The following is a 57671-nucleotide window of genomic DNA, read 5'->3' as shown; positions in this document are numbered from 1 at the left end:
TATTCTTTTTTTCGCAGAATAAACAATTAGCAAAATTGCTTTTTTTATATTTGCAGATATAAACATATCACAACAAATGAAAGATTTATTAAAGAAATTCGAAAATAAAGAGCCTGAAATTGTTTTTAACTGGAAAGATCCTGAAACCGAAGCCGAAGGCTGGACTGTAATCAATTCTCTTCGCGGAGGTGCTGCCGGTGGTGGTACAAGAATGAGAAAAGGCCTTGACATGAACGAGGTTTTATCACTTGCCAAAACAATGGAAGTTAAATTTTCGGTTTCTGGACCCGCTATTGGTGGAGCAAAATCTGGAATAAATTTTGACCCAAATGACCCAAGAAAAAAAGGAGTATTGCAACGCTGGTACAAAGCCGTTTCTCCTTTATTGAAAAGTTATTACGGTACAGGTGGCGATTTGAATGTAGATGAAATTCACGAAGTTATTCCTATGACTGAGGAATGTGGCGTTTGGCACCCGCAAGAAGGCGTGTTCAACGGTCATTTCAAACCTACTGAAGCTGATAAAATTAACAGAATAGGTCAGTTGCGTCAAGGTGTTGTAAAAGTAATTGAGAACCCAAAATTCTCTCCAGATGTTTCTAAAAAATATACTGTTGCTGATATGATTACTGGTTACGGTGTAGCCGAAGCCGTTCGTAACTTTTATGCCATTTATGGCGGTGATGTAAAAGGAAAAAAAGCTATTGTTCAAGGTTTTGGTAACGTGGGTTCTGCAGCAGCTTTTTACTTGGCCGAAATGGGTGCCAAAGTAATTGGTATTATTGACAGAGATGGCGGATTGATCAATGAGGAAGGATTCTCTTTTGAAGAAATAAGAGCTTTGTTTTTAGCTAAAGACGGAAATAAACTGGTTGCCGAAAACATGATCCCTTTTGAGGAAATCAACCAAAAGATTTGGACAATTGGTGCTGAGATATTCACTCCATGTGCCGCATCAAGATTGGTGACTCAATCTCAAATTGATAGTTTAATTTCTCACGGTCTTGAAGTAATTTCATGTGGCGCAAATGTTCCTTTTGCTGACAAAGAAATATTTTTTGGTCCAATTATGGAAGATGTAGATCATAAAGTAAGTTTAATTCCTGACTTTATTTCTAATTGTGGTATGGCACGCGTATTTGCCTATTTCATGGAAAAGAAAGTTCAAATGACAGACGAAGCTATCTTTTTAGATACTTCTGAAATCATTAAAAAAGCTATCGAGAAAGCGTATGAACTTAATCCTAGCAAAACTAACATTAGCGCAACTGCATTTGAAATTGCACTAAAACAGCTTACTTAATACAAGCAATCATATTATACTTATTAAAATGGGAATTAGTAGTCATAAAAGCTACTGATTCCCATTTTACTTTTAAAAAGCTCCAATTTATATTTGAGCACTCGCTTTTTACTCTTAACAATTTTTAGTACTTTTCAACGTTTTTAATCATACACTTTTACAAACAAAACAAAAATGAGTTCCACCATTTCATCTAATCAAAAGAAATCTTTAATCATCACTACTCTTTTGTATGCGACAATGTTGTTGATTTTATTTTTTATCCGATTTTGGCCTCCTGCAAATGCAGATGAACTTGCCGGCGGTGGCGGCGGTGGTGGAGTTACAGTCAATTTTGGAGATAGTGATCTTGGGTCTGGAGCTGATTATCAAAGTGAAGTACTAGAGGTAACCAACCAATCTAAGCAAACTCCAGTAAATACTGCACCTGACGAAGCTATATTATCACAAGAGAACAGTACTGATGAAAGTGTTGTTATTCCTATAAAAGAGAAAACAAAGAAACCTACAGTAGTTGTCAAAGAAGAAACAAAACCCGTAGTTGTAAAACCAAAAGTTTCGAATACTACAAATGATGCATTATCTAGTATCCTTAAAGGTTCAAACAAAGGAGGCGATGGTGATGACAAAACAGCCGGAAACAAAGGAAAAGCAAACGGAAGCTTAAACTCTGGAGAATATTATGGATCCGGAGGTTCTGGCGGTGGAACAGGCGGAGGAAACGGAACTGGAACTGGTATAGGAACTGGCAGTGGCTATGGATCTGGAAGTGGAGGCGGATCCGGAAATGGTTCTGGTGGTGGCGTTGGCTATTCCCTAAGAAACAGAAAAGCGATTGCTAAGCCTGCTCCTAAATATACGTGCAACGAACAAGGCAAAGTAGTAGTAGAGGTAGCGGTTGACCGCAACGGTAGAACAATGAGCGCCATTGCAGGCGTAAAAGGAACTACAAATACGGCAAAATGCTTGCTAGATCAAGCTAGAATTGCTGCTATGAACACCAAGTGGGACGCAAGCAGTGATGCACCTGAGAAACAAGTAGGAAAGATTGTTTATAATTTTAATTTGAATTAATTGCTTAGCCTACACCAACATTCCATTAAAAAATAGGCTTCAAATACACGTTGGGCCGCGTGAGGGATAGCAGCAAGTACCGAAGTACTGCGAATAGCCCGACCAGAATAAAAAAAGGGGCTAATAACTATAAAGTTGATTAGCCCCTTTTATTTATTGTGGTCACGCCCAAAAATAAAAACTTTTAAAAACGTGACCTATTATTTATTTAGGACTGGTAGCAATCACAAATTTTAGATTGTTTCTCACTCCTATTTGCAAGACATCGACTAAATCTTGTACTTGTAAGTTAAATGGAATCCTAACAATAACGGTTTGATCTTTTGCCGAACCCATTTTCGACATTAGTGTAGTCTCGAGTTCTTCGAATGAAACAGGCTGTTTGTCAATGTAAAATTTTTTGTCCTCAGTGACGGATAAACTGATGTATTGCTTGTTTGTTTTTTCATTTGATTGTGCCTTTGGCAAGGTCATCTTGATTACATTTGGATTAGCAAGTGTTGAAATAATCAAGAAAAACAGCAATAAAAAAAACATGATGTCGCTTAACGAAGAAGTCGCGACCTCAGCATGGAATCTTCTTTTTCTTTTTATAGACATGTTATGATCTTTGAATAATATTTACAAACTCAAGAACTTGTTTTTGGATTTTTAATGCAAAATTATCAATTTTTCCGTTCAACAAGTGATATCCACTGTAGGCAACAATTCCTACTATTAAACCCGCTCCACTACTAATCATTTTTTCGTACAATCCACCAGAAATGTTTCCGATACTAATATTCTCAGTAACAGATATGCTATAAAATATTTTAATAACTCCAGAAATTGTCCCAATAAAACCTAATGTAGGCGCTATACCTGCAATAAGCCCTAAATGGCCTAAGTGCTTTTCCATTTCGCCAATTTCAATATCGGCTGCACGATCCATATTCGATTCGATTTCACTAATTGGCCTACCAATAACAAGAATACCTTCTTTAATTATATTTCCAGACCCAGTGCTGCTTCGTTCTGCAATAGATCTTGCTAAGTCCAAGTTTCCAGAATTCAGCTGATCCCTTACATCACGCAGGAGTAATGAATCTATTTTTGAAGCTTTACTGATATATAAATAGCGTTCTACAATGAGATAAAAGGTATAAAACAATAAAATCCCAATAGGAATTAGCCATATTCCTCCTTTTAATAAAAATCCTAAAGTAGAAACCTCAGTATTAGGAGCAATTTTTTCAATAACTACATTTGATGCAGCATTAGTAAGGGTGTCCGCCTGTAATTGTATAAAACTAAACATATAATATTATTGTATTTTAATCATTAATTCTAAAATTTATTTCAATTTTGCAATAAAGATACTTTTCGATGTAATATTAAACTAAAAAAATTGAAAAATATTTTAAACAATTCCTATTTACCATCAAAATGAATTATCAAGACACTATAAACTGGATGTTTAATCAACTCCCAATGTACCAACTTCAAGGAGCACAAGCTTACAAGAAAGATTTAACTAACGCCCATAAACTTGCCGCACACCTTAATCATCCAGAGAAGCATTTAAAATGCATTCATGTGGCAGGAACCAATGGCAAAGGATCAACATCACACATGCTAGCATCGGTTTTACAAGAAGCGGGATATAAAGTAGGTTTGTACACGTCTCCACATTTAAAAGATTTTAGAGAACGTATTAAAATAAACGGAATCGAAATATCTGAAAAATTTGTTGAAGATTTCATAACTGAGCATCAGCTTTTTTTTGAAGCAAATGACATGAGTTTTTTCGAAATGACAGTAGGGTTAGCATTTGACTATTTTGCCACTTCAAAAGTTGACATTGCTATTATTGAAGTAGGAATGGGCGGAAGACTAGATGCTACTAATATTATCACCCCATTAGTTTCGGTTGTGACCAATATAGGACTGGATCACACCCAGTTTTTAGGAAATACACTTGATGCAATTGCTTTTGAGAAAGCAGGAATTATAAAACCAAATGTTCCCGTGATTATTGGAGAATACACCTCTGAAACAAAACCCGTTTTTATAACTAAAGCCAAAGAAGGCAATTCGGAGATTTATTTTGCCTCTGATTTAATTTCAGAAAACTATGCTTCAGACTTGATTGGCGATTATCAAATGTACAATAAAAAGACAGTAATACAAACTATACAGGTTTTGAATAAGCAAACTGAATTTAAAATTACCCCTCAAAATACGCAAGCTGGTTTGTTACTTGTAGTAAAAAATACTGGACTTCACGGCAGGTGGCAGCAAATACGTACGGCTCCAAAAGTAATTTGCGATACAGCTCATAATAAAAACGGGCTTGAAATCGTATTAAAGCAAATACAAAAAGAGAAATTTGACACGCTACACCTTATTTTAGGTGTAGTCAATGATAAAGATTTAGAAGAAATCTTGCCTTTGTTTCCAAAAAATGCAAAATATTATTTTTGCAAGCCCAATATTCCTCGTGGACTAGACGCTTCAATCTTACAACAAAAAGCTGCGTCATTTGTACTTCAAGGCGAAGTATACAATTCTGTTTCAGAAGCTTATCAAATAGCATTGCAAAATGCAATAGAGACCGACTTCATTTACGTTGGCGGCAGCACCTTTGTAGTTGCAGAAATTTTGTAATTTTTTTTATTTTTTAGTTGCATATCCAAAAAACAGTCTTATATTTGCACTCGCAATAAGGAAATGAAAATTATCGAATTGCAATAGGGCGATTAGCTCAGCTGGTTCAGAGCACCTCGTTTACACCGAGGGGGTCGGGGGTTCGAACCCCTCATCGCCCACAAAACTTCTCAAGAAATTGAGAAGTTTTTTTTTGCACAAAAATCAACAGCTTTTTAGTAAAATATCTTAATACAATTGGATCAAGTTCAAAAGTTGGGGATTAGGCAATCCTGAATAAGAAGAAATCAATTTTCCTTACCTCTCTAAACTAACTTCTAAAGGCTTTTTACATCACGCATAAAACACAATACTTCTAGAGGCCGAATATAAGGTGCCTGTGGCAACCATATCTACGGTAACGGCAACACTCGGGTAATAATCGTTACAAAATTGTTGCAAGACACTTTTTGGGTCTTCTTCACCTCGGTAGGTGTTTATTTTTGAAAAACTTATTTTCTTCACCTAATTCTGATTGAAATAACCAAACATTCTGTTATCAGGCGTTGCGGTTAAACCAATTTGAAACACATCATAATAATCCAAGACTTGTTTCCAAAGGTTATAAATACTTCTATGACATTCGTCAATGACTAGAAAATCAAAAAAACTCAAAAGGCACTTTTTCGTTATAGCCTACAGGAATTGCTTCTTTAGGTTCGAAATGAGTTTCGTTAGGATTTTGGTTATTCATCCTTTGCTATTAATTTGGGTTTTCAACAAATCTTAACATTTTATCCCCCTACTATTTCTACTCTTTTATAAATATAAAAACCGTAAAAGGATTAGTTTTACGGTTTTTTTTGTGAAAAATTTTACAGCTATATTTTTTTGATCTTACTTACTTGCTTACTAGTTAAATTGTAAGTAATCCCAAAAAAATAGCCAATTCTAAATTGCTCAGTGGTTATATCCTTTATTTGAATTTCTGCAGCGAGTATTCTATCTGCATCATTTTTATAAATACTTTTAATTTGATTTACTCTTTTAAAAGCTGGACCAACGGTAAATACTATTTTTTCTCTTTTGCCAATTAATGCACTGACACCAGGAAAAAAAGAATTAAAATTTAAATCAACCACATTAATAGATACGCCTAGCGAAAACCCAAAGGCAAACATACTATTACTTCTAAAACTTGTGTGAAGCATTGCTGCAATTGTTGGCTTATATTTAGAGGTGTTATTTTCAACTATTTGAAATGTAGCATCTTTAACCTTTTTTATTTCGTATTCTTGATTTTTAATACCAAAATCAAATACGGGACCGACACTTACATCCCATCTTACGCCTTGTCTTACATATTCCATATAAGTAAAATCTTTATCATTTTCTTTTATAATAGAGCTTCCTAGTTCATTGTTTTGCTTTATTTTTACTTTAAACTCTATGTAATCTTCGAGCGGTTGTACCGGATTTGATACCACAGTAAAGGCTTTTTTTTTAGATAAAACATTATTGATAATTTCTACATTGTTTAGTTTTTTTCTCAATCCAGTAACATCTACCAATAGATAAAGCGCTTCAACATCTCTTTTTAATGTCTCAATTTGTGTCTTTACTAATTTTGCATAACTTTCATCTAATTTATTTATTGTATAAAACAATTCATCATTATGAAAGAAGTTGTATTCTTGAATGAAATCAGCATAAGCTTCATCAAATATTGAGACAACAGAATAATATCCATTCCTCTTATCAGTTTTTAAAATAGAGCAGATTCCTTCTGAATCATTATTGTACTGATTAAAGTTTAAAGAGGGATTTATAATATAATCGATAAAGTTATTATAAGCAGAATTTATTTTATTAATATCTTTAATTTGTATGTATAAATAATTATATTTAGAAAGTAAAGAATTAGTTTTAATTGTAAATTTCCCTAAATCATCACTAAGCTTTATCAGCTCATTTTTTTTATCTATCTTTTCATTTTTTATATTTACAAGGGTAGATTGTTCTTCGAGAATGTTATTTTTTAATGTGAGTATTTCATTTCCAATAGTTATAATAGTGCTGGAATAGTTAGCGGTTATTTGATTATCAGCAAGTTCTCCTTTTTTCTGTTCGTCGTCTTTCTTTATTTGATAGTCATTTAATATTTTTTGTTTTTGATCTAAAAGATTTGAATTTAATTGAATTTTATTTTCAAGTGCTGTAATTTCTCCACTTAGTTGTACAATGTAATCACTTTTTTCTTTTATGCCACTTGCAGGATTAAATTTTTCCTTTATATTTTTTTCATTATTTCCTCTTTTAACCTCATCTGAAACCTCTAGATTAACATTCAATGCAGTTGCTTTAATTTCTTCTTTTGGCTTGTCTTCTGCAATTAATGAAGCTACTTTTTTTTCATCACCATTTAAAAAATCATCGTTTATTTTCACATCATTTGAAGTGATTTCTACTTTGTTTGCAATTTTATTGATGTTATCTATTTTGAATACAATTGGTTGTTTGTGTTTGGGTTTTAATTGATTTGAAGTATAAGCTTGTGTTTCAAAATCATAAATAACAGTTAGAACATTGCTCTTTTTATTTATTACTGCTATTTTCTTTATTAGTCCTTCGACTTTTTTTGAGTCTTGTGGAATTTTATTTAATTCAGTCTTTAGTTCTTTCTCCAATTCTTCCTTTGTTGTTTGTTTATCCTCGGGATTAGTTTGAGAATAAATACTTACCCCTAATAAGAGTAACAATGCGAGTAATAGTTTTTTCATGTTTTTAGTTTTTAGAGTTGTTCAAAATTGTAATAAATACCAAATAAATTTACCAAATCTAATCTTTATTAAAAAGCGATACATGAGTATAAATACCTGTTTTTCAGATGTAAACGTAAAAATTATTCATAAATATAACTAGGGGGAAAACACCCTTTTTTATCAGTCACACACATCCTTTAAACCCAAATGAACATTCCTTAGCATCAAACTCGCAACCATAAAGTAAACTAAAGTATGGAACAAAAAAAACGGCTTCCTACCCACTGGAAGCCGTCTAAACAAATTTTTAATTTAAACTAAACAATTATTATCTCATTATATCTTAGACTATATTTTGAAAAAGTTAAGCCTTAAGCCATTTGAACATTTTGCAAGCTAAATGTAAATGGGGTAGAAGAAGAACCAGGACCGCCGCCAGTCATCACAATATCGGCACTAGAGATCCCCAACAAACTAATCTCAGTATTTATTTGCGACATAATGGCTGAATTTATTACTTCACCTTCGGTTATTTGAGAAACAACACCAATCCAAATAGTAGGTTTAAATGAAAACACTGCTTTTTGACTTGGCGCTATATTATGAGTTGAAGCATATAAGCTACCACTACGATATACATTCCCGCTAATAGAACCCGTAGGTAAATTATTAGCAATTTCTATTTCAGTAGGGCTCACAGCGGATTTTCCGCTCAATTGTAAAATATCCCCAGAAGTGTTCTTAATCATCTCAAATTGCTGACCGTGCTGGGCTAATAATTCAGGGGTATAATTCCCATAAGAATCCCCAGCCGAAACATACACATTTAGATCGTAAGTCAACGGATGATGATCTCCTACACCGCAATTTTCGATTACTTTCCAAGCAATAGCCAGCTCTTCAAAATCTGTAGCACTATTTTTAGCAAAAATAACAATGCTACTATTATTCATATCATTTGAATGATTAATAAAATTTAATCTTATACCCTTCATAAATTATGGTGCTGTAAGACAGTGTCTTGGTTATTTCTTAAAATTAATATTTTCTTTAGAAATTAATGTGTTTTAAAAGTTAAGTAGCCCGTTGGGTGTAGTTATGATTTCAAGCCCATTATTTCGACCTACTGTCACTCTCCTGGCTCTGATTGTAATGGATACAATCAATTTAAAATGTGTTTTTTAATTCTACCCATCCGGTTTGAATAAGCCAAAAGTGTAAGGCTGTCCATAATCTATTGATCTATGGAAACCTTACACTTTTAAACTCTTTTCAATCTATTACTGAATTAACTTAACCTTTTTTCCTGAGATAGAATCTCCTCTTCTAATATCAGCATACACGTGACTTAAAAAATTAGGGTCTAAAGTAGGTGTAGGCGACTTATAATCATGATGACAACTAAAACAAGAACCATTTGGGTTATAGGCCGTACTTTGATCATAGGTTTCCATTGTGCTATTTGCCAACTGACTTGTACCTATCGCCACACCGCTTGTGGTATTGGTAGCTGAATAACTTTGACCATTAGGTGCTGCGCCACCATCCGTCCAAGTGGATCCTATAAAAAGATAATTTTTTCGTATGTCATTACCAACCAATTGGGATAGCACCGAATTGTTAATCGATATGATCTGACTATTGGAAGCCGCTGCAGTAGCATTCTCAGGGTTTGGAACTCCTTTATTCGTCACACCCCAAGGCTTGGTTCTAGTAGTATTACTAGGGCTAATGGTATTATTTGGTGGAGGAGGTGAAGTGTTTTTGAGCTTCCACTTCGCAGAAATAGTATCGTTTTTAAACTTCATGTGAGAAATATTAATGTTGGTCGTATCTGCTGGTGCCGAATTCAAAACCCAAAGGCCTTTAGTATCTGCCGCAATCTTCTGTTGCTTCATTGCGGTATCTAAATAAGTGTAACTTAAATTAGGGGCATTGTTTTTATGTTCAAAAGTTGACCACACCATCTCTGGATGTCCAGCCGTACTTCCCACAATGTGCACACCCAACAGGGCTAATTTTATTTTTTGAGTTTTATTAGGAATGATAGTCCACTTTTTTGATGTTTTAATATAAGTAGGAACAAGTGCATCTATAGTAATATATTTACTCAGATCTTTCACAGTACTGGCATCAACCCACGAAGTTTTAAGTTCGATGGCTAATGCCTTGGCGTCTGGTAAAACAATATTTTGGGTTTTAGCATAAGCTATAATAGTATTTAGTTCTGCTTGTGTGGTTGGAAATTGCTTGCCTTTCATTTTGCCTGCATTTACAGCCGCTATAAACTGTGCATATACATCATTTACCATCGTAATATAATAGAGAAGGGCACCATCTTTTGACATCAAAGCATCTCCTGTGGCTTGTCCTTCTTCACTGTCAACACCTATACTTTTTTCTAAACTAGGGAGTGCATTCAATAATACACCAGGTTTATGCGGAATTAATTTTCTTTCATTGGCACCAAATTCTGGTGAAACGGTAAAGAAAACAGGTGATTCAAAAACGGTCTTACTTTGTCCATAAATACCTGAGCTTGGCGAAGTAATCCACAAAAACATTTGCTCAGACCATCGGTAAAAATCACAATTGTCTGCATGACCAAAAGTCACACTGTTAGCAGGTTCTACAGCTCCGTTCTCAGTAGGATTACCACCCACAAACCAAGTCTTAAACTCAGAAGGAGTGACTACACAAGAAGGTAAAACATTGATTGGCAAGTAGCTTGAAGCTTCTGTTTTTTCTTGGGTTTTACAAGCTATAAAAATGGTGAGCCCTAAGAAGGCTACGACACTTAATTTGGTAATTGTTTTTTTCATGGGGAGTAATGGTTTCTTTAGTATTAGTTTTTGTTAGTAATTGTTTAACCAAAAATATGACAAGCCAAGCATATAGTTTAACGTATAAATACCTGCTTTTTATTTTTTTTTGGCGTACCCTCGCAATGCCCTTCACTTGAGAGTTAATTTTTAAAAAAAATCGTCTATTGTAATCTGTTCATGGATAGACCGTACATTACATGTCGTGGAACTTCCTGTGTCATGCCACGAACTTTCCTTTGTCATCCTTCACTAGTCACAAGTAATTAAATTACAGTGTCTTAACAGCAAATAATTGTTCTACAAAATAAGTGTGTTAAATTTCTTTGCCTAAACAAAAGGAGAAAAGAGTGATGCCATTAATGAATGATGGATTTGACTGACTAATAATAGGCTTTTTTTCTGAGTCGCCATTGTCTGTTCCAAGAAATAGTATAGGTGCCAGCTATTGAAATAAATAAATACCTATTTCAATCTAAATTAAATAATCTAACAGTTTTTGAAGTACTGAGTTATTTTATAGAGAAATGTATTTATGAAGCAAAGTGAACTTTTGTACTTGATAAATTACTACGCTTAACTTAAACTGTAAGTTTTATTTGCATATCTAAATTAAGGATCAATTTTCAACCAAACAGATCACAAAAGTTGTTATTTCTTCATCATTTCTATACGCCAAGTAGCCTCCGTGAGCCTCTACAATGCTTTGAGATAAGGTTAAGCCAATTACGGCTCCTTCTTTTCGGGTCTATGTGCTCCTTTTTAAACAACGGATTCATGATTTGACAACTGTTGTCAATCCATTTTGATAGTTCCATTATTTGTTTTTTGGGAGATGGAAACATGGCCAGTTTTCGGTAACTTTCTACAAATTGCTGCAAGTGGTCACTTCGTCTCAAAATCGTGGTGATACTACTTTTCATATCGTCTAAATCTTCTGCCGAAATGGTTTCCTGCTGCACTAGGTCTTGTAAATTTTGAGAAAGTGACCGAATGGGAGTTATCGAATTCAACAGCTCGTGTGAAATCACTTTCATTAAATTGACCCAAGCTTATTTTTCTTTTTTCTCAATTACATTTTGAATTGAAGCCAGTAAAACAATTAAATAATCACGATTGTAAATTTCGCTTCTAGACGTCTGCATCACAAATGTTTGCGTGTCTTGCTGATTGACACGAATCTCTAAAGATGTTTTAATTTCATGAAAATCCTGTTTTTCGATAATTTCACATAACGCAGGCAAATGATTTTTTAGATACTTCCATTTTGATACTTTTGGGACATCAAAATGTTTCGATCGTAATTAAAATAGAACGGTAAACAATATCTTTTGAAACCTGCTCGTTTTATCAGTTGTAAAAATTAACCCGATTATGCAAAGGAGTTTACCCTGCAAACGGTTATTTCTTTTCATCTTGAATAAAATGATTCATGAAGAAATTCATCCAGCCCACAAAACTTCTCAAGAAATGGAGAAGTTTTTTTTTGCACGAACCTGAACATTAACTTTCGGTTTAGCCGTGAATGGTTTCACTTGTGCCGTAGTTCACAATTATCGAAGTTTCAAATTCAATCCATTCCTTCCAGCGTTTATCCACATCTACATGATCTGCATATTTTTTGGCAAATCCTAAAAAAGTCGTGTAATGTCCCGCTTCACTAATCATTAAATCTCTATAAAATTTAGCTAATTCCGCATCAGCAATGTTTTCCGAAAGCACTTTGAAACGCTCACAACTTCTTGCTTCAATCATAGCCGAAAACAACAAACGCTCACACAAAGCATCATTCCTACTCCCATCTTTTTTCATGAACTTAAACAATTCATTCACATAATGATCCTTGCGCTCGCGCCCTAGCGACAACCCTTTCTTTTTTATCAAGTCGTGCACCATTTGCAAATGCTCTAATTCTTCCCTAGCAATAATCATCAATTCAGTTACCAGTTCTTCTTTTTCTGAATTTTGAGTAATCAAACTTATTGCGTTCGATGCCGCTTTTTGTTCACACCAAGCGTGGTCTGTCAATATTTCTTCAATATTTGACTCCACTATATTTACCCATCTTGGGTCCGTAACTAATTTTAGTCCTAACATTTCAATATCATTTAATGTAGTACAAAATTAGTGATTTATTGCATAGACACATCAATCAAGATCAGATTGAACCTTTAATAAAACAAAAATAATTAGGGCGTGCCACCAAAAAAAATGGCCTAGCACCATTCCACTCAGCCATTTTTTTGCTGTCGGGCTATCCGCTTCAAGTCCTCATTGCGTTTTTGCTACGCTACAACGCAATTGCGGGCTATACGCTACTATCCCTCACGCGCGTTTAACCTGAAATACAAGCCTTTATTTTCATCAGAATTTACAAGTCTCTAAAGCTACAATACCACATTAAATTAGTATTTTGCAACCGTAATTTTCATCTCTCAAAAAAGTGCAATCACTCTTAATTATTGGTTTTGTTTGGCCTGAACCCAACTCCTCAGCAGCAGGCGGAAGAATGATACAATTAATTTCGCTGTATCAAAAACAAGGATTTAAAATCACCTTTGCCTCTCCTGCACAAGACAGCGCTTTTAGTGTTGATCTTGAAGCGCTGCACGTTGACAAGAAAACAATCCTTCTCAACTCGTCTAGTTTTGATGCGTTTATTAAAGAACTAAATCCAGCTGTAGTGCTCTTTGATCGCTTTATGATTGAAGAACAATTTGGCTGGCGCGTTGCCGAAAATTGCCCTACTGCAATCCGAATATTAGATACCGAGGACCTACACTGTTTGCGTCTTGCCAGACAAAAAGCTTTCAAAGAAAACAGAGTATACACAACCGAAGACTTATTTGTTGAAGAAGTTGCCAAAAGAGAAATTGCTAGTATTTTGCGATGCGATATCTCCTTAATGATTTCTCAATATGAAATTGAAATACTAACCACTACATTCAAAATTGACCAGTCACTACTACTCTACCTGCCTCTTTTACTTGAGCCTGAGGCAATTTTAAATGCAACTACAACACCATCCTTTGAGAACAGAAGTGACTTTACTTTTATTGGTAATTTTTTACACGAACCCAATTGGAATGCGGTTCAGTATCTAAAACAAACCATTTGGCCCTTGATTAAAAAACAAGTACCTGAGGCCGTTTGCAAAATTTATGGTGCCTATCCTTCCCAAAAAGTGCTGCAACTGAACAACACAAAAGAAGGATTCTTAATTCTAGGTCGCGCAGAGGATGCACAAGAAGTAGTAAAACAGGCCCGAGTTGTTCTAGCCCCCTTGCGTTTTGGCGCAGGAATAAAAGGAAAATTACTCGAAGCCATGCAATGCGGTACACCTAGCGTAACTACTTCAATTGGTGCCGAATCAATGCATGGTGATTTACCATGGAATGGTTTTATCCAGGACAATCCCGAACTTTTTGCCAACCAAGCAGTATTGCTGTATCAAAATAAAAAAACATGGCTAACCGCTCAAGAAAATGGATTTGAAATAATCAAGCAACGTTATGCAAGAACATTATTTGAAACTGATTTCAATGAGCAAATGCAAAACATACAGAAAAATCTAGAACAACACCGTTTAGACAATTTTATGGGTGCATTGCTACAGCATCACACCTTGAAAAGTACCATGTACATGTCAAAATGGATTGCTGAGAAAAATAAAAACTAGAACGAAATTTACTTCTAAACTGATTTATTTCAAGCTGTATTTATTCCATAACAGCGATCGCTTCAATTTCAATGAGCCAATCTTTATTACCCAATACCGAAACACCAACAAGGGTGCTTGCTGGATAATTCTCATTTCCTAAAAATTCGTTTCTAATTTTTCTAAAAATCGGCAAATCGGTTTCTGGATTAAAATTTACGATATAGGTATTCATTTTAACCACATCCTTAAATGTAGCATTGCATTTTCGCAATTGCTGTTCTAAGTTTTGAAAAGTAGCAATTACTTGAGCTTCTAGTGTATCCCCAATGCCAATTTGCCCTGAAATATAAAGAGTTGTAAAATCACCCGTTTTTACCAGTACTGTTTGCGAAAAACCTTCACTGGGATCAATGTATTCCTTTTCAATCATTTTGTAGTATATTAAGTCTATACAAAATTAATAGTTTATCTATTGAAAGTCCTTTAATAAAAACATTTTTTAAACAAGTGATACCGCAACGTGAAAACTACTTTGTTTGTATTTCATTTTCAAAAATAATTAGACTGCTACGCAATTTTCTCTATTAAAATCTCGTGCGCATGAAGGATAGGAGCGACATCCTTTTATGAAGCGGTAGCGAAATAAAAGATATAGCGTATAGCCTGACCGTGCTGCAACGCTAGTTTAAGCAGGGACATGCCCAAAAACACAAAACCCATCATCTTAAAAAAAAGTGATGGGTTTTGTTATTAGATTGAATCCGCAGTTATGCAAGCATAGTCACTGGATTTTCAATGTATTGTTTTAGTGTTTGCAAGAACTGTGCTCCAGTTGCTCCATCGATAGTACGGTGGTCACAAGCAAGAGATAACATCATAGTGTTTCCTACTACAATTTGTCCATTTTTAACAACTGGTTTCTCAACAATTGCTCCAACAGATAGGATTGCAGAATTAGGCTGATTGATAATTGAATTGAATTCAACAATACCAAACATTCCTAAATTAGAAACAGTAAAAGTACTTCCTTCCATTTCTGTAGGTAATAGCTTTTTGTTTTTTGCTCTTCCGGCAAGATCTCGTACACTACCTCCTATTTGAGACAAACTCATAGCATCTGTAAATTTCAATACAGGAACTACTAGACCATCTTCAACAGCTACAGCAACTCCAATATTCACATGGTGATTGATCGTAATGGCATCATCTTTCCACTGTGAATTAATTTTTGGATGCTTTTTTAAAGCCATTGCACAAGCTTTAATTACCATATCGTTAAAAGATACTTTTGTATCAGGTATTGAATTAATCACTGCTCTTGAAGCCATTGCATCATCCATAGCTACTTCGATTACTAAGTTATAATGCGGAGCAGTAAATAAAGATTCAGCCAATCGTTTTGCAATAATCTTGCGCATTTGAGAATTCTTGATTTCCTCTGTAAATATTTCTCCAGCTGGAACAAATACCTTTGGTGCAGCAGGTGCAACAACAGTTTCTGCTTTTGCAGACGGTGCATCAGCAGTTGGTTTAGCAACAGCTGGTGTAAAGTTTTCGATATCGCTTTTTACGATTCTACCATTTTCACCCGAACCCTTAACTTGATTCAACTGAATTCCCTTATCACTTGCAATTTTCTTTGCTAATGGCGAAGCCAAAATACGTTGTCCATCAGTTGCAGCTTCTTGAGCAACTGGCTCAGTAGTTGCTGTTGTTGTTGCAACTTCTTCTTTAACTTCTGCAGTAGGAGCAGCTGTCGTTGCTCCGCCTGCTTTATAATTTATAGCAATTCCTGCAACATCGGTTCCTGCGGGACCAATAATTGCTAAAAGACTATCAACCGGAGCTGTATTTCCTTCTTCAATACCTACGTATAATAATGTACCCGCATTGAAAGACTCAAACTCCATTGTTGCTTTATCGGTTTCAATTTCAGCAAGAATATCACCTTCGGCAACTGCATCTCCTACTTTTTTCAACCAGGTTGCAACAGTTCCTTCGGTCATCGTATCACTTAAACGAGGCATTGTTATTACCACTACTCCTTTTGGTAAAGAAGCCGCTACTGCAGATGACTCTTTAGTAGTTTCTGGAACAGCCGCCGCTTCTGAAGCAGGTTTTGCTTCGTCTGCAGCTGGAGTTGCCTCTGCCGGTTTTCCTGCAAGTAATGCTGAAATATCTTCGCCTTCTTTTCCTATGATGGCTAATAATGAGTCTACTGCTGCTGTTTCACCAGCAGGTATACCAATATGTAAAAGAGTACCTTCGTTGAAAGACTCAAATTCCATTGTTGCTTTATCGGTTTCAATTTCGGCAAGAATATCTCCTTCGCTTACTTTATCACCCACTTTTTTAAGCCAAGTCGCTACCGTTCCTTCCGTCATCGTATCGCTCAAACGAGGCATTGTAATAATTGTTGCCATAATTGATTTATAGTTTATGAGGTATAAAAGGATAGTTTTCTTGTTCGTAGACTACTTCATATAATTGTTGAATTGGTGGGTATTCCGACTCTTCGGCAAATGTAGCACACTCTTCAACCAAATCTTTCACTCTTTGATCTATAGCTTCTATTTCTTCGCTTGTAGCGTAGTTTTGATCTTTAATTACATCTAAAACTTGTGTAATTGGATCTATTTTTTTGTATTCTTCAACTTCTTCTTTAGAACGGTATAATTGAGCATCCGACATAGAGTGACCTCTATAACGGTATGTTTTCATTTCTAAAAACGTTGGTCCATCGCCACGACGTGCTCTATCAATTGCCTCTGTCATTGCTTCAGCAACTTTTACTGGATTCATTCCGTCTACAGGTCCGCATGGCATTTCATATCCCAAACCTAGTTTCCAGATATCCGTATGATTTGCAGTTCTTTCTACAGAGGTTCCCATAGCGTATCCATTGTTTTCAACAATAAAAACTACAGGTAATTTCCATAGCATAGCCATATTAAAAGCTTCGTGTAAAGAACCTTGACGTGCTGCTCCATCCCCAAAATAGGTCATAGTCACACCGCCAGTATTAAAATATTTATCTGCAAATGCTAAACCAGCACCTACTGGAATTTGACCTCCTACAATACCGTGACCTCCATAAAAACGGTGTTCTTTTGAGAAAATGTGCATAGATCCACCCATTCCTTTTGAAGTACCCGTCACTTTACCAAGTAATTCTGCCATTACACGCTTAGGATCCACACCCATACCTATTGGTTGTACGTGATTTCTATAAGCGGTAATCATTTTGTCTTTAGTCAAATCCATAGCGTGAAGCGCTCCTGCTAATACTGCTTCTTGACCGTTGTATAAATGTAAAAAACCTCTAACTTTTTGTTGAATGTATAATGCTGCCAGTTTATCCTCAAACTTTCTCCAAAATAGCATATCCTCATACCATTTCACATATACTTCTCTTGTAACTTCTTTCATCTGAATTTTTCTTTTGCTTAAGTGTTATTGTTGAATCAATTTGAACCTATAACGCAAAATAGTTTCCTCCCACAAATTTGCGAAACGCAAAAATAAGACATTCCGCGTAAGAACTAAAATATAATGGCTAGTTTTTGGGAATTTTAAAGGAATTTTTTATCAAACATAAATGGCAATAAATTTTTTAAGGAGTCTGATTTGTAAACCAAACCTATTTCACCCATAAAATAGATTTCTATAGGCATTTCTTGTTTGATTTCATATTCTGCAATTGATTGCCTGCAGGATCCACAAGGCGGAATTGGCGCAGTAGTTTGATTGGTATCTGAAGCTGCTGTAATTGCCATTTTTAAAACTTTTGCATCGGGATACTTTGCACCAGCATAAAAAATAGCTACACGTTCAGCACACAATCCTGATGGATAAGCTGCATTTTCTTGATTTGAACCTACAATCACCTCTCCATTATCTAATAAAATTGCTACTCCAACTCTAAATTTCGAATAGGGTGCATATGCATTTTTACGAACCTCTACAGCCTGTTTCATTAAATCTTGAACATCCGTTGGCATATCTTGTGCATCTTCGAAAACGGTAAACTGTGTTGAAATTATTATTTCTTTCATATTTGTAAGGGAAAAAAAATCCAAATTACACTTTTAACAAAGGTGCAATTTGGATTATCTATAAGTAATTAATCTAAATTTTAATATTCATCGTATTGATCTCCAAAATTAAATGTCAAGGAGAATCGTAATGTATTTTCTAGTGGGTTCCTAACCTTGGATGCCGAAAATAAATAAGAGACATCTACCTTGATAGTAGTGTACTTAAATCCTGCTCCTAATGAAAAAAATTGTCGTGCTCCTTTTTGAGGACTTTCATGAAAATATCCCATTCGCATGGCAAATGAATCTTGATACAAATACTCAGCACCTACAGCATAGGTTACTTCTTTCAATTCTTCACTCATTCCGTCTGGCGCATCACCAAATGATTTAAAAATGCCAGAAGTCCATCCGATGGATCTGTAATTTTCTAAATTTTGATTTGCTTCTTCAGGTGTAGTAATTCCATCGCCATTCAAGTCGTTTTTTTGAAAAGTAGGAACTAGCAATTTATTGAATTCTACATTAAGTGCTACTTTATTAAAATCGTCCAATATAAAATCAAATCCAGTACCTAACTTTAAATTAGCTGGTATAAAATTATTATTAACATCATCATTGTCGTAACTAATTTTTGGACCTAAATTTTGAAAATTAAATCCAGCTCTCCAACGTCCATTAAAATCAGAATAGGCAATTTCCTCAGATTGAAAAAAACCTGCTACGTCTACTGCAAAAGTACTTGCAGCCGTTGCATCATTAGCATCTGAAGCTACCTTTAAGTTAGAATTGATAAATCGTCCTCCTACAGCCATCGAAAATTTCTCACTCAATTTTAAGGAATACGATAAATCCACTGCAAATTCATTTGGTGAAACTACACGAGCAGCCTCATTAGGATCTCCAGTTTCACGTAGTTCAATTTCGCCAAGACCAAAATAACGAATGCTTCCAGCAAACGCACTTTTTTCATTTAGTTTGTTATAATACGTTAACTGACCTAATGAAATATCATTTACTAAATCAGTCAAATAAGGAGTATAACTTACTGAGAATCCTTGAGCATCTTTAGAAAATGCATACTTAGCAGGATTCCATTGTTGTGAGAAAGCATCAGCAGATGTTGCTACTCCCATATCAGCCATACCAGCTGCTCTAGCATCAGCAGCGACTAATAAAAATGGTACTCCAGGATTGATTGTTCTGTCTTGTGCGGATGTGATATTCATGCAAAAAAGCAATGCAAGAATTGGTATTATGTTTTTCATTACGAGGCTTCTATTTATTAAACAAATATAGTATATTATTAAAGTATTACAAGTTTTTCGAATTTTTCTGCTTTTTTATTAGACGCATTTGATTTTACAGTTAGTTTATACACATAAACTCCTTTTCCTAGCTTATCTCCAAAATCATCTCTTCCATTCCAAGTGAGTTCTTTTGATAAGAAACCGTCCGTTGTTATAATTTGATTTTTTGTCCAGACAATTTTTCCAGTCACTGTCATCACTTGAACTTGAACTTCTAGCGGTTCAAATGGTTTGTTATGTGTAAACCAAAACTCAGTATAATTCACAAATGGGTTAGGATAGTTAAGTACATTACTCAAAGTAAGCGTATCATTACCTACAACTACAAATTGTATTTCGGCAATTATAGGATTATTGTAAACATCCCAAGCTTTAAAGCTTATGGTGTGCAGACCAGGCGTAAGGTTCCGAAGTGGAAAACGCAGTGTTCCTTTTGTGAAATCGTCCAAATCTGCTTGGTAATAATCATTTAATATGAAAGGATTATTTACATCACCATCTAAAACAGCAACTATATCATGACCTATTCCGCTTGCCGTGTTGATTCCGCTTTCATCACTTAATTTTGCAAGTAAAAAAGGAGATTCATTCGTATTTCCGCCAGATACAAAATTTTCATCGTTCATATACAACTGTACTCTAGGACTTGTGTTATCAAGTGGCGCATTTTCATTAATCCCTCCTATTTTAATATTGCTATCAAAACCATTTTCGTTTTGCAAGGCGTCTTTCTTTTTGGCGTAAAAACTAATTCTTCCGTTTGCAAGAGGAATTCTAATATCTCTAGGCACGATAAAACTGTATTCAAATTGTCCATTTACAACACTAGCGCTTCCGCGAAAAATAGTTTCGCCCAATACATTAAAGTTAATGGGTGGACTATTGCCGTCATTATTAAGTGTTGTTCTGTTGAGCATTTTATCAAAAATCATCGAGGTAACTTCACCATTGTAATTTGAAATAATATTGTTGTTTTCATCACTAACTTCACCAGTAATTTTTATTTTTGACAAAGACTTAAAATCTTCTATCGCCTGACTTACAGGAACATCATTAACTTTTGTCAATCTAATTTTAGGTCTTGGAATAGCGAGCTTTAAAGCTGGATCACCAATGTAAAATACAACATTTGTAGCAGAGTTTGGATTGCTATTTTTTGAAATACGAAGTGCCTCAGCTATAGAGGTGTATTGACTAGAACCGTAAGAAAGCAAATTTTTTGTAAACGTATCATTGAATGTTTCAGCGCTAAACTGCCCTATTGATCGTATAGTAGTAATCATAGCTATGGCACCGCCTTTTGGATTCCAATACGTAAATTCACCCGCAGTAGGCCGCGAAGGGTTGTCAAATCTTGAAAACTCACAAGTGATAGTTATGAATAAAGGATATTTGAATTGATTACTTAAATTTTGACCATCTGATTTTTCCCAAATACGCTCAACTGATAATCCGTCCTCGCCACCATGACCTAAGTAATTAAAAACCAACGCTCCTTTTTCAAAAGCATTAAAAAAATCTGTTCTAGCTTTTGGATATCGAGCACCGCCTGCAGCTGCCTCTTGAATGTATGAATCCAAAAGAATTTTATTGACATTAAAAAATGGTTTCTCAGTAGCTATCGTATTCGCTAGATTATTTTGTTTGTTTTGCAAATTGGCATCGGATAACACATCTGAATCATCTGAAATGAGCACGAAATTATTACGCCAGCTACCAAACGATTCTGAGTTGTGATATTCCAAAACTTTATTAATCATTTCATTAGCCTGTTTCGCATCGTTAACAAGCATTCTTCCCACAGCAATATCAATACCTCCAAAAGAAGAAGTAATATTACCTTCGTTAGCATCCATCAAGCCGTAAAAATCATCCGACGCATAAGAAGATTCTCCTGAACTGCTACTATTTAAGGCATGATATATAGGTACAACATTAGTATTATTTGCGATCCTATTCTTGTAATCATAGGAAGAATCACCAAAAAGATTAATGTATTTAAGTCTTTTGTCAGGACTTGACGCATTTTGATAAATGTATTTAATACAATTTCTAATCGCCGCAATGTCTTGCTTTCCCGACGAAAACTCGTTATAAATTAACTCCAGCGGAATTACTTTTACATTTAAGCCCGAATTAGTGCGATGGAAATTAGCCAGTGTCTCTGCTTGCGACACAAGTACCGTAGGCGAAATAATTACATAGTCAATATCCTGAAAATTACCTGCTCTATTTGTAAAAAGTGTTCCTTTTAAATTTTGATTAGAAACTCGTGTTTGAGCATCTCTCAATGGCGTAAAAAAATCTGCATCTACAAGCGCAACATATTTTCTAATTTCACCTAAATTGGCTTTAAAATCAATTGTATTTTGATTGGAATTCACAACCGTTTTAACGTTATAAATATCCGTTACGTCCCAAATCTGCGAAATACCGGCTGCATTAGAAACCGTGTAATTCACAATTCCATTCGCGGCGTTACCAGCATCGTATTGAAATCGGAATTGCTTCCCGTAACCCTGAAGTTTCCTTTTTGCTATTAGTCGAATTTGATCAAGAAATCCCTTAGAACCAGGAACACCATTGTTATTATAATTGAGTTTTATTTTAACATTTTCAGAACCATTTATTGTGGTGTTATTAGGCAAATTACTAACGAAAAACTCCGTACTTGATGTATTACTAAGCGCAGGAAAAGTAAGTGTTGCAAGAGCACTTCCATTTGAAGTCACACTAAATGAAGTTGCTGTAAAAGCAGCCGACGCTGCAGTCAGCATAATTTTTATAGGAACTGAATTGTCAACATTTGGGAAATTAAATTCGAATTCTTGCTCGTTTTTAATTTCAAATGACTCCCCAAGCCATTGCCTGCCCAATTTACCAATGTTTGTTATATCCTTTTCATAAAATTGATAATCATCAAATGTATTTAATAATAATGTAGGAGTTGCTGTGGGTTGTACCAAGGGACTAATTCTTTTACCATTTTCACCTTGAATATTGACGTAATAATAGGATTTGGAATCATATAAATTAATATTGGTCCGACTTTCTTCATTCCATGTATCAGTACCTTCACCATAAAAAAGCACATAGTCCGAGTCATCAAACGTGCCATCATTTTCCCCAATAATTTGAATGGAATTTTCCAGTAAATCATTTGGGTATGCTATGTTATTACTTAAAGGTAACATCCTGCCACCATTTCCGAATATTTTAATTTTCCTTGCGTCTACATTTTTAAAATCAATACCCAGCTGCTCTAAAAACCTTTTTGACAATTTGTAAATACCAGATTTTTCAATATAAAATTTATACCAATTCCCTTTAGCCAATAAAGAATTAGAAATACCTACTGTAGTTTTAAAACTGCGGTTGGTAACAGATGTGTTAGCAGTAATAGAATAATTAAAAGAAATAATTTTCTTAAAACCAAAATCATCCTTTATTATAGGTGCAAAAATAATTTGAGCAGTTACTAAATCTCTTGCAGTTGAAAGTACAAGATCAAAATCAGCTTCAGTCGGTATGTTTTTAAGATTTAAATCTCCTAATTGTTCTTTATATATAGACTCATAAACTACAGAACTAACTTGTAAATTCCCATCTTTATAACCCCTATAATTTGGTATGACATAATAAGCCTTAATAGATTGACTTGAATCATCATAATGAAACTCATCTCCAGAAAAATAGGGAATTACTATTTGATTTGCGCCGTAGTACATCTCTTTTTTTTCAAACCAATTCAATTTTATTTCACCACTTAGTTGTGAAAAACTGAGTGCCGGAATGAAGGCCAAAAAAAACAAAATTATTTTTCTCATTCTTTTTTTAACGTGATTTGTTTATTCCTAGTATTTATTGGTAAAAATAAATCAAAACATATCGTTTTAAATAATAATTATTATAAATTTGCGTTGTGATATATAAATTAATGTTAAAACTGAGTTTTACGTTATAATACAATTTTTACGCTGTTTATCATTAGTAAATATATTGCAGCACTAAATTATTACCTACTAAATAATATGAAAGCAAACAGAATTATGGGCCTACAAGTGTTACTCTCAATCATGTTGATTGTGGGTTTCTCTAGTTGTAGTAAAAAATCCAGCTCTAAAAACACATCAAGAGCAACCGGTTGGAACATGGATAGCAAGAAAGGAGCCAGCAAAAAGAAACAAGAAGCTGGACCAGGATTGGTTTTTGTTGAAGGAGGTACTTTTACCATGGGTAAAGTTGAAGATGACGTAATGCACGACTGGAACAACTCACCTACACAACAACACGTTCAGTCATTTTACATGGACGAAACCGAAGTTACAAACTCTATGTATCTTGATTACCTAGAATGGTTAAAAAGTGTATACCCTCCAACTGAAGAGAATTACAAAAACATATACGAAGGTGCTTCCCCTGACACATTAGTATGGAGAAATAGATTAGGTTATAATGAGACTATGACCAATAACTACTTGAGACACCCATCATATGCTGAATATCCAGTAGTAGGTGTAAATTGGATTCAAGCAGTGGAATTTAGCAACTGGAGAACACAACGTGTAAACGAAGCATTGTTAGAGAAAAATGGGTATTTAAAGAAAAATGCCAAGACAAATGACGTAACAGCCGAAAGTAATTTCGACACTGAAACTTATTTGAACTCTCCAACTTCTGCATACGGTGGAGACGAGACTATTGTTCTTAAAGGTAGAAATGCTAAAAAACAAACCAAAGGTGGTAAAAATGGTGCAGCCATTGAACCTAAAAATGTTTATGCACAAAGATCATCTGGAATTTTACTACCAGAATACAGATTACCAACTGAAGCAGAATGGGAATATGCTGCTGCAGCAGATGCAGGTCAAAGAGAGTACAACATCTACAAGGGTCAAAAGAAATATCCATGGTCTGGTGGTTACACCCGTTCAGGAAAAAGACAATCAAAAGGCGATCAACTTGCTAATTTCAAACAAGGTAATGGAGATTACGGCGGAATTGCAGGATGGTCTGATGATGGTGCTGATATAACAAATGAGGTTAAAAAATATCCAGCAAATGATTTTGGTTTATACGATATGGCCGGAAACGTTGCAGAATGGGTACAAGATGTATACAGACCTATAGTAGATAATGAAGCAAATGATTTCAACTACTTTAGAGGTAACTTATATACCAAAAATATGATTGGTGCCGATGGCAAAATAGTTATTGTAACCAAAGACAATATTAAATATGACACCTTAAGTAATGGTAAAATTGTAGCTAGGAATTTACCAGGTCAAATTACACAAGTTCCTGTTGATGAACAAGAAACTTATTTGAGACAAAACTTTGATAAAAGCAACAACATCAACTACAGAGATGGAGATAAGCAGTCAACAAGATATTATGATTTTGGCGACTCAGATGATGACAAAGCAAAATCAGAAAGAACAATGTACAACTCTCCTAAACACAATGTAACTACAGACAGTTTAGGTAAAATGGTTCGTAAATTTGACAAATCTAGCAAAAGAACTACTTTAATAAACGATCAATCAAGAGTATACAAAGGCGGTTCTTGGAGAGACAGAGCTTATTGGTTAGATCCAGCTCAAAGACGTTATTTCCCACAAGATATGGCTACTGATTATATCGGATTTAGATGTGCTATGTCAAGGGTTGGACCAAAAGCAGATAAGAAAAGATCTGTTAGAAATAAATAAACACATTTTATAATATATACAATAATAGCCCTTTTTAGGGCTATTATTTTTTTAAATTATTTCATATGGATATACAGGAAATTCATAGTTTGTTTTTAAAATGCAGTTCCATTTCAATTGACACTCGAAAAATTGAAAAAAACTCCATGTTTGTAGCTTTAAAAGGAGATCGTTTTGATGCTAATACATTCACTAAAGAAGCATTACAGAAAGGCGCTGCATTTGTCATAATTGACAATTCTGACTACTTTATAGATAATAGAACTATACTAGTTCCGGAAAGTTTAAAAGCACTACAACAACTATCACAATACCACAGAACTTTTTTAGGCTTACCCATTATTGCTCTTACAGGAAGTAATGGCAAAACAACTACAAAAGAACTTATATCAAAAGTTCTTGCCATGAAATTTAATGTAAAATCAACAATTGGGAACTTAAATAATCATATTGGAGTACCTCTAACTTTACTTTCATTTACAAGTAAAACCGAAATAGGTATTGTTGAAATGGGTGCAAATCATCAACAAGAAATTGCTTTTCTTTGCGAGATAGCTAAACCAGATTACGGCTATATCACAAATTTTGGGAAAGCCCATCTTGAAGGATTTGGCGGTATCGAAGGTGTTATTAAAGGTAAAAGCGAAATGTATGATTTTTTACGAAAGAACAATAAAGTTATTTTTGTAAATCTTGATGACACTATTCAAGTAAAACAATCTCACGCAATTACAAATTATACATTTGGAATACAAAACCCTCTAGCCAATGTATCAATTGATGCAGTTACGGCAAATCCACTAGTTACAGTTGTATATAAGAATAAGGTTATAAATTCTCAATTAATAGGTTTGTATAACGCTAACAATATAAATGCAGCATTAACAATTGGAACCTTTTTTAAGATAACAGATGCACAAATTAAGGTAGCACTCGAAAATTACATACCTGAGAACAATAGGTCCCAATTGATTACAAAGAATACAAATTCGATTATTTTGGATGCTTATAACGCTAATCCAAGTAGTATGAAGGTAGCAATTGAAAACTTTTTACAGTTAGAAAACCCAAATAAAATTCTAGTATTAGGTGACATGTTTGAACTAGGTGCAGATAGCATGAAGGAACACGAAGGAATTGTTAAAATGCTGTCAAATACTAATAATGTGCATTGTTACTTTGTAGGCAATGCATTTTATGAAACAAAAATAGACAAAACAAATTTTTGGTTTTATGAAACATTTGAAAATTTTTCTAGCGCTTTTTTAAATACAAAATTAAAAAATACTTCCATTTTAATAAAAGGATCTCGAGGAATGGCATTAGAACGAACGTTAGATTTAATATAAATTTAAGCTTTATCTTTAAAAAATAGAAAAGGATATTATTTATATCTTTTTCTATTTTCATAAACTAGATGAATAAATACTAGATTATTTTAAGACTTAAAATAAATTTCATCCTCTATATCATTAATATCATAGTCGCGTTCTAAAGGAGATAATACAGGCATAGAAACAGAAACTTCCTTTAAAAAATATCGTTTTTAATTCACTCTACTAAGCATACTGGGGTGTTAACTGAAGAAAAATTATAAAAAAGGAAAATTACTAATCATCAGTGGAATCCATCTTATGCATATAAAATGTGATTTGACAGCGATTTTTACCATCCAAAACAGAAAACTATATCATTAACACATTAAAGTAATTCGACCATTGTTTCGACTTATATTAGCAATGAGGTAATACCTACAAAACTTACACTTTGTAAAGTCTAATGCTAATACATCAGTTTTTGAAGATGAATATCTACAACCCTTTAATTAAATCTTTACCCGCATAGTAACACAATTAAAATTAGCAATTATTACCCACGCTGCTGCTTGTCTTGGACGATTACCCTTCACACCACAACATAATGTTAGACAATAATCATTGTTTAAACTAAGAAAAACATTTATAATAAAGTATTTTCTTATTTTAAAATAAATCGAAACTAGCTAATGTATTATTTTTTAAAGATAGTATCATTTGCAATAATGTGTTAAATCTTCCAATCCAAATAATTTTAATTAATGTCATATAATTATTAAAAGTATCACAAGAAATACAAATCTTTAGTTTATAGAAATTGATTACAAATCTAGAGCACTAGCTTGAAACAATCTGTTTCGAGTGAACCAGGACAATGTCTCCGATAATTATCCTTTATTAACAAAGAATATTGATACCTTATAAAACAGTAATCCTATAACACATCATATTTACTCTTATGCATTTATTACTCCCATACTAACAAAATTTAAAGATTTTTGAAAACAAAAAACCCCTCATCATTATACTTGATGTTTTCGGCTCAAGTCTAAAAGTTATGGAGGAATTACAATTTATTTCTTTGTAAAAATATTAATTAAAGAAATGGATTCATCAATCAACATACTAATCACGCTATTATTAGCAGAATATCTTGCTCACTATTTTGAATTAACATCAATAGATAAGCAAGATAAAATTTTTACACTTATGTTTAGAAAAATTAAATAAAGTTCTTTTAGAATTTTCGAAAAATAAATTGCAATCGAAAGGTTTGTTGAACCTATGAAAATTCGCGACTTGCCATAAAGAGAATCCAAAGTTTATCTTATCTAAAGAGAAGAAGATTGCTAAACATAACTATTGATAAAGTTGTTATTAGAGATTGGGATTTGGTAGCAAAAGCCACTCGATTAAAATAAAAAGTTTAACTCTTTTTTAAAAGAAATTAATAGATTCAAAGCCTACTGATTGCAATACTATTTATTCTTTTTATAGTTTTAGTTATGAAAACTTACAATATCAACACAAAGCTTTCTTAATTGATTTTGAATATGGAATGTAAAACCAAACACTAAAGAATAGATACTTTTTCCTGAAAACATTGCAAACCAATTATCAATAAACAAAACCTGCTTATCTAATGGCGAACTCAATACTACTTTAACTAACAAAACAGCAAAAGTTAAAAAGGAATAATAGTAGCAATAATTGCTAAAACTAAAGCAGATATCGTTGTATCTATTACTAAAAAAAAATAATCAAGCAGCGCAAAAAAATCACTGATAAACCCTAGACATGTCAGCAAATATGAGCTTCATTACCAAGAAATGTTTCTCAAACGCAACTTGCGACATAGATACGATTAAAGTGCAAAAACTAGTACTAGAAGCATTACAAGAAATAGAAAATGAAGCTATAGAAAAAAGCTAAAAAGGTAATAGAAAATTAATCAAAAGTGTTAACCAATGTTGACACTCTTAAGCAGTTGTTAACTAGAAGTTGTTAATTTCTAAATAAAAAAAAATGGTCTAAAAACAAAATAGAACAATCTTCTATATTATTTGAATAATATCCCGATATTGAAAAGCTTACAAATTAGCGCAAGATTTAAGAAACATCTTTAAACAAAAAAAATTAAAAATTATTGGTCTTTCAAGGCTAGCCAAATGAAATGAGATAGTAAATCAAGCTGGCTTTAAGTCTTTCAATACTATCTCAAGATCTATCATGAATCATTACCAAACCATATTGAACTATTTTTATAATCGAAGTACTAACGCATCTGCTGCATCATTAATACCAAGATTAAAGCGTTTAGAAGCAAATTTAGAGGGATTAGAATTATAGAATTCTTCCTATTTAGACTAACAAATTTGTTTGCATAAATTAATCAGGTATATAGGTTTTTGATTTCATCCATTATTATTTGATACATTAACCTAATGAAATTCCAAAACTATAAAACAAAAAAAAAGCCTATCTTTCCAGATAGGCTTTTCAAAGAAAGGCGACGACATACTCTCCCACATAACTGCAGTACCATCTGCGCAGGCGGGCTTAACTACTCTGTTCGGGATGGGAAGAGGTGAGCCCCGCCGCAATAACCACCTTAAGAAGTTATAATTGCTTTGGGCAATTTTTGTAATGTTGTTTACATTGTATAATAAACATCAATTACATAATATCTTAACATACTGAGATAAAGAATATAAAAAGTGTATTAGAAAGTTTCTCCCCGAGCCTTGCGACTCGGGAAAAGGGTGTACATAAGCTTACGGGTTATTAGTACTACTCGACTATGACATTACTGCCTTTACATCTATAGCCTATCAACGTGGTCATCTCCCACGACCCTTAAAAGAAATCTCATCTTGTGGTGGGTTTCGCGCTTATATGCTTTCAGCGCTTATCCCTTCCAAACGTAGCTACTCTGCGGTGCCACTGGCGTGACAACAGATACACTAGAGGTTTGTCCAATTCGGTCCTCTCGTACTAGAATCAGATCCACTCAAATTTCTTGCGCCCACAGTAGATAGAGACCGAACTGTCTCACGACGTTCTGAACCCAGCTCGCGTGCCACTTTAATGGGCGAACAGCCCAACCCTTGGGACCTTCTCCAGCCCCAGGATGTGACGAGCCGACATCGAGGTGCCAAACCCCCCCGTCGATATGAGCTCTTGGGGGAGATCAGCCTGTTATCCCCGGCGTACCTTTTATCCTTTGAGCGATGGCCCTTCCATGCGGAACCACCGGATCACTATGCTCTACTTTCGTACCTGATCGACCTGTATGTCTCTCAGTCAAGCTCCCTTATGCCATTGCACTCTACGCACGGTTACCAAGCGTACTGAGGGAACCTTTAGAAGCCTCCGTTACTCTTTTGGAGGCGACCACCCCAGTCAAACTACCCACCAAGCAATGTCCCCCGCTTGTGCGGGGTTAGGCCTCAGATAAACAAAGGGTTGTATTTCAACAATGACTCCACAACGCCTAGCGACGCCACTTCACAGTCTCCAACCTATCCTACACATCATTTATCCAAGGTCAATACTAAGCTATAGTAAAGGTGCACAGGGTCTTTTCGTCCCACTGCGGGTAAGCGGCATCTTCACCGCTACTACAATTTCACCGAGCTCATGGCTGAGACAGTGTCCAGATCGTTACACCATTCGTGCAGGTCGGAACTTACCCGACAAGGAATTTCGCTACCTTAGGACCGTTATAGTTACGGCCGCCGTTTACTGGGGCTTCAATTCAATGCTTCTCCGAAGATAACATCTCCTCTTAACCTTCCAGCACCGGGCAGGTGTCAGGCCCTATACTTCATCTTACGATTTTGCAGAGCCCTGTGTTTTTGATAAACAGTCGCCTGGACCTCTTCACTGCGGCCAGCATTGCTGCTGGCGACCCTTCTCCCGAAGTTACGGGTCTATTTTGCCTAATTCCTTAGCCATGAATCTCTCGAGCACCTTAGGATTCTCTCCTCGACTACCTGTGTCGGTTTGCGGTACGGGTACTTATTACCTGAAGTTTAGAGGTTTTTCTTGGAAGCCCTTAGGCGCACTATCTCTTCTACCGAAGTATCCGAGTACTATCGTATTTCCCCAAAACCCGTGGATTTGCCTGCGGGTCTTATAGGTAGGTACTTCAACGAACTATTCCGTCAGTTCGCGGCGCTTTCATCACTCCGTCACCCCATCACAGTAATAACTAGTACGGGAATATTAACCCGTTGTCCATCGACTGTCCCTTTCGGGTTCGCCTTAGGTCCCGACTAACCCACAGCTGATTAGCATAGCTGTGGAAACCTTAGTCTTTCGGTGTGCGGGTTTCTCGCCCGCATTATCGTTACTTATGCCTACATTTTCTTTTCTAACCAGTCCAGCATGCCTTACGACACACCTTCAACCCTGTTAGAATGCTCCCCTACCACTCCATAATTTAATATGAAATCCATAGCTTCGGTAATACGCTTATGCCCGATTATTATCCATGCTCGTCCGCTCGACTAGTGAGCTGTTACGCACTCTTTAAATGAATGGCTGCTTCCAAGCCAACATCCTAGCTGTCTGGGCAGACAAACCTCGTTCTTTCAACTTAGCGTATATTTGGGGACCTTAGCTGATGGTCTGGGTTCTTTCCCTCTCGGACTTGGACCTTAGCACCCAAGCCCTCACTGCACGGAAACATTATATAGCATTCGGAGTTTGTCAGGAATTGGTAGGCGGTGAAGCCCCCGCATCCAATCAGTAGCTCTACCTCTATATAACTTTACGCCGTGCGCTGCACCTAAATGCATTTCGGGGAGTACGAGCTATTTCCGAGTTTGATTGGCCTTTCACCCCTACCCACAGGTCATCCGAAGACTTTTCAACGTCAACCGGTTCGGACCTCCACACTGTGTTACCAGCGCTTCATCCTGCCCATGGGTAGATCACACGGTTTCGCGTCTAACACTACTGACTAAAGCGCCCTATTCAGACTCGCTTTCGCTACGGATCCGTGGCTTAACCACTTATCCTTGCCAGCAACGTTAACTCGTAGGCTCATTATGCAAAAGGCACGCCGTCACCCCACGAAAGGGCTCCGACCGCTTGTAAGCGTATGGTTTCAGGATCTATTTCACTCCGTTATTCACGGTTCTTTTCACCTTTCCCTCACGGTACTGGTTCACTATCGGTCTCTCAGGAGTATTTAGCCTTAGCGGATGGTCCCGCCAAATTCAGACAGGGTTTCACGTGCCCCGCCCTACTCAGGATACCACTATTCATTATACTCGTTACCCATACGGGACTATCACCCTCTATGGTGTCACTTTCCAGTAACTTCCGGTTCCTTGTACATAAAATGTCGTGGTCCTACAACCCCAACATTGCCGTAACAACATTGGTTTGGGCTAATCCGCGTTCGCTCGCCACTACTTACGGAATCACTTTTGTTTTCTTCTCCTCCGCCTACTTAGATGTTTCAGTTCAGCGGGTTTGCCCACCTATCGGTGTACTATCTCTTCAAGATAGTGGGTTGCCCCATTCAGGTATTTACGGATCAACGCATGTGTGCTGCTCCCCGTAACTTTTCGCAGCTTATCACGCCTTTCATCGCCTCTGAGAGCCAAGGCATCCCCCATACGCCCTTATTTTGCTTATTGTACCAATCTTAAATTTAATTAAGACCGTTTTTTTTGTCTTTTACTATAAATAGTAAAAAACGCTTTCTACTTTTTATTATTTCTTATCTCAATATGTCAATGAACTTTATTTAGCTCGAAAGTTATAAAGTCTAAGGTCATAAAGTCTTACTTTTGACTTTTAGACTTTAGTCTTTCGACTAAATTTGTGGAGAATAACGGAGTCGAACCGTTGACCTCCTGCGTGCAAGGCAGGCGCTCTAGCCAGCTGAGCTAATCCCCCTTTTTAATTAAAAATTAAAAATTACGAATTAAAAATTATGAACTTCTTGATCCTTAATCTCTCAACTTCTAAAATTTCCTTCTCTAAGAGTAAATAGTTGTCTCGGACAGACTCGAACTGTCGACCCCTACATTATCAGTGTAGTACTCTAACCAGCTGAGCTACGAGACACTCTTATTCTTAAATTTTTATTCTTTTTTTTTAAATTAACAGCAAGAGTAATAAAATGTTGGTATCTGTTTCCAACTTGAACTTTCGTCTTCTTTCCCTAGCGTGTATTACTACTAACACTAAGGCTCTAGAAAGGAGGTGTTCCAGCCGCACCTTCCGGTACGGCTACCTTGTTACGACTTAGCCCTAGTTACCAGTTTTACCCTAGGCAGCTCCTTGCGGTCACCGACTTCAGGCACCCCCAGCTTCCATGGCTTGACGGGCGGTGTGTACAAGGCCCGGGAACGTATTCACCGGATCATGGCTGATATCCGATTACTAGCGATTCCAGCTTCACGGAGTCGAGTTGCAGACTCCGATCCGAACTGTGACCGGTTTTATAGATTCGCTCCTGGTCGCCCAGTGGCTGCTCTCTGTACCGGCCATTGTAGCACGTGTGTAGCCCAAGGCGTAAGGGCCGTGATGATTTGACGTCATCCCCACCTTCCTCACAGTTTGCACTGGCAGTCTTGTTAGAGTTCCCGACTTGACTCGCTGGCAACTAACAACAGGGGTTGCGCTCGTTATAGGACTTAACCTGACACCTCACGGCACGAGCTGACGACAACCATGCAGCACCTTGTAAATTGTCTTGCGAAAAGTCTGTTTCCAAACCGGTCAATCTACATTTAAGCCTTGGTAAGGTTCCTCGCGTATCATCGAATTAAACCACATGCTCCACCGCTTGTGCGGGCCCCCGTCAATTCCTTTGAGTTTCATTCTTGCGAACGTACTCCCCAGGTGGGATACTTATCACTTTCGCTTAGCCACTGAGATTGCTCCCAACAGCTAGTATCCATCGTTTACGGCGTGGACTACCAGGGTATCTAATCCTGTTCGCTACCCACGCTTTCGTCCATCAGCGTCAATCCATTAGTAGTAACCTGCCTTCGCAATTGGTATTCCATGTAATCTCTAAGCATTTCACCGCTACACTACATATTCTAGTTACTTCCTAATAATTCAAGTCAGACAGTATCAATGGCCGTTCCACCGTTGAGCGATGGGCTTTCACCACTGACTTATCTGACCGCCTACGGACCCTTTAAACCCAATGATTCCGGATAACGCTTGGATCCTCCGTATTACCGCGGCTGCTGGCACGGAGTTAGCCGATCCTTATTCTTACAGTACCGTCAAGTCTCTACACGTAGAGGTGTTTCTTCCTGTACAAAAGCAGTTTACAATCCATAGGACCGTCATCCTGCACGCGGCATGGCTGGATCAGGCTTGCGCCCATTGTCCAATATTCCTCACTGCTGCCTCCCGTAGGAGTCTGGTCCGTGTCTCAGTACCAGTGTGGGGGATCTCCCTCTCAGGACCCCTACCCATCGTTGCCTTGGTAAGCCGTTACCTTACCAACTAGCTAATGGGACGCATGCTCATCTTTCACCGTTGTGACTTTAATAGTGGTTTCATGCGAAACTGCTATACTATGAGGTATTAATCCAAATTTCTCTGGGCTATCCCTCTGTGAAAGGTAGATTGCATACGCGTTACGCACCCGTGCGCCGGTCTCTAGGTCCGAAAACCTATACCCCTCGACTTGCATGTGTTAAGCCTGCCGCTAGCGTTCATCCTGAGCCAGGATCAAACTCTTCATCGTATATTGTTTGCTTGATAAATCAAGCTATTATTATTCGACTAAATTCTAGTGGTTTTTTCAAATCTTCCGATTCTATTACTCTTATTCTTTTGTTCTGTTCTTGCGAACAAAACGGCTGTCAATTCAATATGTCTAGGAACGTGTCTTACTATTTTTTCGCCTTTCGTTTGTTTCTCAAAACGGGTGCAAAAGTAGTTATTCTTTTTTTAACTGGCAAGAAAAATTTGAAGTTTTTTTGAGATAATTTTTATCTCGTTCGCTTCTCTTTCTCTTATCAATCTCTCAAAGAACTTCCGTTGTTTTGCGGGGTGCAAAGATAACTTTCGTTTTTAAATCTCACAAGCTTTTTTTAAAGTTTTTTCTAAAGAGTAAATCTCTATTAACTTTGTTTTTCTTGTCAGTATTTTAAAGAACGTCTGCGTCATTGCGGGTGCAAAACTACAACCTTTATTCGCTTTTACAAGCTTTTTATTCGCCTTTTTTTAATCTTTTCTTAACTTTTAAACTAAAGCACTGATTAAACGACTCTTAAAGCATAAACTTTTTTTCAGTTAATTACAATTAGTATAGTTTTACAGTGAAATCATAGCATTGATGGGGATTTGATAGTTTTATTACTATATATAATATGTTCTGGTTATATCTATTCAATAATAGAATCCTTAACTATTATATATAGGTCGTATCGTTACTACAATAACAACATCATAAACCTTTATATATATAGGTAGTGATTATCTTCTCTAACAAAAACGTCTTCTACACTCATAAACCGCGTTAGGGATAGCAGCGAAAAGCCCACAGTGACGACCCAAAGGAAGGAACGAGGACTTGCAGCGAAGAGCCCGACCTTATATAAAACAATAAGAGTAGCAGGATCAACTGCTACTCTTGTTGTTTTAGATAAGGGAACGCCCAGCAAAAAAATTTAATATTCCCACCTACGGGTTTTGTTTAGCTCCTCTTCTTCTTGAATGATCTCAGCAGGTATTACTTTTAAGAACGATGCATGTTGCTCAATTGCATATTCTACTTTTTCTACAATTTCATCGATGGTGTCATTTTCATAATCGATATCAAGTGGATCTTTGATTAAAAACAACTGAAGAAAGCATTTCTTTTCCACACGCAATCCTTTTTTCAAAACTTCACACCTGATATGATTAAAAATAAATACTTAGATCAATCATAGCGAATTGCACGTACTGGAGAAATCTTTGTAATTATATAGGAAGGTATCACAAGGACTACCAAGCAGACTATGACAGTAAGAAAATTTAAAGCCATTATATAGGTCCAGTTAATATAAACCGGCGCTTGATTTACATAATAGTTTTCGGGCGGTAGCTGGATAACTCCAAATTGCTGCTGGACCAAAAGTAATGAGACACCAATAAGATTACCCCAAAACAACCCTTTTACTATAAGATATGAAGCGTTATACAAAAATATTTTTCTAACTGACCAGTTATTTGCTCCAAGCGCTTTAAGAATACCTATCATTTGCGTTCGCTCCAAAATTAAAACTAAAAGAGCAACAACCATGTTTATTGTCGCAACAAGAATCATGACAATAAGTATGACAATGATATTAAAATCAAACAATTTTAACCATTCAAATATATAACTGTATTTCTCGGTAATGGTTTTTGAATCGAGTGTGGAACCTGTTTGTTCGTAAACCTGTTCCCCTATTGCTTCAATAGCATCAAAATCATCCACAAAAACTTCAAATGAACCAACTTGATTTGGTTTCCATTTATTGATTCTTTGCATGTGCCTTATGTCTCCCAAAATATAAGTGGCATCAAATTCCTGAAATCCTGAATTAAATATTCCAACAATATTAAAGTTCCGTACGTTATACCCATTGTCCTTCATGAAAAAGGTATTAAAAGAATCCCCTACTTTTAAATTTAAACGGTTGGCTATAAACTGAGAGATCACAACTTCTTCATTTAAGCTTTGGGTTGTGTTTGGTATTCTTCCTTGAACCAAGTACTCTTTTATATTATCCCACTTATAATCTTTTCCTACTCCTTTGAAAATAATCCCCTCAAAAGCACTCTCGGTCCTAATGATTCCAGCTTTGCTTACTACAGCTTGAATGTGTGTAACAGCGGGAACTGCTGAGAAATTTGGATAAAAATCTTGTTTATTGGTAATAGACACCAAAGTCATATCTGATTGATTGCTATCATAATTAGAAATCACGATATGACCATTGAAAGCGGCTACTTTCTCACGGATTTTTTGTTGCAATCCAATACCTGTAGCCACAGAAACAATCATCATGATCATACCAATTGCAATTGCCGAAATAGCAATTTTTATGATAGGCGATGATATGCTACTTTTATAATCCTTAGATGAAACGAGGCGCTTAGCGATGAAATATTCTAAATTCAAAGTAAAATGGACTTTTATGGGTTGAGAAACTAGTTTGGAATAAAATTATTATCTTAAAGTATACTATAAAGGTAATTTTTTCTTCATCTCTTCTACAATATTGAAAGCAGCTGGACAAATAGTTACATTCAATAAAGTAAGATCGGTGATTTGCTGAAATTTTTTTCGATCAGTATGCGGAAACTCTCTGCAGGCTTTTGGACGAACATCATAAATCATACAAGCATTATCATTATCTAAAAATGTACATGGAACGCTTTGCAAAACATAATCTTTATCCTCATCTATTCGCAGATATTGATCAATGAACTGTTGTGGTTTTTGTCGTAAATATTTTGAAACTCGTTCAATATCGGCATCTGTAAATAATGGCCCAGTGGTTTTACAGCAATTAGCACATTTTAAACAGTCCGTTTTTTTAAATTCAGCGTTGTGCAGGTCTTGCATTAAATAATCTAAATTCTTTGGAATCTTCTTTTTTAACTTATCAAAATACTTTTTGTTTTCGATATGCTTATCTTTGGCTTCTTTAGGAAGATTGATTAATATGTTTTTCAAGTTGCAGATTTATAATTTGAATTACAAAAGTAACAAACTTGACATCTGAAAATGATAAAGATTTAAAAAAATGATGAAAGACCTTTTTGGCAGAGCCATTCTTGATTATGTTACAAATAATTCACCTGAAGATTTAATTACGGAAACTTCAATATCCGAAGAAGATGAAATGAATATTGCTTACTTGTTTCGTTCTTATAATGAGATGCCTCTTATTGAACAAAAAGCAATGCAATTATCCAAAGGTTTGATACTAGATGTGGGCTGCGGTGCCGGAAGTCATAGTTTGTATTTACAAAACGAATGTAAACTAAATGTACAATCAATTGATATTTCAAATAACGCCATTGAGGCATGCAAGTTAAGAGGTTTATTTAATGCAAGTGTTCAAAATATATTAGAGTTGAACATCAATGAAAATGAAACACAATACGACACCATTTTATTATTAATGAATGGTACAGGGATTTTTGGTACAATAAAAGAGATTCCCAACTATTTACATAAACTAAAAAGTTTGCTAAAAAGTAATGGTCAAATTTTAATAGATTCTTCGGATATCATTTATATGTTTGATAACGATGAAGACGGAGGGAAATGGATTCCTAGCAACGGCTATTATGGCGAAATTACATTTAAGATAAAATATAAAAACGAGATAGAAAACCCATTCCCTTGGCTCTATCTAGATTACAACACGCTACAAAATGCAGCTCATGCTAATGGGCTACATTGTGAATTCATTCAAGAAGGGGAACATTTTGATTATCTAGCTAAACTCACACATTTACCTTAAAACAAAAAAGTTTCTATTCAAAATGAAAAAAAACTGCATTATCAAATGCTGATTCTTATGGGATATTCAAATATTTGTGTGTTTGCAAAGAAACGCGCCATTTTGGATTTTGCATCACATAATCTACGATTAATGGAGTCATTTCTTCTTTTTTACTCCATTCTGGTTGAAGAAATAAAATAGCATTAGCCGACACTTTTTCTGCTTGCTCTTCGGCAAAAATAAAATCATGCTTGTTATAAATTATCACTTTTAACTCATGAGCAGCCTCATAGACTGTTGAAGTAGGTAGTTTATTCTTCTTTGGCGATAAGCAAATCCAATCCCAAGAACCTGTTAAAGGATACGCACCAGAAGTTTCAATATGAACTTTTCTATTATTGTCTCTCAATTTTTGCGTCAATAAAGTCATGTCCCACATTAAAGGTTCACCACCTGTAACTACAACAGTTTCGGCATACTTACTAGCATTACTAACAATTAAATCAACTGAGGTAGGTGGGTGCAACTCTGCATTCCAACTTTCTTTGACATCACACCAATGACAACCTACATCACAACCACCTATACGTATAAAGTAGGCAGCTGTTCCTGTATGATAGCCCTCTCCTTGAATGGTGTAAAATTCTTCCATCAACGGGAGCATTGCCCCTTTATTAACCTCTAACTGTATTTCTTTTGATAACATTCTAATTTTTTAAAGTGCAAAGATAGGGAATTTGAAAAGAGAAGTTTTAAAAACAATTACCTAATATAAATTGTAGTTCCTGAAACCTAAACATTGTTAATTCACAAACATATAGACATAAAAAAACCGGCAGCGCATACTACCGGTTTATAACTTAATTTGAAAAAATTATTTTAAAATTTTCAAAGACTCAGATGCGTAACTATTTGCAGCATCAAGAGCTAATGTTTTGTTGAAATATTCAATAGCTTTAGTTTTATCACTGTTTGCAAAACTAGCAGCCATATTGTTGTAAGCTTCTATGAATTTAGTCTTAACAGCTGGCTTAGCAAGTTCAGCATCACCAAGAGCAGTTGTTTTAGCTACATAGTCTTCGTAGTTTTTAACCATGACATCATCTTTTTCAAGCAATCTGTTTGTTCTAGCTCTGTAAAGGTAAGCCTCCAAATAAGTTGGTGAAGCAGCTAAAACTCTTTCAAATGCAGCATCAGCTTTTTGTAATGCAGCAGCATCAGCTTTACCTTCTTTTGCTTTGTTGATGTTTGCATAATAAATAGCTAAACCATAATACACGTTGTCATCAAGATAAGTAGTAGACTCTTTAGTATTTGCTCCAAACTCAAAGATACCAGAAGCTTCATTATACAATTTTTGAGAGAACATTTTTTTACCTACTTCACTTAAACTTTGAACAGCAAGCGGTTCCATTTCAACACCTTTTTTAATATCGGCTAAACCTTGAGTATATCCTGCTGGATCAACTGAAAGCCCGTCAGCACTAGTTGCTTTTTTAATTCTACTTAAACCTAAATTCAAATAATCTAAAGCAATAATTTTATTACCTGGTGTTCCAATAAAATCCTCTAAAGCTTTAATTGCAACATCTAAATTACCATTCTTATAAGCCGCATAACCTAAATAACGGTAAATTCTTGGATTCACTTTGTCCAATTCACTCATTTTATTTGCTTCCACTTCAAGTGCAGCATAATCCTCAATTAAGATTAAGAAATCCGCACGACGCATTCTTGAGTTAAGTGAATAATCTGTCAATGACATATACTTATCATAGTGACCTAATGCAATTTTATAATTTGCAGCAGCTTGTGATGGCTTATTACGTGCAATTTTATAATACGTTTCAGCTAATTCTCTGTAAACTGGACCGTAATTTGGGTTTAAAGCAATTACTTCATCATACGCTTTTAAAGCCTCGTCATATGACTTCGCACCTTTTAACAAAACACCTAACTGCATTTTTGCTTTTAATAGTGTATTATCTAACTGAAAAGCACTTCTGTAAGCAACATAAGCCTCATTTTGTTTTCCATCACCATAATAAGCATCTCCAAGAGCTAATTGCAATTGTGCATCCTGATTATTTTTAATAGCAGGATTAGTCAAAGTTGTAATAGCTGTTTTATAATCTGGTTTTTCAGCATTCATATATGCTCTTGCCACATAAATAAACTCTTGAATATCCTTCTTTTTCATGTCCTTTAATGCAAGAGCAAACTTTGCTTGCGCTGCAGTTAAATCATTTTTATCCAAATCCATTTGGCCAAGACCAATATTATTAAGTCTTCCATCTTCTGACGCTGTTAATCCTTTGTCAAAAAATATTTTTGCAGAATCTTGAATATTTTGTTCTAAATATACATTACCAAGAGTAAAAAACGCAGAACCATTAGTTGGTTTTGCTTTAATGATTGACTTCAAGATAGACTTAGCACTTTCGAATTGCTCTGCATCGATAGCTTTTTTTGCTTGATTAATATCTTGAGCTTGTGTAGTAAAAGCTGTTGCTAAAATAGCCACGCTCAATGTTGAGAATTTATTCATCTTAATTGTAGTTAATTTATTTTTCATCTTTTTGACTATTAGTTATTGTAAATTTCCTTGTGGGAATACGTACAGGTAACAAACCTGATTTTAATACTATTCTTTGTCCAATATCTCCACCAACGAAGGATGCAAATCCCATACCTAAACCAGAGAATCCCTGACAATTTATTATATACAAATCACGTGCCAAAGGATACTTCTTCTCTGCAATATCATTTTGAGAAGGGTAAAAATACCCATTCCCTTTTAATCCTTTTACACTAAGGATACGCACTTTTTCAATAAAATCAACCATGGCAGGCTTAGGCTGACTGAGCCAGTTAACACCGACAACACCTATTAAGCCATCATTTGAAGCAACATGTTTTATTACTTCATCGTTTGTTTTAAATGAAAAAACTCCATTTTCAGGAATTGATTTAATTCCTGCTAAATCGCTTAAATACCTAACCGTACTTGAATTTAAATTATCAAATACCAAACCCTTAATTTTAGTCCCTGTTTTACCTTGCATAAAATGCAATACATCTTGTAACGCTACAAGAGAATCTTTATTACTTGCATTTGAAATAAAAGCAATTGCATCAGTAGCAAAGGGAGTAATTTTAGGATTGATTTTCCTTTGTTTAAATATCTTAATTTCTTCAGGAGTAAGATTCCTTGAAAGAATTGCAATAGTAGAAGTTTTCTTGAAAAGTGTATTCAAAGTTTCAGCTTCAGATTTTGAAACCAAATTAATCTTTGCATCATACTCACTTTCAAAAACAGCAACTTGGTCTTCAACAATAGGAGTTAATGTTTCATCCACATAAATTGTAGCATTACCCTTTAAAATAGTCTCTTCTTTATTTGACTTATTACAAGAATAAAACACAGCTACAAGAACGGCTAGAGACAAGAATAAGATAGATAATTTTTTCATAGACTAATTGTTGCTGTTTATAATTCTAAAAAATCTAAAGGATGCATACGCTATCAATATAACTCCAAATGCAACCCTATAGATCCTATCCATATCTAACGGAAAGTTATTCATGAATATTATAAACAATCCCAAAATTAGATAAAGTAGAAAAAACAAAATTCCTAAAACAAGAAGAAATCGCTCTCTAAGCGATTTCTTCTTAATATTGTTTACTATGTTATTCAACATTATTCTGCAGATTGAATAGTAATAGGTAAAGAATATAAAACCCTTACTGGCTTACCATTTTGAACACCTGGAGACCATCTTGGTGATTTTTTCAATACACGAATTGCTTCTTTTCCAGTTCCATAACCAATATCTCTAATAACTTTGATATCAGTCAAAGATCCGTCTTTCTCTACAACGAATGAAACGAAAACTTTACCTTTTAAACCTTCTTCTTCTGGTGTTACGTAATTTGTACCAACAAATTTGTAAAACTTATCCATCCCACCAGGAAAGTCAGGTTTAACTTCGATACCTGCAGTACTATATACTGTATTATCTGGAGCTTCCTCAACTACTGCAGCAGTTCCTGTACCTACAGGCTCTACACTAAGAACAGCATCAGGATCTCCTTTAATAGTTTCAGCACCCAGTTTTTTGTCTTTAATTTCTTCCGTTTTTGGTGGCTCCTCTGTTACATCCTCTGTTCTTGCAACAACTGGCTTAACGAACTTTACTTGATCCACTTTTGGTGGAGGTGGTGGAGGCGGTGGAAGGTTTTTCTTTACTTCTTCTTTTTTAGGAGGCAACTTGATACTAACAATTTTAGTATCTAAAGTATCATCACCATCAGAAGAATCAGGTAGTAAACCTAAAATAAGTGGCATACTAACCGCAAAAGCAAATACTATAGCTCCTATTATCAGTGCTTTAGTGGCAGTACTGTTATTCGTTTTTCTAAGTTCGTAAGCACCGTATGCTTTGTTACGACCTTCAAAAACAATATCTAGCCATTGGTTTGTGAATATATCTAATTTCATTTTTCTTAATTATTAGGTTATTGAGTAATTGAAAATATTAATTACTTTCTAACAATTTTAATTCTTCTGGAGAGAAATCATTAACAATAGCATTTGTAGGAACACCTACTATTGCCATTTCATCAAGTATGTCTACTAGATTACGGTAGTTTGATTTTACTCCTGGTTTAATAATAACGATTAAACCCTTGTCTTTATCTCCTGTATATTCAACTACTGATTTTTTTCTTTTTAATAATTCAGCACGAATACCTTCTTTACCATAAGCTATATCCTTAGGACCAGCAATAGGTGTATCCAACAAACCCATGTAATACACTATTTTGTTATTGTCACCCAAAAGCACTGTTAAAGTACGTTTTTCATCAACTTTAATATCTTTATTTTTAGTTGGGTCTTCATCTTTATCTGGTAAACCCAGAGGCATCGATTGTGGTTTTGACAAAGTAGTAGTCAACATAAAGAACGTAATCAACAAGAAAGCTAAATCCACCATTGCAGTTAAATCTACTTTTGAGTTGGATTTTTTACTTCTTACCTTACCACCTTTTTTGCCATCACCGTCGCCAGTATTTAATTCAGCCATTTTAGTGTATTTTTTTAATTATTTCTCAGTTGCTCTCAAACCAGTAACCAAATTGAAGTTATTGATTTTTTGTTCTTGTAAAATATCCATTACTTTTTTAATAGCAGGATATTCTTCTTTTGAATCACCTTTTATAGCTATTTGCAATTCTTTGTCATTCACTTTAATATTTGCAATTCTAGAATTGTAAATCCATTCTTTCAATTGATTATCAAGAGAATCTTTAGGCACACCTGGCTGAACACCTGGTTTGTTTCTATCCGCAGTTTTCATTGCAATAAGCTGTTTCAGGTTAGCGATTGGAACTCCAATACCTTCCATCAAAGCAAATGTTTCTGTTTCACTTTCAGTAAATTCAACACCATATTTTTGACCCATTAATTGCAAAGCTTCTTTACGAACTTCTCTACCTTTTAAATCATAAAATACTTTTCCTTTACCTATGGTAACGGTTGCTAAATTATCTTCTGGCAATTTAGACTGAACTGTTGATGCAGGGGTATCAACTGGCAATGCTTCAGGGATTTTTGCAGTTGCAGTCATTACGAAAAATGACAACAATAAAAAAGCCACATCACACATAGCAGTCATGTCCGTAGACCCTGCTTTTTTCTTCATTTTTATAGCCATTAATATATTTTTTAATATTTACAAGAAAGCAGCAGCAAAAATTGAGCTACTTTCTTGCAAAATAAATTATTAATTATTTTTGAGCACTTCTGAAGTGTCTGTATGTGTTCACAATTGTATTACCAGCCTCATCAATAGAATAAGTCAAAGTATCAATTTTAGAAGTAAAGAAGTTGTAAGCAATAATTGCTAAAGCAGAAGTAGAGATACCTGTAGCCGTGTTGATCAAGGCCTCAGAGATACCATTTGCAAGAGCAGCTTGATCAGGAGTACCTGCAGCAGATAATGCACTAAATGCTTTAATCATCCCCGTTACAGTTCCTAACAATCCTGCAAGAGTTCCTAAAGATACCATTGTAGAAAGTACAGTCATGTGCTTCTCTAACATTGGCATTTCTAATGAAGTAACTTCTTCAATTTCTTTGTGGATTGTTTCAGCAGCAGCTTCACTATCAAAACCTTCTCTTTTAACCTCTTGGTATTTCAATAAAGCAGATTTGATTGGGTTAGCAACAGAACCTTTTTGTTTGTCACAAGCAGCAATAGCTCCTTCAATATTTCCAGCTTTAATATCTTTTTGTAAGTTAGTCATGAACTGATCAAGATTTCCTTTACCAGCTGCTTTTGAAATTACAGCATAACGCTCAAATGAGAATACAACAACCATTAAAAGTAACCCTAACAAAACTGGTACAATTGGACCTCCTTTGTATACCATTGCCAACATATTTCCTGGAAGTGGGTGACCTGTATTAACTCCGCCTTCAAAATTAGCGCCGTTACCCATTATGAAATTCCAAATTAACCATCCAACAAAGATACATGCTACAATAATGATTCCTGAAATCATTCCTCCTCCGTTCGCCGCTTTTTCTTTTTTAACGTTTGCCATTTTTTTTAATTTTAATAGTTTTAAATAAATTTATCTTAGTTATATTAAACTTGTAGTTAGGCAAATTTATATTTTTAGTTCAAATAAAAAAACTTTTTTTTATTTAATTGTAATTAAATTTATTTCAATAACACATTCTAAAGCCCAATATCTTCATTTCAATCCATATTCACATATAATTGAATGTTTTCACGAAAAATAATTTAATTTTTTAAGAAAATTTATTATAATATTTCAAAAACAAGACATGCAGTAAAAAAAATATATTTTACCTTTTTTATAACAAAAAAGCTTTAACACTGCAGGAAATACTTAAATTGTTGGTTTTATAAAAAAATAATAACTTGCATACGATTTAAATTCAAACCTATTATGAGCAAAAAAGATGATTTCACCACGTATATAACACAAGGCTTTCAATCAAAAGGCGAAAGTATAACCCTAGGCGGTGCTATTTTAGATGGAGAAGCTGTACCAAATACTTATGTAAAAATACCGTTAAAAACACTTAACCGCCACGGATTAATCGCTGGCGCTACAGGTACTGGAAAAACAAAAACAATTCAAGTACTCTCTGAACAGCTTTCCTCTTTTGGTATTCCCGTATTAATGATGGATATAAAAGGTGATTTTAGTGGAATTGCTAGAGAAGGAGAAGAAAAAGATTTTATAACTGACCGCCATGCCAAAATCAACATTCCTTACAATACAGAAAGTTTTCCAGTTGAACTATTAACCTTGTCTGAGCAAAACGGAGTGCGATTGCGAGCCACTGTTTCAGAATTTGGACCAGTACTTTTTTCTAGGATTCTCAATTTAAATGATACGCAAGCTGGAGTTGTAGCTGTAATTTTTAAATATTGTGATGACAATAAAATGCCATTACTCGATTTAAAAGACATCAAAAAGGTTATCAACTACATTACAGAAGAAGGTAAAGAAGAGATTGAAGAATTATATGGAAAGATATCAACTGCTACAACGGGGACTATCCTGCGAAAAATAATTGAACTTGAACAACAAGGAGCCGATTTGTTTTTTGGCGAAATGTCATTTGACATCAATGATTTGATGCGCATAGATGAAAAAGGCAAAGGATACGTGAATATCTTGCGCCTAACAGATATTCAAGACAAACCGAAATTGTTTTCGACTTTTATGTTGAGTTTATTAGCAGAGATTTACCAACAGATGCCTGAACAAGGAGATGCTGAACAACCTGAACTAGTCATTTTCATAGACGAAGCGCATTTGATATTCAACGAAGCTAGCAAAACATTATTAGAACAAATTGAAACTATTGTAAAACTAGTTCGATCAAAAGGTATTGGGATTTATTTTATAACTCAAAACCCAATGGACATCCCTAGTGGTGTTCTTGCTCAATTAGGTTTAAAAATACAACATGCACTAAGGGCTTTTACAGCCAATGACCGAAAATCCATCAAACAAACTGCCGATAATTATCCTACCTCTGAATATTATACCACTGAAGATGTCCTTACAAGTCTAGGTATTGGAGAAGCACTTGTTACAGCATTAAATGAAAAGGGTATCCCTACTCCTCTTGCTGCAACCATGATGAGAGCACCTATGAGTCGAATGGATATTTTAACCGAAGGTGAAATTGACGCTATTAATAATTCTTCGAAACTTGTCTCAAAATACGGCGCTGTTGTAGACAGAGAAAGCGCCTATGAAATGCTGCAAAAAAAGATTACCGAGGTCAATGAAAGCGTAGCTGAAAATACTGAGGAAGAAAAAATTGAAAAAGAGAAAAATGAAGGGCCAAGCACTGCTAGCGTTGTGGGTAAATCTGTTTTAAAAGTACTTACGAGTGCAACTTTTATCCGAGGAGTATTTGGAGTTTTAACTAAGATATTTAAAAAGTAATGCTATAAAATCAAAATATGAAAAAATATTTAGTTCAAAATAACCCTTTTGTAGTCCCAACCACTGACGGAAAATTGATTGAAGAACACCATGGCTTAATTGCAACTCAAAACAACGACATCTCAATTGCACACATGGTTGCTCCCCCAAAGTGGAGTGAGCCTTTTCAAACTCCCCAATTTGAGGAGTATACCTATATTATTAGTGGTAAAAAACAATTCATAATAGAAGGCGAAGTTGTTATTCTTGAAGCGGGTCAATCAATAAAAATTGAAAAAAATACACGAGTGCAATATTCCAATCCCTTTGACGAGCCTTGTGAATATATCGCTATTTGCAAACCTGCATTTTCGATAGAAAAAGTTAACAGAGAAGCGTAAGCAAAAGATAAATGGTATCTTTATACGTATAAAAGAAAACAAACATGGAACATCAGAAAAAAATTGTAATCATTGGAGCTGGTTTCGCTGGTTTAAGATTAGCGCAAGACTTAGAAAACACTGCTTACGACGTTTTATTGATTGATAAAAACAATTACCATCAATTTCAACCTTTGATGTATCAAGTAGCCACTGCTAGACTGGAGCCTGCAAGTATTTCTTTTCCGTTGAGAAAAGTATTTCAACATTCAAAAAATGTTCGTATCCGAATTGCTGATGTTATTAGTGTGGATACTCAAAATAGAACTCTCCAAACCTCCATTGCTGATTTTGATTATGATTACTTAGTGGTTGCTTTTGGTTGTACCACAAATTATTTTGGCAATACTGAAATTGAGAAACATGCATTCCCAATGAAATCAGTACCTGAAGCTATACAATTGAGAAACCAAATTTTGCAAACCTTTGAGGACGCCTTGATTGCACCTGCTGAAGAATTACAATCTTTAATGAATTTTATTGTAGTAGGTGGTGGACCGACTGGCGTTGAGCTAGCTGGAGCTCTTGCTGAGATGAAAAAAAACATACTCCCAAAGGATTATCCTGATAAAGATTTTTCAAAACTTACCATTTATTTACTGGAGGGTTCACCCAATGTTTTGAATCCAATGAGTGTTGACTCCCAAAAAATGTCTAAGAAATATCTTGAGGATTTAGGAGTAATTGTAATGACCAATACCCTTGTAAGTCATTATGACGGGGAAACGGTAAGCTTACAAAATGGAGAAATCATCCGTTCAAAAAATGTAATATGGGCTGCAGGTATTACTGGAAATACTCTAGAAGGAATACCAACAAGTGCATTAACAAGAGGTAATCGTTTTCTAGTGGACCGTTTTAATGGTATCACTGGATTAAATTCTGTTTATGCCCTAGGGGATATTGCGTTTATGACTACACCTAAATATCCCAACGGCCACCCACAAGTAGCAAGTGTAGCGATAGAACAAGCTAAAATTCTCGCTAAAAATTTTAAATTAGACTTAAAGAATACGTCAAGAATTGAATATGAATACCACGACAAAGGCTCCATGGCTACCGTAGGTAAAAGAAAAGCAGTTGTAGATTTACCAAAATTTAGTTTTCAAGGACGATTGGCCTGGTTCACTTGGATGTTTATTCACCTCATGCTAATATTGAGTGTAAAGAATAAACTCTCTATTTTTGTAAACTGGATGTTTAGTTACTTTAATAATGACAGTACGTTGCGTGTGTTACTAAAACCCGCCACAAAAAAATAACTACAAAAACAACAAAGGACTATAAAAAGAGTCCTTTGTTTTATTGTAAAAGTTCCAGTATTTTATCTTCTACTTTTTTGGAATCCCAAATTGCTGTGATATTATCCATCTTTAACACTTCTTCCATAATTTTATTTTGGTATTCACCAAGAGCCAGCGCTTCGGCATAAGGCGTAAGACTAAAAGTAACCAAACTATAAAGCGGCGTCCATTTTTCAGGATGTTTGTCTGAGAACCATTTTTCAATTTTCTTTTGTAATAAAAAATTCTCATCGGCAGTTTTTGAGCTCATTTCCATGAAGTTTCTTTCTGCTAATTCTGCAATTGCATCCGCATTTGGTTTGCGAAGTTGCTCATATTCTAAGAAAATTGCTCGCCAGTTGTCCCCATGTTTATCAATACAGTCTTGTAAAATCGTAATGTCTTCAAAACCTGCATTCATCCCTTGTCCATAAAAAGGTACAATTGCATGAGCAGCATCACCTATTAAAGCAACTTTGTCATCATAGGTCCAAGGATAGCATTTCATTTTAACTAAATAACTGGTTGGGTTTTTAAAAAAATCTTCCACCAGATTTGGGATTACAGCTTTTGTATCAGGGAAGAATTTAGCAAAAAAATCAACCAAGTCTTTCTCCGTTTTTAGCTTTTCAAATGAATTATCTCCCTCAAAAGGCATAAAAAGAGTACATGTAAAACTACCATCAAGATTAGATAAACCCATTAACATAAAATCTCCTCTTGGCCAAATGTGTAATGAGTTGGCATCTATTTTATGTGAACCATCAGGATTTGCAGGAATATGTAATTCCTTGTATCCTATTTTCATGAACTCTTGAGAATAATTGAACATCGATTGACGTTGCATTTTGTGTCTAATGCGTGAAAAAGCACCATCAGCTCCAAAAACTTTATCAAATTTAATTTCTGTCCATTCACCACGCTCCGTTTCACCTATGTGTAAAGTAGCATCATTTAAGGTGACGTCCCATATTTTTTGATTAAAAAAGAATTCCACCCCTTCCTTTTCGGCAAGATCTATCATTTTACGGTTTAAAATCCCTCTTGAAAGTGAAAAAATGGCCTCTCCCTCCTTACCATAATTTTGAGTTACATAACTTCCGTCTTGTAAATGTATTCCTCGTTTGTCTACAGGAATACCGATAGCACGTATTTCATCATCAAGACCTATATCCTCTAATGTTTTCCATCCTCTATTAGACATTACTAAGTTGATAGATCGACCAGAAAATTGAATATTGCGTATATCCGGACTTCTATCATAAACATGAACAGTATGCCCTAATTTTTTTAAATATATTGCCAATAGAGTCCCTACTAAACCTGAACCAACTACAGCAATTTTTTGAGGTGTTTGCATTATTTTTGATGATATGTTAAGCAAAACTACTCATTAATTAGTTTAAGCTCTTAAAAATTAAACATTATTTACTAGGAGTAAAAATTAATTTAGTAGAAGTCCTTTGAATTTCTTCCTTGTTTAAAAGCATCCTCCTAAATTTACCCGTATTGTACAACTCCGCTTGGTCATCATAATGGGCACTCATGGGATTCCCTGATTGTCCAGTAGGCAAAATGCTCAAACTGTTTTCAATATCCGAAAAATCTATAACTCTTCGGGTAGAAGGCCCGCCTTTTACATCATAAACCCCACTGCTATTATAACTGAAAAATAAATTATTAATAACCTCGCTAGAACCTGATACCTCAAAAGGACCTACATTGAAAATGTTTTTCAAAACAGCAACTTTACTCAAAGGATGCTGGTGCTCTAAAGTATGCACTCTATTCCAAGTCCAAGCCAATACATCTGGTCCCAATTGTTTTTCAAGCGCAACTATAGCCTCCTTAAATGACTGTAATACTATATTCGCTCTGTTTTCTTTAATGTTTTTAGTATTGATGTTATCCCACCAAACAGAATTTACATTCTGTATTTGATTCGCAATAGTCTGTTTCATGACATGCGTACCCAAGAACATTTCAAACTTTTCCTTTCCTAACTCGTCTTCAAAAGTGTTTTTCATATATTGATAGACCCATTTGTTGTAAATTGTAGGAGCTACATCATCCAGATTATTAGAGCCTTTCCAATCTTTTAAAATTGAAATTGCTTGTTTTTGAGTACTCGAAAGTGCTTTAGAACTGCAATTTACAATCAACTCCTTGACTACATTTGGTGCAACCGATGAAACATTATCAAAAATCATGTTTCCAACAGCTTCTTTATCCCAAGAGGAATTAGAATCTAATAATTGAGCAATTCTTTTGGCGCGATCCTCTGGTAAATAATATCCAGGATAATTAAATCCATCTATAGGTTCCGGCTGATTATTTGCTGAATAAACGTAATTCCATCTTGGGTTTACTGCCGAAGGATTTTTAGAAAAATCCAAAAACGAAACAATATCATCCTTACCCGAAGCTCCATCTAAGATAAAGTTTGGATTTACTCCTTTATTATGTTTGTACAATTTACCAGTAGCCCACCATGCTACATTTCCTTTAGCATCTCCGTACATTACATTTAATCCTGGAGCAGTTATTAATGCAACCCCTTTTCTAAAATCAGCTTTGCTTTTTGCATGCGAAAGAAAATAAACTGCATCTAGAATATTGATGGGTTGTTGGGTATAAATCCAAGATAAGGCAACGGGCTTATTAGGCTCTAAACCATCCATTAAGTCATTCATTATAGGTCCATGACGTGTTAATTTCACATTCAAAACACAATCTGTTGAGTCTTTAATTTTTATTGTTTTTTTTCTAATTTCATATGTCCCATAACCACTAGGAGTTTTATACTCTTTATTATTCTTGGGATTGGATTGTTCTTGATACAAATCGATATCATCATTCTCAAACATGGTCAATCCATAAGCATAATCTCTATTGTGTCCTAATAAAGGATAAGGTGTTCCTGCTAGATAACAACCATATAACTCAAAATCTGGCACTACAATATGAGCTTCATACCAAGTTCCCGGTTGAGAAAACCCAATATGTGGATCATTAGCAAAAATAACTTTTCCGTTTTTAGTTTTCTTTGGCGCAATAACCCAACTGTTACTTCCTATAAAAGGAGACACAGGCGACTGGTCTAAAAGTTGTGCAATAGATTTAGATATAGCTGCATACTCTTGGGGATTTTCGGATGCGTTTTTTATTTTGGTAGTATTAAATTCACCATTTATTCCTAAATCCTTAAGGTATTCGGCACCATATTTATTGCGAATATCTGTTAACAAAGGATCTGATTTTTGGGCCATTGCAAAACTAAAAGACATGTAACCAAAAATATTATAGACATCCTTTATCGTAAACTTTTCTTTCTTCACTCCAATCAAACTAAACTCTATTGGCGTTTTACCCTCGTCTAAATACTGATTAATTCCATCAAGATAAGACATTGTCAATTGGTAACTTGGACTGTTTTTATCTAATGCTGCTATTGCTTTGGCTGAAGCTTCTTCAATCCCTAATCCGGCAAAAAAGATATCATTTTTTAACGCTACTGATCCGAAGATTTCTGACAACCTTCCTGGTGCTATGCGGCGCATTAGTTCCATTTGCCATAATCGATCTTGTGCATGTACATAACCTAGCGCGACCATGGCATCTTTTGAATTTTCAGCATAGATATGAGGGACACCAAATTCATCAAAATGAACGGTTGTTTTTTTTTGAATGTTTTTTAACGCTAGCTCACCCTCATATGTAGGCTTTGAGTATAGCGCGTAGATAAAAATAGAACCTGCTAAAACGGCAACTAGTACAAGTAAAATAAAAAGAGATTTTTTTAGTGTTTTCATCATGGGATAAATTGAAAAACAAATATATAGGATTTGGAAGTGAAATGAAACAAATAATTACGAAGGGAGTAGTCTCTCATTAAATAATTTATAATTTCTATATTTTGTTTAATTTATTTCATGATTAATTAAACAAAAAGTATCTTTGTTTAAAATAATACAACTTATGAAACATATTTCAAGAGATATCATCTCTCAAATGGAAAAAATTGAAAGATTAAACTTAATCAATTCGTGTACGGGATATAAATCAGCAAATCTATTGGGAACAAAATCTATAGACGGAAAATCAAATGTTGCCATTTTTAGTAGCGTAACCCACTTGGGGAGTAATCCTGCAATGATTGGGTTTATTATGCGCCCCACTACGGTTCCTAGAGATACATACAAAAACATTAAAGATACTGGCTACTTTACCGTAAATCACATCACAGCAGATATGATTGAGGCTGCACATCACACCTCGGCCAATTATGAATTAGGAGTTTCTGAGTTTGACAAAACAACACTTGAAGAGGAATTCAAAGAAGGCATCCCTACTCCTTTTGTTAAGGGGAGTCCAGTACAATTATTGTGTAAATATGTTAATGAATATCATATTGTAGAAAATGACACCATACATGTTATTGCATCAATTGAACATATCTTTTACAAAGAAGAATTAGAACATAAAGATGGCTGGTTGCAAATAGATCGTGGAAATGTTGTGGCTATAAATGGTTTAGACGGGTATTGTTTACCCAAATTATTGGACCGTTTCCAGTATGCCCGAAAAGAAATCCCAACAACTTCCTTTTTCAAAAAATAAACATGAAAAAACTACGGTTAATCCTTGGTGATCAATTGAATGCCACTCACTCTTGGTTTCAAGAAAAAGATAATAATACCATTTATTTGCTTGCTGAAATGCGTCAAGAAACAGATTATGTCAAGCACCACATACAGAAGGTTGTGGCATTCTTTCAATCAATGAGGCATTTTTACACAGACCTTAAAGATAAAGGTCATCAAGTACTCTATTTCGAAATTACAGCCTCAGACAATCCTCAAAATTTAGATCAATTGATTGCCAATTGTATTGAAAAATATAGCATTGCCAAATTTGAATATCAACTGCCTGACGAATACCGTCTGGATCAGCAATTAAAATTGATTTGCTCAAAACTTACCATTGAGACCCAAGCATTCGATACGGAACATTTTTACACCAAACGAGAGGAGTTGACCGATTTTTTTGAAGGTAAGAAGTTATTGCTAATGGAAAATTTTTACCGACACATGCGTAAAAAGCACCATGTTTTGATGGATGGCTCAAAGCCAGTTGGTAATCAATGGAATTTTGATGCTGATAATCGAAAAAAATACAAAGGAGAAGTTCCAGTTCCTGCAGCAAAAAAATTTGGGACCGATGTTGAAGCGCTTCTCTCTCAAATTGAAAAAGCTGGCATCAATACATTTGGTACAATTGACCCAAAAAACTTTGACTGGCCTACCAGCCGAGGGCAAGCGCTAAAACAACTTGATTATTTTTGTGATCATTTGCTACTTCATTTTGGTGACTACGAAGACGCCATGCATACGGATGAAAAATATTTGTTTCATTCTCGTTTATCGTTTGCCATGAATAGCAAAATGCTTTCGCCAAAAGAAGTGATTGAAACTGTAGTTGCACATTATCATGAACATGAATCCAGCATTTCCATTTCACAAGTTGAAGGTTTTGTTCGGCAAATTTTGGGTTGGCGTGAATACATCAGAGGAATTTACTGGAAAGAAATGCCCAACTATGCAAATATGAATGTTCTAAACAACACCAATAAACTTCCGGATTTTTTCTGGACCGGTCAAACTAAAATGAATTGCATGAGTCACGCCATAAATCAAAGTTTGAAGGATGCATATGCACATCACATACAGCGCCTCATGGTGATTGGGAATTTTACTCTGTTAACGCAAATTCATCCTGACGAAGTAGACAATTGGTATCTAGGCGTATACATAGATGCCATTGAATGGGTAGAAATGCCCAATACAAGAGGTATGTCACAATATGCAGATGGAGGAATTATCGCAACAAAACCTTACGTTTCCTCAGGGAGTTATATCAATAAAATGAGTAACAACTGTGCTACATGCCACTACAATGTAAAAGAAAAATTTGGAGATAAAGGCTGCCCATTTAATACGCTGTACTGGAATTTTCTGGACGACAAGAAAGAATATTTTAAGGGAAACCAGCGCATGGGAATGATGCTCAACCTTCTTAAAAAAATTGATCCTGAAGATTTATACAAGATCAAGCTTAAAGCAAATGATATTATAAACAATATGGATTCTTATTAAAACAGAAAAGCGCTTCAACTCCTAACAGAATTGAAACGCTTTTTTATTTCTAAAAACGAATTTAGTTTTTCTTACTACCGTCAATAATTGCACCTGTTCCAGCACCAACTCCTGCACCTGCAACACCACCAATAATAGCACCTTGCACTTTTTTCTTACTGATAATTGCTCCGGTTGCTGCTCCTACTCCTGCACCAATTACTGCTCCTTTGGCAGTGCTACTCCAACCTTTCTTTTTAGTTGTGGTAGTTGTAGTTGTTGTCCCTTGAGGAGCTTGCTGATTAACTACAACAACTTCTTTTTGGGTTTCGACTTTAGCCTCTTCCATTTTCACCATTACTTGCTGCATAGAGTCAATTACTCTTTGCTTTTCCATTTCTACTTTCATAGAATCAACTGTTGCTGCTTTTGCTTTTGCAACATCCATTTTACCTTGATTTTGACAAGAAACTACCGCCATAGCAAGTAGCATAAAGTATACTATTTTCATAATTATTTTTATTTTATTGTTAAACAACAAAGTAACAACATAAAAACCCTAGTTCAATTATCTAATTCCAAGTTTAATTTACATAATTCATAGACTCGCTTTCTCTAAAATTCCTTTTTTTAAAATTTGGCCAAACTCATACATATCTGCATAAGAGGTATATAAAGGCACAGGCGCCAAACGAATCACATTAGGTTCACGCCAATCCGTAATTACCCCATTTTTCATTAAATAATCAAACAAACTACGGCCTTCACCATGCAGTAAGACAGAAAGTTGGGAAGCTCTTTCTAAAGGGTTTTGTGGTGTAATGATTTCAAAAGTACTCTCAACTTCTTTATCGATTTCATGCAAAATAAACTCTAAATAGGATGTGATATTGTCTCTTTTTTGAATTAGAGCATCCATTCCTACTTCATCAAACATAGTTACTGATGCCAAATAAGGAGCTAATGACAATATAGGTAAATTACTTATTTGCCAACCATCGGCACCGTGAACGGGATCAAAAGTTTGCTCCATCTTAAATCGACGTTCTTTATTATGTCCCCACCATCCTGCAAATCTTGGAAGTTCACTATTGTTATGATGCTTTTCATGAATAAAACAGCCAGATGCATTTCCTGGTCCTGAATTCATGTACTTATAACTGCACCATGAAGCAAAGTCTACATTCCAATTGTGCAATTCTAGCTTTACATTTCCTGCAGCATGTGCCAAATCCCATCCTACGTAAGCACCTGCTTTGTGCCCTGCAGCAGTTATCGTTTTCATGTCAAAAACTTGACCGGTGTAATAATTGACTCCGCCAATGAGAACCAAAGCCAACTCATCACCTACTTCTTCTATTTTTGCTAACACATCTTCAAGACGGATGTTGTGTTCCCCTTCGCGTCTTTTAATTTCTAGTAATGCTTCATGGGGATCAAAACCTACCGATCTTGAATGAAAATCAACTTGGCTTTGAAACATATATTGATCCGAAGGAAATGCTTTCTCCTCACAAATAATTTTGAATCTGGTTTTTGTAGGTTGGTAAAAAGAAACCATCAATAAATGAAGGTTCACGGTCAAGGTATTCATCACGGTTACCTCTGAAGGAAGTGCGCCAACAATTTTACTTAACGGATTAGCAAAACGTTCGTGGTAATCCCACCACGGTTTATCGCTATAAAAATGTCCTTCTACAGCTAGGTTTGCCCAATCATCCATGACTTCATCTACAAAAGCTTTGGTGCGTTTGGGTTGCAATCCAAGTGAATTTCCAGTAAAATAAATTACTTTTTTTCCGTTTACTTGCGGAAATATAAACTCGTCTTGGTATTTGTTTAAAGGATCTTGAATATCTAGTTGCCTTGCAAATTCAAGGGTATTTTGAAATTTCATACGTTCAGTTTAGATTCGTAAATGTACAAAAAATGCAACGATAGTAGCAAGTGTTTAAACGAATTAGGAACTTCTTAAAATCCTAAAAACGAGATATAGATCTGAGCTTTATCATTAAAAATCCTGATAGAAGAGGATCTAGATTGACGGACGAGTTTGTGTGAGGGATAACAGCGGCATCCTTTATTTTCTTTCTTTAAGAAAATAAAGATAGAGCGGATAGCCCGACCCGACCTTTTTTTGGGAGGGTCACACCAAAAAAAAATCTCGCCACGAATGACGAGATTTAATATTTATGATGTGATTTTGTTCTATTATAGAATCAACATGGCATCACCGTAAGAGTAAAACTTATATTTCTCCTCGATTGCTTCGGCATATGCTCTTTTCATTAAATCGTGTCCACAAAAAGCAGAAATCATCATTAATAATGTTGATTTTGGAGTATGAAAATTAGTGATCATACACGTTGGGATAGCAAAATCGTGCGGTGGAAAAACAAATTTATTTGTCCATCCGTCAAACGGATTAAGTGTGTTTTGAGATGAAACAGAACTTTCTACAGCGCGCATAGAAGTTGTCCCTACGCAACAAATGCGTTTCTTTTTAGCTTTAGCTGCGTTTACGATATCACAGGCTCCTTGAGTAATTTTTAATTCCTCAGAATCCATTTTGTGTTTCGATAAATCTTCAACCTCAACAGGATTAAATGTTCCTAAGCCTACGTGAAGCGTAACCTCGGCAAAATTGATACCTTTTATTTCTAGTTTTTTCAATAAATGTTTAGAGAAATGCAAACCAGCTGTAGGTGCTGCAACAGAACCTTCCTCTTTAGCATAGATAGTTTGGTAACGCTCTGCATCCTCAGGAGTTACATCTCTAGAAATGTATTTAGGGATTGGAGTTTCACCAAGTTCTGTTAATTTATTACGGAATTCCTCGTAAGAACCATCATATAAAAAACGCAGGGTTCTACCACGAGAAGTAGTATTGTCAATAACCTCAGCAACTAGAGAGTCATCGTCACCAAAATATAGTTTGTTTCCAATTCTAATTTTACGCGCTGGATCAACAAGAACATCCCAAAGTCTTTGCTCAGAGTTTAATTCTCTCAATAAAAACACTTCGATTCTTGCTCCAGTTTTTTCTTTATTTCCGTATAAACGAGCCGGAAAAACTTTAGTATTATTTAAAATTAAGACATCGCCTTCGTCAAAATAATCAATAACATCTTTGAACATTTTGTGTTCTATGGTTTGTTTTTTACGGTCAATAACCATTAAACGTGCTTCGTCTCTGTTTTCGGCAGGATATTCTGCAAGAAGTTCTTTTGGTAAA

General features: G+C 35.2%; 43 protein-coding genes, 3 tRNA genes, 3 rRNA genes and 1 pseudogene (1 of these 50 running past the window's edge). 14 read left to right on the top strand and 36 right to left on the bottom strand.

Features of this window, described 5'->3' with window-relative positions:
• The first annotated feature begins 76 nt into the window (after positions 1-76).
• Both K5V07_RS02850 and K5V07_RS02845 read left to right on the top strand, forming a co-directional pair.
• Positions 77-1303 carry a Glu/Leu/Phe/Val dehydrogenase dimerization domain-containing protein gene (locus K5V07_RS02850; RefSeq protein WP_221916316.1) on the top strand — a complete coding sequence of 409 codons (1227 nt, stop codon included), beginning with the start codon at positions 77-79 and terminating at the stop codon, positions 1301-1303.
• Positions 1304-1477: 174 nt separating this feature from the next.
• A complete protein-coding gene (locus tag K5V07_RS02845) occupies positions 1478-2377 on the top strand; it encodes an energy transducer TonB (protein WP_221916315.1) in 900 nt (299 codons plus the stop codon).
• A 204-nt stretch (positions 2378-2581) separates the two neighbouring features.
• Here the strand turns inward: K5V07_RS02845 and K5V07_RS02840 are convergent, their stop codons facing one another.
• A complete protein-coding gene (locus K5V07_RS02840) occupies positions 2582-2977 on the bottom strand; it encodes a biopolymer transporter ExbD (protein WP_086453455.1) in 396 nt (131 codons plus the stop codon).
• A 1-nt stretch (position 2978) separates the two neighbouring features.
• Positions 2979-3674, bottom strand: coding sequence for a MotA/TolQ/ExbB proton channel family protein (locus K5V07_RS02835; RefSeq protein WP_221916314.1), 696 nt, complete (start codon positions 3672-3674; stop codon positions 2979-2981).
• Positions 3675-3802: 128 nt separating this feature from the next.
• Here K5V07_RS02835 and K5V07_RS02830 point away from each other — a divergent pair, with 128 nt between their 5' ends.
• Together K5V07_RS02830 and K5V07_RS02825 are read left to right on the top strand one after the other, a co-directional pair.
• A complete protein-coding gene (locus tag K5V07_RS02830) occupies positions 3803-5023 on the top strand; it encodes a folylpolyglutamate synthase/dihydrofolate synthase family protein (RefSeq protein WP_221916313.1) in 1221 nt (406 codons plus the stop codon).
• 86 nt (positions 5024-5109) lie between these two features.
• Positions 5110-5184: transfer RNA gene (locus K5V07_RS02825), tRNA-Val, on the top strand.
• Between the two features lie 172 nt (positions 5185-5356).
• Here the strand turns inward: K5V07_RS02825 and K5V07_RS14965 are convergent.
• The 8 genes from K5V07_RS14965 to K5V07_RS02790 all read right to left on the bottom strand — a co-directional run bounded on the left by K5V07_RS14965 (position 5357) and on the right by K5V07_RS02790 (position 12683).
• Positions 5357-5527, bottom strand: a complete 171-nt coding sequence (locus K5V07_RS14965) for a hypothetical protein (protein ID WP_255577538.1) — start codon at positions 5525-5527, stop codon at positions 5357-5359.
• Positions 5528-5677 (bottom strand): DEAD/DEAH box helicase family protein, encoded by a 150-nt coding sequence (locus K5V07_RS14960; protein ID WP_255577537.1) that lies wholly within the window; start codon positions 5675-5677, stop codon positions 5528-5530.
• Between the two features lie 206 nt (positions 5678-5883).
• Entirely contained in the window at positions 5884-7782 is a 1899-nt protein-coding gene (locus K5V07_RS02815) for a hypothetical protein (RefSeq protein WP_221916312.1), read from the bottom strand.
• A gap of 353 nt (positions 7783-8135) precedes the next feature.
• A complete protein-coding gene (locus K5V07_RS02810; RefSeq protein WP_255577536.1) occupies positions 8136-8717 on the bottom strand; it encodes a hypothetical protein in 582 nt (193 codons plus the stop codon).
• 327 nt (positions 8718-9044) lie between these two features.
• Positions 9045-10586 carry a hypothetical protein gene (locus tag K5V07_RS02805; protein WP_221916309.1) on the bottom strand — a complete coding sequence of 514 codons (1542 nt, stop codon included), beginning with the start codon at positions 10584-10586 and terminating at the stop codon, positions 9045-9047.
• A gap of 668 nt (positions 10587-11254) precedes the next feature.
• Entirely contained in the window at positions 11255-11623 is a 369-nt protein-coding gene (locus K5V07_RS02800; protein WP_221916308.1) for a hypothetical protein, read from the bottom strand.
• 15 nt (positions 11624-11638) lie between these two features.
• Positions 11639-11830, bottom strand: a complete 192-nt coding sequence (locus K5V07_RS02795; RefSeq protein WP_221916306.1) for a hypothetical protein — start codon at positions 11828-11830, stop codon at positions 11639-11641.
• 271 nt (positions 11831-12101) lie between these two features.
• The gene (locus K5V07_RS02790) at positions 12102-12683 is read right to left on the bottom strand and encodes a tRNA-(ms[2]io[6]A)-hydroxylase (RefSeq protein ID WP_221916304.1); all 582 of its coding nucleotides are present in this window, start codon (positions 12681-12683) and stop codon (positions 12102-12104) included.
• Positions 12684-13029: 346 nt separating this feature from the next.
• On the opposite strand from K5V07_RS02790, the gene K5V07_RS02785 reads away from it, so the two are divergent.
• Positions 13030-14265, top strand: coding sequence for a glycosyltransferase (locus tag K5V07_RS02785; protein WP_255577532.1), 1236 nt, complete (start codon positions 13030-13032; stop codon positions 14263-14265).
• A gap of 40 nt (positions 14266-14305) precedes the next feature.
• Here K5V07_RS02785 and K5V07_RS02780 read toward each other — a convergent pair whose 3' ends face one another.
• The 6 genes from K5V07_RS02780 to porU all read right to left on the bottom strand — a co-directional run bounded on the left by K5V07_RS02780 (position 14306) and on the right by porU (position 23421).
• Positions 14306-14677, bottom strand: coding sequence for a RidA family protein (locus tag K5V07_RS02780; RefSeq protein WP_221916303.1), 372 nt, complete (start codon positions 14675-14677; stop codon positions 14306-14308).
• A 337-nt stretch (positions 14678-15014) separates the two neighbouring features.
• Positions 15015-16670: a pyruvate dehydrogenase complex dihydrolipoamide acetyltransferase gene (locus tag K5V07_RS02775; protein ID WP_221916302.1), complete on the bottom strand. Its 1656-nt coding sequence runs from the start codon at positions 16668-16670 to the stop codon at positions 15015-15017.
• A 7-nt stretch (positions 16671-16677) separates the two neighbouring features.
• Positions 16678-17676, bottom strand: coding sequence for a pyruvate dehydrogenase (acetyl-transferring) E1 component subunit alpha (gene pdhA / locus K5V07_RS02770; RefSeq protein WP_221916301.1), 999 nt, complete (start codon positions 17674-17676; stop codon positions 16678-16680).
• Between the two features lie 143 nt (positions 17677-17819).
• On the bottom strand, positions 17820-18302 hold the full coding sequence (gene cdd / locus K5V07_RS02765) for a cytidine deaminase (protein ID WP_144894288.1): 483 nt from the start codon (positions 18300-18302) through the stop codon (positions 17820-17822).
• A gap of 80 nt (positions 18303-18382) precedes the next feature.
• Complete coding sequence (gene porV, locus K5V07_RS02760; protein WP_221916300.1) at positions 18383-19552, bottom strand: type IX secretion system outer membrane channel protein PorV; 1170 nt, start codon at positions 19550-19552, stop codon at positions 18383-18385.
• A gap of 38 nt (positions 19553-19590) precedes the next feature.
• The gene (porU, locus tag K5V07_RS02755) at positions 19591-23421 is read right to left on the bottom strand and encodes a type IX secretion system sortase PorU (protein ID WP_221916299.1); all 3831 of its coding nucleotides are present in this window, start codon (positions 23419-23421) and stop codon (positions 19591-19593) included.
• A gap of 204 nt (positions 23422-23625) precedes the next feature.
• On the opposite strand from porU, the gene gldJ reads away from it, so the two are divergent.
• From gldJ to K5V07_RS14955, 3 genes are all read left to right on the top strand, one after another.
• Positions 23626-25305 (top strand): gliding motility lipoprotein GldJ, encoded by a 1680-nt coding sequence (gldJ, locus tag K5V07_RS02750; protein ID WP_182648542.1) that lies wholly within the window; start codon positions 23626-23628, stop codon positions 25303-25305.
• A 65-nt stretch (positions 25306-25370) separates the two neighbouring features.
• A complete protein-coding gene (murF, locus tag K5V07_RS02745) occupies positions 25371-26654 on the top strand; it encodes a UDP-N-acetylmuramoyl-tripeptide--D-alanyl-D-alanine ligase (RefSeq protein WP_221916297.1) in 1284 nt (427 codons plus the stop codon).
• A 1764-nt stretch (positions 26655-28418) separates the two neighbouring features.
• Positions 28419-28553 (top strand): hypothetical protein, encoded by a 135-nt coding sequence (locus K5V07_RS14955; protein WP_255577511.1) that lies wholly within the window; start codon positions 28419-28421, stop codon positions 28551-28553.
• A gap of 572 nt (positions 28554-29125) precedes the next feature.
• Here the strand turns inward: K5V07_RS14955 and rrf are convergent.
• From rrf to K5V07_RS02705, 8 genes and pseudogenes are all read right to left on the bottom strand, one after another.
• A 5S ribosomal RNA gene (rrf, locus tag K5V07_RS02740) occupies positions 29126-29235 on the bottom strand.
• A 150-nt stretch (positions 29236-29385) separates the two neighbouring features.
• Positions 29386-32272 (bottom strand): 23S ribosomal RNA (locus K5V07_RS02735).
• 188 nt (positions 32273-32460) lie between these two features.
• A tRNA-Ala gene (locus K5V07_RS02730) sits at positions 32461-32534 on the bottom strand.
• Positions 32535-32631: 97 nt separating this feature from the next.
• Positions 32632-32705 (bottom strand) — tRNA-Ile (locus tag K5V07_RS02725).
• A gap of 131 nt (positions 32706-32836) precedes the next feature.
• Positions 32837-34350: ribosomal RNA gene (locus K5V07_RS02720) — 16S ribosomal RNA — on the bottom strand.
• Together the 16S, 23S and 5S rRNA genes with 2 tRNA genes alongside form the textbook arrangement of a ribosomal RNA operon.
• Positions 34351-35278: 928 nt before the next feature.
• Positions 35279-35491, bottom strand: a pseudogene (locus tag K5V07_RS02715) (1-acyl-sn-glycerol-3-phosphate acyltransferase); the annotation flags it as partial.
• 41 nt (positions 35492-35532) lie between these two features.
• Positions 35533-36759 (bottom strand): ABC transporter permease, encoded by a 1227-nt coding sequence (locus K5V07_RS02710; protein ID WP_221916296.1) that lies wholly within the window; start codon positions 36757-36759, stop codon positions 35533-35535.
• Between the two features lie 63 nt (positions 36760-36822).
• On the bottom strand, positions 36823-37317 hold the full coding sequence (locus K5V07_RS02705) for a YkgJ family cysteine cluster protein (protein ID WP_221916295.1): 495 nt from the start codon (positions 37315-37317) through the stop codon (positions 36823-36825).
• A gap of 73 nt (positions 37318-37390) precedes the next feature.
• Here K5V07_RS02705 and K5V07_RS02700 point away from each other — a divergent pair, with 73 nt between their 5' ends.
• On the top strand, positions 37391-38113 hold the full coding sequence (locus K5V07_RS02700; RefSeq protein ID WP_221918129.1) for a bifunctional 2-polyprenyl-6-hydroxyphenol methylase/3-demethylubiquinol 3-O-methyltransferase UbiG: 723 nt from the start codon (positions 37391-37393) through the stop codon (positions 38111-38113).
• 55 nt (positions 38114-38168) lie between these two features.
• On the opposite strand, the gene K5V07_RS02695 is transcribed toward K5V07_RS02700, so the two are convergent.
• The 7 genes from K5V07_RS02695 to K5V07_RS02665 form a co-directional block, all read right to left on the bottom strand.
• Positions 38169-38801 carry a 7-carboxy-7-deazaguanine synthase QueE gene (locus K5V07_RS02695; protein WP_221916294.1) on the bottom strand — a complete coding sequence of 211 codons (633 nt, stop codon included), beginning with the start codon at positions 38799-38801 and terminating at the stop codon, positions 38169-38171.
• A 168-nt stretch (positions 38802-38969) separates the two neighbouring features.
• Complete coding sequence (locus tag K5V07_RS02690) at positions 38970-40670, bottom strand: hypothetical protein (protein WP_370632443.1); 1701 nt, start codon at positions 40668-40670, stop codon at positions 38970-38972.
• Entirely contained in the window at positions 40660-41568 is a 909-nt protein-coding gene (locus tag K5V07_RS02685) for a PstS family phosphate ABC transporter substrate-binding protein (protein WP_221916293.1), read from the bottom strand. The genes K5V07_RS02690 and K5V07_RS02685 overlap by 11 nt, the downstream gene beginning before the upstream one ends.
• Positions 41569-41798: 230 nt before the next feature.
• Positions 41799-42599, bottom strand: a complete 801-nt coding sequence (locus K5V07_RS02680; protein WP_221916292.1) for an energy transducer TonB — start codon at positions 42597-42599, stop codon at positions 41799-41801.
• Between the two features lie 37 nt (positions 42600-42636).
• On the bottom strand, positions 42637-43185 hold the full coding sequence (locus tag K5V07_RS02675; RefSeq protein WP_221916291.1) for a biopolymer transporter ExbD: 549 nt from the start codon (positions 43183-43185) through the stop codon (positions 42637-42639).
• An 18-nt stretch (positions 43186-43203) separates the two neighbouring features.
• Entirely contained in the window at positions 43204-43803 is a 600-nt protein-coding gene (locus tag K5V07_RS02670) for a biopolymer transporter ExbD (RefSeq protein ID WP_255577500.1), read from the bottom strand.
• Between the two features lie 85 nt (positions 43804-43888).
• Positions 43889-44707, bottom strand: coding sequence for a MotA/TolQ/ExbB proton channel family protein (locus K5V07_RS02665; RefSeq protein WP_221916288.1), 819 nt, complete (start codon positions 44705-44707; stop codon positions 43889-43891).
• A 372-nt stretch (positions 44708-45079) separates the two neighbouring features.
• On the opposite strand from K5V07_RS02665, the gene K5V07_RS02660 reads away from it, so the two are divergent.
• Genes K5V07_RS02660 through K5V07_RS02650 form a run of 3 tightly spaced genes read left to right on the top strand, consistent with a single transcriptional unit; the run spans position 45080 to position 48281 of the window.
• The gene (locus K5V07_RS02660; RefSeq protein WP_221916286.1) at positions 45080-46600 is read left to right on the top strand and encodes a helicase HerA-like domain-containing protein; all 1521 of its coding nucleotides are present in this window, start codon (positions 45080-45082) and stop codon (positions 46598-46600) included.
• A 17-nt stretch (positions 46601-46617) separates the two neighbouring features.
• Positions 46618-46980 carry a cupin domain-containing protein gene (locus tag K5V07_RS02655; protein ID WP_221916284.1) on the top strand — a complete coding sequence of 121 codons (363 nt, stop codon included), beginning with the start codon at positions 46618-46620 and terminating at the stop codon, positions 46978-46980.
• A 44-nt stretch (positions 46981-47024) separates the two neighbouring features.
• Positions 47025-48281, top strand: coding sequence for an NAD(P)/FAD-dependent oxidoreductase (locus K5V07_RS02650; RefSeq protein ID WP_221916283.1), 1257 nt, complete (start codon positions 47025-47027; stop codon positions 48279-48281).
• A 40-nt stretch (positions 48282-48321) separates the two neighbouring features.
• Here K5V07_RS02650 and K5V07_RS02645 read toward each other — a convergent pair whose 3' ends face one another.
• Positions 48322-49662 carry an NAD(P)/FAD-dependent oxidoreductase gene (locus tag K5V07_RS02645; RefSeq protein WP_221916282.1) on the bottom strand — a complete coding sequence of 447 codons (1341 nt, stop codon included), beginning with the start codon at positions 49660-49662 and terminating at the stop codon, positions 48322-48324.
• Positions 49663-49726: 64 nt separating this feature from the next.
• Positions 49727-52114, bottom strand: a complete 2388-nt coding sequence (locus tag K5V07_RS02640; protein ID WP_221918127.1) for a penicillin acylase family protein — start codon at positions 52112-52114, stop codon at positions 49727-49729.
• Positions 52115-52280: 166 nt separating this feature from the next.
• On the opposite strand from K5V07_RS02640, the gene K5V07_RS02635 reads away from it, so the two are divergent.
• Positions 52281-52922 (top strand): flavin reductase family protein, encoded by a 642-nt coding sequence (locus K5V07_RS02635; RefSeq protein WP_182651520.1) that lies wholly within the window; start codon positions 52281-52283, stop codon positions 52920-52922.
• A gap of 2 nt (positions 52923-52924) precedes the next feature.
• Positions 52925-54457 (top strand): cryptochrome/photolyase family protein, encoded by a 1533-nt coding sequence (locus tag K5V07_RS02630; RefSeq protein ID WP_221916281.1) that lies wholly within the window; start codon positions 52925-52927, stop codon positions 54455-54457.
• Positions 54458-54518: 61 nt separating this feature from the next.
• Here the strand turns inward: K5V07_RS02630 and K5V07_RS02625 are convergent, their stop codons facing one another.
• The 3 genes from K5V07_RS02625 to queA form a co-directional block, all read right to left on the bottom strand.
• Positions 54519-54947, bottom strand: a complete 429-nt coding sequence (locus K5V07_RS02625) for a YMGG-like glycine zipper-containing protein (RefSeq protein ID WP_182651522.1) — start codon at positions 54945-54947, stop codon at positions 54519-54521.
• An 87-nt stretch (positions 54948-55034) separates the two neighbouring features.
• The gene (gene kynU, locus K5V07_RS02620) at positions 55035-56333 is read right to left on the bottom strand and encodes a kynureninase (RefSeq protein WP_221916280.1); all 1299 of its coding nucleotides are present in this window, start codon (positions 56331-56333) and stop codon (positions 55035-55037) included.
• 314 nt (positions 56334-56647) lie between these two features.
• Positions 56648-57671: the 3' portion of a tRNA preQ1(34) S-adenosylmethionine ribosyltransferase-isomerase QueA gene (queA, locus tag K5V07_RS02615; RefSeq protein ID WP_144891626.1), read on the bottom strand. Its footprint extends 26 nt past the window's final position; 1024 of the gene's 1050 nt are visible here — the last part of the coding sequence; the start codon falls outside the window, past its right edge; it ends in the stop codon at positions 56648-56650.

Origin of the sequence: Flavobacterium sp. CHNK8 (assembly GCF_019774515.1) — a bacterium.
GTDB classification, from domain to species: Bacteria; Bacteroidota; Bacteroidia; order Flavobacteriales; family Flavobacteriaceae; genus Flavobacterium; species Flavobacterium tiangeerense.
This window is presented reverse-complemented; position numbering and strand designations above follow the sequence as displayed.

Excerpts from the sequence above, each read along its gene's own strand:
- K5V07_RS02850 (WP_221916316.1), top strand. The coding sequence starts at position 77 with ATGAAAGATTTATTAAAGAAATTCGAAAATAAAGAGCCTGAAATTGTT.
- K5V07_RS02845 (WP_221916315.1), top strand. The coding sequence starts at position 1,478 with ATGAGTTCCACCATTTCATCTAATCAAAAGAAATCTTTAATCATCACT.
- K5V07_RS02840 (WP_086453455.1), bottom strand. The coding sequence starts at position 2,977 with ATGTCTATAAAAAGAAAAAGAAGATTCCATGCTGAGGTCGCGACTTCT.
- K5V07_RS02835 (WP_221916314.1), bottom strand. The coding sequence starts at position 3,674 with ATGTTTAGTTTTATACAATTACAGGCGGACACCCTTACTAATGCTGCA.
- K5V07_RS02830 (WP_221916313.1), top strand. The coding sequence starts at position 3,803 with ATGAATTATCAAGACACTATAAACTGGATGTTTAATCAACTCCCAATG.
- K5V07_RS02815 (WP_221916312.1), bottom strand. The coding sequence starts at position 7,782 with ATGAAAAAACTATTACTCGCATTGTTACTCTTATTAGGGGTAAGTATT.
- K5V07_RS02810 (WP_255577536.1), bottom strand. The coding sequence starts at position 8,717 with ATGAATAATAGTAGCATTGTTATTTTTGCTAAAAATAGTGCTACAGAT.
- K5V07_RS02805 (WP_221916309.1), bottom strand. The coding sequence starts at position 10,586 with ATGAAAAAAACAATTACCAAATTAAGTGTCGTAGCCTTCTTAGGGCTC.
- K5V07_RS02800 (WP_221916308.1), bottom strand. The coding sequence starts at position 11,623 with ATGAAAGTGATTTCACACGAGCTGTTGAATTCGATAACTCCCATTCGG.
- K5V07_RS02790 (WP_221916304.1), bottom strand. The coding sequence starts at position 12,683 with ATGTTAGGACTAAAATTAGTTACGGACCCAAGATGGGTAAATATAGTG.
- K5V07_RS02780 (WP_221916303.1), bottom strand. The coding sequence starts at position 14,677 with ATGATTGAAAAGGAATACATTGATCCCAGTGAAGGTTTTTCGCAAACA.
- K5V07_RS02775 (WP_221916302.1), bottom strand. The coding sequence starts at position 16,670 with ATGGCAACAATTATTACAATGCCTCGTTTGAGCGATACGATGACGGAA.
- pdhA (WP_221916301.1), bottom strand. The coding sequence starts at position 17,676 with ATGAAAGAAGTTACAAGAGAAGTATATGTGAAATGGTATGAGGATATG.
- cdd (WP_144894288.1), bottom strand. The coding sequence starts at position 18,302 with ATGAAAGAAATAATAATTTCAACACAGTTTACCGTTTTCGAAGATGCA.
- porV (WP_221916300.1), bottom strand. The coding sequence starts at position 19,552 with ATGAAAAACATAATACCAATTCTTGCATTGCTTTTTTGCATGAATATC.
- porU (WP_221916299.1), bottom strand. The coding sequence starts at position 23,421 with ATGAGAAAAATAATTTTGTTTTTTTTGGCCTTCATTCCGGCACTCAGT.
- gldJ (WP_182648542.1), top strand. The coding sequence starts at position 23,626 with ATGAAAGCAAACAGAATTATGGGCCTACAAGTGTTACTCTCAATCATG.
- murF (WP_221916297.1), top strand. The coding sequence starts at position 25,371 with ATGGATATACAGGAAATTCATAGTTTGTTTTTAAAATGCAGTTCCATT.
- K5V07_RS14955 (WP_255577511.1), top strand. The coding sequence starts at position 28,419 with ATGTCAGCAAATATGAGCTTCATTACCAAGAAATGTTTCTCAAACGCA.
- K5V07_RS02700 (WP_221918129.1), top strand. The coding sequence starts at position 37,391 with ATGAAAGACCTTTTTGGCAGAGCCATTCTTGATTATGTTACAAATAAT.
- K5V07_RS02695 (WP_221916294.1), bottom strand. The coding sequence starts at position 38,801 with ATGTTATCAAAAGAAATACAGTTAGAGGTTAATAAAGGGGCAATGCTC.
- K5V07_RS02690 (WP_370632443.1), bottom strand. The coding sequence starts at position 40,670 with ATGAAAAATAAATTAACTACAATTAAGATGAATAAATTCTCAACATTG.
- K5V07_RS02685 (WP_221916293.1), bottom strand. The coding sequence starts at position 41,568 with ATGAAAAAATTATCTATCTTATTCTTGTCTCTAGCCGTTCTTGTAGCT.
- K5V07_RS02680 (WP_221916292.1), bottom strand. The coding sequence starts at position 42,599 with ATGAAATTAGATATATTCACAAACCAATGGCTAGATATTGTTTTTGAA.
- K5V07_RS02675 (WP_221916291.1), bottom strand. The coding sequence starts at position 43,185 with ATGGCTGAATTAAATACTGGCGACGGTGATGGCAAAAAAGGTGGTAAG.
- K5V07_RS02670 (WP_255577500.1), bottom strand. The coding sequence starts at position 43,803 with ATGAAGAAAAAAGCAGGGTCTACGGACATGACTGCTATGTGTGATGTG.
- K5V07_RS02665 (WP_221916288.1), bottom strand. The coding sequence starts at position 44,707 with ATGGCAAACGTTAAAAAAGAAAAAGCGGCGAACGGAGGAGGAATGATT.
- K5V07_RS02660 (WP_221916286.1), top strand. The coding sequence starts at position 45,080 with ATGAGCAAAAAAGATGATTTCACCACGTATATAACACAAGGCTTTCAA.
- K5V07_RS02655 (WP_221916284.1), top strand. The coding sequence starts at position 46,618 with ATGAAAAAATATTTAGTTCAAAATAACCCTTTTGTAGTCCCAACCACT.
- K5V07_RS02650 (WP_221916283.1), top strand. The coding sequence starts at position 47,025 with ATGGAACATCAGAAAAAAATTGTAATCATTGGAGCTGGTTTCGCTGGT.
- K5V07_RS02645 (WP_221916282.1), bottom strand. The coding sequence starts at position 49,662 with ATGCAAACACCTCAAAAAATTGCTGTAGTTGGTTCAGGTTTAGTAGGG.
- K5V07_RS02640 (WP_221918127.1), bottom strand. The coding sequence starts at position 52,114 with ATGAAAACACTAAAAAAATCTCTTTTTATTTTACTTGTACTAGTTGCC.
- K5V07_RS02635 (WP_182651520.1), top strand. The coding sequence starts at position 52,281 with ATGAAACATATTTCAAGAGATATCATCTCTCAAATGGAAAAAATTGAA.
- K5V07_RS02630 (WP_221916281.1), top strand. The coding sequence starts at position 52,925 with ATGAAAAAACTACGGTTAATCCTTGGTGATCAATTGAATGCCACTCAC.
- K5V07_RS02625 (WP_182651522.1), bottom strand. The coding sequence starts at position 54,947 with ATGAAAATAGTATACTTTATGCTACTTGCTATGGCGGTAGTTTCTTGT.
- kynU (WP_221916280.1), bottom strand. The coding sequence starts at position 56,333 with ATGAAATTTCAAAATACCCTTGAATTTGCAAGGCAACTAGATATTCAA.